General features: G+C 43.8%; 46 protein-coding genes, 2 tRNA genes and 1 pseudogene (2 of these 49 running past the window's edge). 22 read left to right on the forward strand and 27 right to left on the reverse strand.

Features of this window, described 5'->3' with window-relative positions; genetic code table 11:
- The 5 genes from QE417_RS10665 to QE417_RS10685 all read left to right on the forward strand — a co-directional run.
- Positions 1-291: the end of a hypothetical protein gene (locus tag QE417_RS10665; protein WP_311949830.1), read on the forward strand. The gene continues 294 nt to the left of window position 1, outside the view; the window shows 291 of its 585 coding nt (coding positions 295-585); the start codon falls outside the window, past its left edge; its stop codon occupies positions 289-291.
- A gap of 123 nt (positions 292-414) precedes the next feature.
- Positions 415-1,281 (forward strand): PAS domain-containing protein, encoded by an 867-nt coding sequence (locus tag QE417_RS10670; protein WP_311949831.1) that lies wholly within the window; start codon positions 415-417, stop codon positions 1,279-1,281.
- A 224-nt stretch (positions 1,282-1,505) separates the two neighbouring features.
- Positions 1,506-3,965 (forward strand): TonB-dependent receptor, encoded by a 2,460-nt coding sequence (locus tag QE417_RS10675; RefSeq protein WP_311949832.1) that lies wholly within the window; start codon positions 1,506-1,508, stop codon positions 3,963-3,965.
- Positions 3,966-3,974: 9 nt separating this feature from the next.
- Positions 3,975-5,180: a PepSY-associated TM helix domain-containing protein gene (locus QE417_RS10680; protein ID WP_311949834.1), complete on the forward strand. Its 1,206-nt coding sequence runs from the start codon at positions 3,975-3,977 to the stop codon at positions 5,178-5,180.
- Between the two features lie 155 nt (positions 5,181-5,335).
- The gene (locus QE417_RS10685; protein WP_311949835.1) at positions 5,336-8,107 is read left to right on the forward strand and encodes a hypothetical protein; all 2,772 of its coding nucleotides are present in this window, start codon (positions 5,336-5,338) and stop codon (positions 8,105-8,107) included.
- A gap of 8 nt (positions 8,108-8,115) precedes the next feature.
- On the opposite strand, the gene radC is transcribed toward QE417_RS10685, so the two are convergent.
- The 5 genes and pseudogenes from radC to QE417_RS10710 all read right to left on the reverse strand — a co-directional run bounded on the left by radC (position 8,116) and on the right by QE417_RS10710 (position 12,520).
- Positions 8,116-8,814 carry a RadC family protein gene (radC, locus tag QE417_RS10690; RefSeq protein WP_311949837.1) on the reverse strand — a complete coding sequence of 233 codons (699 nt, stop codon included), beginning with the start codon at positions 8,812-8,814 and terminating at the stop codon, positions 8,116-8,118.
- Between the two features lie 242 nt (positions 8,815-9,056).
- On the reverse strand, positions 9,057-11,390 hold the full coding sequence (locus QE417_RS10695) for a S9 family peptidase (RefSeq protein ID WP_311949838.1): 2,334 nt from the start codon (positions 11,388-11,390) through the stop codon (positions 9,057-9,059).
- Positions 11,391-11,566: 176 nt separating this feature from the next.
- On the reverse strand, positions 11,567-11,821 hold the full coding sequence (gene rpsT / locus QE417_RS10700) for a 30S ribosomal protein S20 (protein ID WP_311949840.1): 255 nt from the start codon (positions 11,819-11,821) through the stop codon (positions 11,567-11,569).
- 110 nt (positions 11,822-11,931) lie between these two features.
- A pseudogene (locus QE417_RS10705) lies at positions 11,932-12,288 on the reverse strand (DUF4397 domain-containing protein); the annotation flags it as partial.
- Positions 12,289-12,391: 103 nt separating this feature from the next.
- The gene (locus tag QE417_RS10710) at positions 12,392-12,520 is read right to left on the reverse strand and encodes a hypothetical protein (RefSeq protein WP_311949842.1); all 129 of its coding nucleotides are present in this window, start codon (positions 12,518-12,520) and stop codon (positions 12,392-12,394) included.
- Positions 12,521-12,697: 177 nt separating this feature from the next.
- On the opposite strand from QE417_RS10710, the gene QE417_RS10715 reads away from it, so the two are divergent.
- Positions 12,698-13,783 (forward strand): zinc dependent phospholipase C family protein, encoded by a 1,086-nt coding sequence (locus tag QE417_RS10715; protein WP_311949843.1) that lies wholly within the window; start codon positions 12,698-12,700, stop codon positions 13,781-13,783.
- On the opposite strand, the gene QE417_RS10720 is transcribed toward QE417_RS10715, so the two are convergent.
- The 6 genes from QE417_RS10720 to QE417_RS10745 all read right to left on the reverse strand — a co-directional run bounded on the left by QE417_RS10720 (position 13,754) and on the right by QE417_RS10745 (position 20,213).
- Positions 13,754-14,401: a DedA family protein gene (locus tag QE417_RS10720; protein WP_311949844.1), complete on the reverse strand. Its 648-nt coding sequence runs from the start codon at positions 14,399-14,401 to the stop codon at positions 13,754-13,756. The genes QE417_RS10715 and QE417_RS10720 overlap by 30 nt on opposite strands.
- 50 nt (positions 14,402-14,451) lie before the next feature.
- Positions 14,452-15,192 carry a DUF4397 domain-containing protein gene (locus QE417_RS10725; protein ID WP_311949845.1) on the reverse strand — a complete coding sequence of 247 codons (741 nt, stop codon included), beginning with the start codon at positions 15,190-15,192 and terminating at the stop codon, positions 14,452-14,454.
- A 2-nt stretch (positions 15,193-15,194) separates the two neighbouring features.
- Positions 15,195-15,878 carry a DUF4397 domain-containing protein gene (locus QE417_RS10730; protein WP_311949846.1) on the reverse strand — a complete coding sequence of 228 codons (684 nt, stop codon included), beginning with the start codon at positions 15,876-15,878 and terminating at the stop codon, positions 15,195-15,197.
- A gap of 111 nt (positions 15,879-15,989) precedes the next feature.
- A complete protein-coding gene (gene dnaN / locus QE417_RS10735; protein ID WP_311949847.1) occupies positions 15,990-17,114 on the reverse strand; it encodes a DNA polymerase III subunit beta in 1,125 nt (374 codons plus the stop codon).
- A 34-nt stretch (positions 17,115-17,148) separates the two neighbouring features.
- Complete coding sequence (gldG, locus tag QE417_RS10740; RefSeq protein WP_311949848.1) at positions 17,149-19,545, reverse strand: gliding motility-associated ABC transporter substrate-binding protein GldG; 2,397 nt, start codon at positions 19,543-19,545, stop codon at positions 17,149-17,151.
- A gap of 140 nt (positions 19,546-19,685) precedes the next feature.
- Entirely contained in the window at positions 19,686-20,213 is a 528-nt protein-coding gene (locus QE417_RS10745; protein WP_311949849.1) for a hypothetical protein, read from the reverse strand.
- Between the two features lie 144 nt (positions 20,214-20,357).
- On the opposite strand from QE417_RS10745, the gene QE417_RS10750 reads away from it, so the two are divergent.
- Positions 20,358-20,816: a hypothetical protein gene (locus tag QE417_RS10750; protein WP_311949850.1), complete on the forward strand. Its 459-nt coding sequence runs from the start codon at positions 20,358-20,360 to the stop codon at positions 20,814-20,816.
- Positions 20,817-21,057: 241 nt separating this feature from the next.
- Positions 21,058-21,525: a hypothetical protein gene (locus tag QE417_RS10755; protein ID WP_311949852.1), complete on the forward strand. Its 468-nt coding sequence runs from the start codon at positions 21,058-21,060 to the stop codon at positions 21,523-21,525.
- Between the two features lie 86 nt (positions 21,526-21,611).
- Here the strand turns inward: QE417_RS10755 and QE417_RS10760 are convergent, their stop codons facing one another.
- The 3 genes from QE417_RS10760 to QE417_RS10770 all read right to left on the reverse strand — a co-directional run bounded on the left by QE417_RS10760 (position 21,612) and on the right by QE417_RS10770 (position 23,948).
- Positions 21,612-22,115 (reverse strand): hypothetical protein, encoded by a 504-nt coding sequence (locus QE417_RS10760; RefSeq protein WP_311949854.1) that lies wholly within the window; start codon positions 22,113-22,115, stop codon positions 21,612-21,614.
- A 78-nt stretch (positions 22,116-22,193) separates the two neighbouring features.
- A complete protein-coding gene (locus QE417_RS10765; RefSeq protein WP_311949855.1) occupies positions 22,194-22,898 on the reverse strand; it encodes an ATP-binding cassette domain-containing protein in 705 nt (234 codons plus the stop codon).
- A gap of 78 nt (positions 22,899-22,976) precedes the next feature.
- Positions 22,977-23,948: a polyprenyl synthetase family protein gene (locus tag QE417_RS10770; RefSeq protein ID WP_311949856.1), complete on the reverse strand. Its 972-nt coding sequence runs from the start codon at positions 23,946-23,948 to the stop codon at positions 22,977-22,979.
- Positions 23,949-24,236: 288 nt separating this feature from the next.
- Here QE417_RS10770 and QE417_RS10775 point away from each other — a divergent pair.
- The 7 genes from QE417_RS10775 (at position 24,237) to QE417_RS10805 (ending at position 28,718) form a co-directional block, all read left to right on the forward strand.
- Positions 24,237-24,324, forward strand: a tRNA-Ser gene (locus QE417_RS10775).
- Between the two features lie 63 nt (positions 24,325-24,387).
- Positions 24,388-24,474, forward strand: a tRNA-Ser gene (locus QE417_RS10780).
- 370 nt (positions 24,475-24,844) lie between these two features.
- A complete protein-coding gene (locus QE417_RS10785) occupies positions 24,845-25,954 on the forward strand; it encodes a Gfo/Idh/MocA family protein (protein ID WP_311949858.1) in 1,110 nt (369 codons plus the stop codon).
- A 216-nt stretch (positions 25,955-26,170) separates the two neighbouring features.
- The gene (locus QE417_RS10790; protein WP_311949860.1) at positions 26,171-26,362 is read left to right on the forward strand and encodes a cold-shock protein; all 192 of its coding nucleotides are present in this window, start codon (positions 26,171-26,173) and stop codon (positions 26,360-26,362) included.
- 328 nt (positions 26,363-26,690) lie between these two features.
- Positions 26,691-28,244 carry a bifunctional GNAT family N-acetyltransferase/carbon-nitrogen hydrolase family protein gene (locus QE417_RS10795; protein ID WP_311949861.1) on the forward strand — a complete coding sequence of 518 codons (1,554 nt, stop codon included), beginning with the start codon at positions 26,691-26,693 and terminating at the stop codon, positions 28,242-28,244.
- A 10-nt stretch (positions 28,245-28,254) separates the two neighbouring features.
- Positions 28,255-28,389: a hypothetical protein gene (locus QE417_RS10800; RefSeq protein WP_311949863.1), complete on the forward strand. Its 135-nt coding sequence runs from the start codon at positions 28,255-28,257 to the stop codon at positions 28,387-28,389.
- A complete protein-coding gene (locus QE417_RS10805; RefSeq protein ID WP_311949864.1) occupies positions 28,389-28,718 on the forward strand; it encodes a hypothetical protein in 330 nt (109 codons plus the stop codon). Before QE417_RS10800 ends, QE417_RS10805 begins: the two co-directional genes overlap by 1 nt.
- Before the next feature lie 527 nt (positions 28,719-29,245).
- Here the strand turns inward: QE417_RS10805 and QE417_RS10810 are convergent.
- From QE417_RS10810 to QE417_RS10825, 4 genes are all read right to left on the reverse strand, one after another.
- Complete coding sequence (locus tag QE417_RS10810; RefSeq protein WP_311949865.1) at positions 29,246-30,157, reverse strand: hypothetical protein; 912 nt, start codon at positions 30,155-30,157, stop codon at positions 29,246-29,248.
- Between the two features lie 174 nt (positions 30,158-30,331).
- Positions 30,332-33,673 (reverse strand): DUF5107 domain-containing protein, encoded by a 3,342-nt coding sequence (locus tag QE417_RS10815; RefSeq protein WP_311949867.1) that lies wholly within the window; start codon positions 33,671-33,673, stop codon positions 30,332-30,334.
- Between the two features lie 22 nt (positions 33,674-33,695).
- Complete coding sequence (locus tag QE417_RS10820) at positions 33,696-35,048, reverse strand: sugar porter family MFS transporter (RefSeq protein ID WP_311949868.1); 1,353 nt, start codon at positions 35,046-35,048, stop codon at positions 33,696-33,698.
- Between the two features lie 77 nt (positions 35,049-35,125).
- Positions 35,126-37,840, reverse strand: a complete 2,715-nt coding sequence (locus QE417_RS10825; RefSeq protein WP_311949869.1) for a sugar-binding domain-containing protein — start codon at positions 37,838-37,840, stop codon at positions 35,126-35,128.
- 474 nt (positions 37,841-38,314) lie between these two features.
- Here QE417_RS10825 and QE417_RS10830 point away from each other — a divergent pair, with 474 nt between their 5' ends.
- The 3 genes from QE417_RS10830 to QE417_RS10840 all read left to right on the forward strand — a co-directional run bounded on the left by QE417_RS10830 (position 38,315) and on the right by QE417_RS10840 (position 40,906).
- The gene (locus QE417_RS10830) at positions 38,315-39,217 is read left to right on the forward strand and encodes an AraC family transcriptional regulator (RefSeq protein ID WP_311949870.1); all 903 of its coding nucleotides are present in this window, start codon (positions 38,315-38,317) and stop codon (positions 39,215-39,217) included.
- Positions 39,218-39,758: 541 nt separating this feature from the next.
- A complete protein-coding gene (locus tag QE417_RS10835) occupies positions 39,759-40,091 on the forward strand; it encodes a lactonase family protein (protein WP_311949873.1) in 333 nt (110 codons plus the stop codon).
- A 32-nt stretch (positions 40,092-40,123) separates the two neighbouring features.
- Positions 40,124-40,906, forward strand: coding sequence for a lactonase family protein (locus QE417_RS10840; protein ID WP_311954642.1), 783 nt, complete (start codon positions 40,124-40,126; stop codon positions 40,904-40,906).
- Between the two features lie 1,321 nt (positions 40,907-42,227).
- Here QE417_RS10840 and QE417_RS10845 read toward each other — a convergent pair.
- The 3 genes from QE417_RS10845 to QE417_RS10855 form a co-directional block, all read right to left on the reverse strand.
- The gene (locus QE417_RS10845) at positions 42,228-44,381 is read right to left on the reverse strand and encodes a prolyl oligopeptidase family serine peptidase (protein WP_376717526.1); all 2,154 of its coding nucleotides are present in this window, start codon (positions 44,379-44,381) and stop codon (positions 42,228-42,230) included.
- A gap of 294 nt (positions 44,382-44,675) precedes the next feature.
- Positions 44,676-45,206, reverse strand: a complete 531-nt coding sequence (locus tag QE417_RS10850) for an ATP-binding protein (RefSeq protein ID WP_311949874.1) — start codon at positions 45,204-45,206, stop codon at positions 44,676-44,678.
- Positions 45,207-45,306: 100 nt separating this feature from the next.
- Positions 45,307-46,038 (reverse strand): LytR/AlgR family response regulator transcription factor, encoded by a 732-nt coding sequence (locus QE417_RS10855; protein ID WP_311949876.1) that lies wholly within the window; start codon positions 46,036-46,038, stop codon positions 45,307-45,309.
- 255 nt (positions 46,039-46,293) lie between these two features.
- Between QE417_RS10855 and QE417_RS10860 the strand changes: the two genes are divergently transcribed.
- Positions 46,294-47,010 (forward strand): DUF4932 domain-containing protein, encoded by a 717-nt coding sequence (locus QE417_RS10860; protein ID WP_311949878.1) that lies wholly within the window; start codon positions 46,294-46,296, stop codon positions 47,008-47,010.
- Between the two features lie 372 nt (positions 47,011-47,382).
- On the opposite strand, the gene QE417_RS10865 is transcribed toward QE417_RS10860, so the two are convergent.
- From QE417_RS10865 to QE417_RS10880, 4 genes are all read right to left on the reverse strand, one after another.
- On the reverse strand, positions 47,383-48,570 hold the full coding sequence (locus QE417_RS10865) for a class I SAM-dependent rRNA methyltransferase (protein WP_311949879.1): 1,188 nt from the start codon (positions 48,568-48,570) through the stop codon (positions 47,383-47,385).
- Between the two features lie 57 nt (positions 48,571-48,627).
- Positions 48,628-48,957, reverse strand: coding sequence for a hypothetical protein (locus QE417_RS10870; protein WP_311949881.1), 330 nt, complete (start codon positions 48,955-48,957; stop codon positions 48,628-48,630).
- Between the two features lie 91 nt (positions 48,958-49,048).
- Positions 49,049-49,540 (reverse strand): DinB family protein, encoded by a 492-nt coding sequence (locus tag QE417_RS10875; RefSeq protein WP_311949883.1) that lies wholly within the window; start codon positions 49,538-49,540, stop codon positions 49,049-49,051.
- 66 nt (positions 49,541-49,606) lie between these two features.
- Positions 49,607-50,551, reverse strand: coding sequence for a helix-turn-helix transcriptional regulator (locus tag QE417_RS10880; RefSeq protein ID WP_311949885.1), 945 nt, complete (start codon positions 50,549-50,551; stop codon positions 49,607-49,609).
- A gap of 209 nt (positions 50,552-50,760) precedes the next feature.
- Between QE417_RS10880 and QE417_RS10885 the strand changes: the two genes are divergently transcribed.
- Together QE417_RS10885 and QE417_RS10890 are read left to right on the forward strand one after the other, a co-directional pair.
- Positions 50,761-53,595 (forward strand): outer membrane beta-barrel family protein, encoded by a 2,835-nt coding sequence (locus QE417_RS10885; RefSeq protein WP_311949887.1) that lies wholly within the window; start codon positions 50,761-50,763, stop codon positions 53,593-53,595.
- Between the two features lie 19 nt (positions 53,596-53,614).
- Entirely contained in the window at positions 53,615-54,388 is a 774-nt protein-coding gene (locus QE417_RS10890; protein WP_311949889.1) for a GLPGLI family protein, read from the forward strand.
- Positions 54,389-54,546: 158 nt separating this feature from the next.
- Here QE417_RS10890 and QE417_RS10895 read toward each other — a convergent pair whose 3' ends face one another.
- Positions 54,547-54,813 carry a hypothetical protein gene (locus QE417_RS10895; protein ID WP_311949890.1) on the reverse strand — a complete coding sequence of 89 codons (267 nt, stop codon included), beginning with the start codon at positions 54,811-54,813 and terminating at the stop codon, positions 54,547-54,549.
- Positions 54,794-55,324: an RNA polymerase sigma factor gene (locus QE417_RS10900; RefSeq protein ID WP_311949891.1), complete on the reverse strand. Its 531-nt coding sequence runs from the start codon at positions 55,322-55,324 to the stop codon at positions 54,794-54,796. The genes QE417_RS10895 and QE417_RS10900 overlap by 20 nt, the downstream gene beginning before the upstream one ends.
- Before the next feature lie 158 nt (positions 55,325-55,482).
- Here QE417_RS10900 and QE417_RS10905 point away from each other — a divergent pair, with 158 nt between their 5' ends.
- On the forward strand, positions 55,483-57,671 hold the 5' portion of the coding sequence (locus tag QE417_RS10905; RefSeq protein WP_311949892.1) for an MGH1-like glycoside hydrolase domain-containing protein. It continues 418 nt past the right edge of the window; only the first 2,189 of its 2,607 coding nucleotides appear in the window; its start codon is at positions 55,483-55,485; its stop codon lies beyond the right edge, outside the window.

The following is a 57,671-nucleotide window of genomic DNA, read 5'->3' on the forward strand; positions in this document are numbered from 1 at the left end:
AACAAGGTACTCAACAACCTGCTAAATAAAATTAAAGCCCATCCATCTTATTACAAAAAAGTAAAATACAACCCAATTGCAGCCGATAATATATTTACCTCAGACTCATCAGGAATTAAGCAGGTACCATTTGATCAGCAAGCATATGAAGATCATCCTCTTCATGGCTACCCGAATGATTGGAGATATTTAAAATCAGGTCAATTAGTTAAGGATGTTAAAGACTTGAAAGCCATTTTGGGATGCTACATGCGCAGCGGAGCAACTAAAATTAGACTTACTTACATGTAATTTACTGTACCAACAATTCCTATCAACATATTCTTTAAAATCCTGTAATGCTGTTAATCATTACAAATTTTCATACCTTACCATAGTCATACATCATCTTTATTTTAGCCGTTCCGCTTAACAATGAACAAAAGGTTTGTTTTAACATTGATATTGGGCTACCTCACGGCTGGAATAATTTGGCTGGTAGGTGGTGCATGGGTTATTTACCACTTTAAACTGCAACATACTGTAGCTGGTTTAGATTTGGCTTTAGCTATAAAAAACATTTCTTTTCTTCTAATCAGCGTAGTTAGCCTTATTTATATCATCAATAATCATTACAGTAGGTTATTAACTAAACAAAATTTACTCAACCGGCAATTAACCAATAGCAAAACCAGCCTTAAAGAACTGCTTAACACCTATGAGCATGTAATGAAAGCCACCAATGATGTAATTTGGGATTATGATATTACCACCAACCAATTGAAATGGCTGGGTGGATATAAAGAAGTTTTTGGCTATGATTCGCCTGATGAGCTTATGGTTAAAGATGCCTTTTGGAACATGTACCGTGTACATGAAGACGACCGTGAGGAAACCATTAATAGCTTCAATGAATTTTTGAAAAACAAGGAGCTGAAATGGAGTGCCGAATACCGTTATTTATGTAAAGACGGCTCGTACAAACACGTTTCGGACCGGGGCTACCTTATTTTAAACGATAAAGGCGAACCGTTACGCATGTTAGGTGCCATGCAGGATATTGATGTTCGCAAAAAGTACGGCCTTCAGCTCGAGGCACAAAACCAAAAACTCAAAGACATTGCCTGGCTCAACTCGCACGAAATACGTCGCCCGCTTTGTAACATGCTGGGACTGATACCGCTTATCCGCACCAACGCCAACGATGAGGCTGCTCTTCCGCAATTGATCAACTACCTCGAAACATCGGCAATTGAACTTGATGAAACTATCAGCAGGATCAATAGCCAGATATCTAATTAGCTATATTATACACCTGTTACATGGGTGTTGTGCCTTATCAAACAATCGTTAGGTATTAAAACCAAAGCAAACTATCCTTTGATTTCTTAAGGATAGAGCCCTTTTGCCTTCTATGAAAAATTCTTTTTTAAGGCTCAACTATTAGCTTTTTTTAAACGATAGAGTATATATCTGAACGAAATTCATTTTATTTGCACCTTTATTTAGACTTAATCCAATTAAAGATGCAGATACCATTGCTTAAATTTTCTTTTTTAAATGCCTTTCTTCTATTATTATCAGTTGCCGCTTTTGCCCAATCTGCCTCAGTAAAAGGACGGATTAGCACTGCCGATAACAACCCTGTACCCATGGTTTCGGTTGGCTTAGCGGGTACAACAAAAGGTGCCTTAACCGACTATAATGGTTTGTATAAAATTAATAACGTTGAACCCGGCACCTACACCATTACCATATCGGGAGTTGGTTATCAAAAAACTTCAAAAACTATTACGGTAACAGCTAACCAAAATACCGAGGTTAACATTACCGTAACCGATGATAACCAGCAACTGCAAACCGTTGAAATTACCGGCCGCAAAGAAAAAACCTACAAAACTAAATCAACCTTTATAGGCAATAAAACCGAAACCGATTTAAAAGATCTGCCTGCTTCGGTATCATACGCCAGCAAAGAACTCATGGCCGACCAAGGTGTTGTGCGTGTTGGCGAAGTGGTAAAAAACTTCAGCGGTGTTAATCAATTCACCTTTTATGATGATTTAACCATTCGTGGTTTCCGGGTGAACGGACAAAGCAACACGCAGTTGGTAAATGGCTTACGTACCAGTTCCGGTTTCTGGAAACAATCACTCACCAACTACCTGGAAAGGGTCGAAGTTTTAAAAGGTCCATCTTCGGCCTTGTACGGTAATGCCAGCCCGGGCGGTGTGGTTAACCGTGTTACTAAAAAACCGCTGGATGAGACCCGTCGTTCGGTTAGCATTCAGTTGGGAAGCTACAATACGTTTCGTGCCCTGGCCGATTTTACCGGCCCTGCTAATAAAGACAGTTCATTGCTATACCGTTTAAACCTGGGTTATGAAGATGCCAATTCCTTCCGCGATCTGCAGTTTGATAAAAACGTGATCATTGCCCCATCATTGACCTTCGTGGCATCGCCCAAAACCCATATTAACTTCGATTTGGTTTACAACAGCTCGAATGGCAGGTTAGACCGTGGACAATCAGTTATTGGTAACGACCTTTACTCTACCCCGCAATCATTATCATTAAGTACCGCTAATGATTACCTGAACGAAAAAACTTACATCATTACCCTATCGGCCAATCATGAGTTTACTGATAACCTGAGCATGACCGTAGCCTACTCAAAAACCGGCTACCAGGAAGATTTATGGGAACACCGCAGTGCCAATGCTTATGCCGTGAACGGTGCAGGCGCAACTATACCAAACCTGGTGGCCATGCAAATATTTTCGCGCAAGCGTAAACGTTACATTGATAATTTTACCGGCTACCTTAACTACAAACTGCAAACCGGCATCATTGAGCACAAGTTTGTTGCAGGTTTTGACTACGGCAGCGAAAAAATGCCCGTAGGTGCATCGCAATTAACAGCAGGCGGCTATCGTAACGCGGCCAATAACGGGTTTATTGCCAACTATGTTCCGGCAAACAGCAGTAGATATTTACTGGGTGCGGATGGTTCGCCGGTGCCCAATGTTCCATCCTTCAACCTTAACGATCCTATTTCATCACAACGGTTGCAGGATGACAGCAAGGTCTTTTTTGGTCAAAATGTGCTTAACCCAACCTATTACTACCTTAATGCAGGTTACATTCAGGATCAGTTACGCATAGGCAAGTTACAAGCCTTGCTTGGTGTACGTTACGAGTACTATACCGATTTTGCGAACTACAAAACAGCAAATGAAGCCAAAACACATTCAAAAGCATGGTTGCCGCGTTTTGGTTTAGTGTACAACGCCAATAAAAACATTAACCTATACGGTACTTATGTAGAAGGCTATAACCCGCAATCGGCAAGCATGCTTACACCCAATGCCAACCCCGACCCGTCAAATCCTTTCAAGCCCTTGACCAGTAACATGGTTGAATTTGGTGCCAAAACCAGCTGGCTTAATGATATGCTGAGCATTACTACTGCCGTTTATCAAATTGAGCAAAACAACACCCTGTACGCAATAGGTAACGATCAGTACAGGCAAGTAGGTAAAGAGCGCGCCAAAGGTATTGAGTTTGATATAACCGGCCGTATTACACCAAACTGGAGCATGCTGGTAGCATACGCCTATAACGATGCCAAAATTATAGAAAGCCTTATACCTGCCGAGGTAGGTATACAAAAGCCCAATGCCCCGCACACACTGGCTAACATTTGGACGCGTTATAACGTAGTTAAAGGCCTGTTCAGAGGTTTGGGTATTGGTGCCGGTGCCAACTATGTTGATAAGCGTAACTTATCAATAAACCTTACCCAAACTATCCCCGATTACACACTGGTTAATGCAGCGCTTTACTACAGCATTGGTAAAATGCAGTTACAGTTTAATGCCAATAACATTACCAATAAAAAACACTGGGTTGGCGGGTATGATTACATCAGGCTATTCCCGGGTATACCGTCAAACTATTTATTCACCATGAATTATACCTTTTAATTCAATAATATGATTTGGAAGCGCTTTAAAGCCGTTGCCTCCTGGCTGCATTTATGGGTTGGTCTTGTTACCGGCATGGTTGTAGTTATAGTGGGAACTACCGGCTGTATATTGGTTTTTGAAGATGAGCTTTTTGACTACTTTCACCGCGACATTATTGAAGTAACTGAAACCGGCCCCGCAAGGCCGGTTTCGGAGTTACTGGCAACCGTGCAAAAGCATGTGGGCAAAAAGGGTATTACCGATGTGCGCATGAATGAGGCTGATCAAAGCTACGTTTTCACCGCCCGGGAACTTAATAAGGTTAAGGATATGAACCTGAGCTGTTTTAGCCAGTTTAAGTATTACGACAATATTTATGTTAACCAATACACCGGCAAGGTAACGGGCACTATCGACATCACCAGCGACTTTTTTTACATAACCGAACAACTGCACCGGCAACTGTTACTGGTTAAACCAGTAGGCAGTGTAGTTGTAGGCTCGTGCATTTTATTGTTTTTGCTGATGATGATAACCGGCTTTATTTTATGGCTGCCCAAAAACTACAAACAGTTTAAGCAAAACATCAGCGTAAAATGGAAAGCTAAATTTAAACGGATTAATTATGACCTGCACAACAGCTTTGGTTTTTATGTGTTGCCCATTGCCATACTAATTGCTATAACCGGGCTGGTATGGTCGTTTAAGTGGTGGGAAGCTGGCATTTACAGCATGCTGGGAGAAAAAGAACCTATAAAACTGGTACGCAAAGCCCCCCACCTTACCACTGCCGATACCACCGACAACCATATTAACATGATTGTTGCCGATTTGGAAAGCCAGCTTAAAGGAGATTACCGTTTAATTGGCCTTAGCTTGCCATCTGCTGAAAGCAAGGTTATGATGGCATTTGTTTACGGCAAACAAAGGGTTGATAACTGGCGCAATATGAGCTATTATTTTTACGACGGACGAACCGGCAAAATGATCGACAAAATGCGGCACGGCGAAAAGCCTTTAGGACTAAAATGGCGCAACTCGAACAAAGACATACATACCGGCCGCATATTTGGTCCGGTAACACAAATTCTGGCATTTTTGGCCAGCTTCATCTGCGCATCATTACCAGTAACCGGCTTTTTAATATGGTGGGGAAAACGCAATAAGAAAAATAAAAAGAAAGCGGGCATTCAGCATAAAAAAACACCTCAGCCTGCGCTAAACACGATATAACAGACGCCACAAAGCAAACAAGAGCCTGCCTTACCCAAGAGCAGGCTCTTGTTTTTTAATTATAAAGGTTTGAAACTAAACTTATAAGCCATAACTTTAGTTTACCTAACCTATGTAGCCTTGTTATGCCAAAATGTTTGAACCTTTTTAACTTCTTGATTTTTTGTGTAATTATATGTGTTACCACAGGGCAATGCCTGGCACAGGCACCAACCCGGGGGCAGCTTAATACCATTATAACAACCGTTAACACCACTACCGAAAAGCTGGGTATCGAAAAACTGTACCTGCAAACCGACAAGCCTACCTACAACACGGGCGACACGCTTTGGTTTAAGGCCTACCTGGTAGATGCCTCGTCGTTAAGTTCATCTTTAAAAAGCGGCTTGCTATATATTGAACTGGCCAGCGATAGCAATCGCCTGGTTCAACGTATGATGCTACCTGTTTACCGTGGCCTAACTTTAGGAAGTATAGTGTTAAATCCCGACGATATGCCCCAGGGTGGTTACACCCTGAAAGCCTACACCAACTGGATGCGCAATTTTGGCGAAGAAATCATTTACCAGAAACACTTTTACGTAGCCAACCCTAATGCCGATAACTGGCTCATTAACTACAACGCCAATGCTGCTAAATTAAACGGTAAGGAAAACGTTAAGCTTAAACTAAACATTAACCAACTGGACAACGACCCGGTACGGGTGCGCGAAATGCAACTGCGGCTTACCGATGGCAAACGCACCCTGCTTAAGAGCGATGTACAAACCGATGTAGCGGGGTTGTTGGATGTAAACTTTGATCTGCCCGAAAAAGCCAATGCCAAAAACCTATCGGTAAGTTTAAAGGATATGCGTAAGGGAGCGGGTAACCGTGTGCTGAATATGCCCCTGCTGCTTAACCGGCCGCAAAATATAGATGTGCAATTCATGCCCGAAGGGGGCAACCTTGTAGCTGGCCTTGCAGCGCATGTAGCATTTAAAGCAGTTAGCGAAGATGGATTGGGCATCAACATTTCCGGCACCATATTCGATTCTAAAAATAATAAAGTTGCAGATTTTTCATCGGCACATAAAGGCATGGGTACTTTCGATTTTTTGCCTGTTGCCAATGAGGTTTATACAGCTAAAGTTAAACTGGCCGATGGCACATTGAAAAACATTACTTTGCCTATTGTAGCTGTTAAAGGAATAAGCTTAACTGTAAAGAATCCCTATAAAGCTGATTCGTGCGAGGTGTGGGTATACGGCTCTGCCGATTCGACGGTTATAAACCGGCAGTACTATTTAATAGCGCAGGCACGCGGTATTGCATGTTATGGGGCATCTTTTAAATTGGGCAACCGCCCGGCAAAGTTTACCATGGCAAAAAACTTGTTCCCTACCGGAGTTGTGCGTTTTATGTTGGTAGGTGCTGACAAGACACTGCTTAATGAACGCCTTGCATATATTGACCATGCCGATGACCTGCGCATCAAAATATCACCCGGCAAACCAACTTACAACCGTCGTGATAGTGTAAGCATGAATTTAGAAGTGACCGATAAAAACGGGGCTCCTGTGTTGGGTTCGTTTTCGCTGGCGGTGACCGATGATGGGCAGGTAAAAATTGACACGCTTACCCAAAGCCGCATCAGCACGTATCTGCATTTAAGTTCCGATTTAAGTGGGCCGATCGAAGACCCCGGCTATTATAACAATCCTTTAGCGAGTGCTCAAAAATGGCAAAACATGGATAATTTGCTATTAACACAAGGCTGGGTAGGTTATAATTGGAATAACTATTTTAAATCCGCACCGGCATTTGCTTTTCAGCCCGAGCGCGAGTTTAGCATCAGGGGAAAAGTAACCAATGTATTTAATAAGCCGGTGGCAAAATCGGGCATTACATTGCTATCTAAAAAGCCATTTTTACTCGCCGATACGGTATCTAATGACAAAGGCAATTTTATATTTACCGGTATTTATCCGGCCGATACTGCAGTGTTTTTTTTACAAGCCAAAAACAAGCGCGGCAAAAGCTTTAACGTGGGTATTGAAGTTGAAGAGTTTGTGCCCCCGGTTTTTAAAGCCCCTGCCGAAAGGCTCGTACCTTGGTACGTAAATATTGATACCGCCAGGCGACAATTAGTAACCAAACAAAAACAGCTTAAAGATAACCAGGAACGCATAAGTAAAGGGACCTTGCTAAAAGCCGTTGAGGTAAAAGCTAAAAAAGTTGTTAAGGGTTCCAAAAATTTGAATGGCGCCGGAGGTTCAGATATTATAATTGATGAGGAAACGATCATAAAATCAGGGCGAACCAACTTGAGACAGTTGCTCGAAAAGAGGGTGAAAGGTTTTTATTTGAAAACCGGTAAAAACTTTTTCAGGAGCTATGTGATCAACAACGTAACAATGCACCTTGTGATTGACGGCGTTGAAATTGACTGGTTTTTTGACCCGGAAGGAAGCGTAGAATATTTCAGGTTTTATGACCAGTATCTTGATTATTATGATGCAGAAGAGATTAAGGGCATTGAAGTAATGACCAGCAGCCAGTATTCATCCAGTTATTTCAGTCAGTTTATTCAACCCAAAAATCCAATGGCTTCACCGTTCGATCATTGTTTTGTGGAGGTTACTACACGCAGTGGCCATGGTCCGTTCATGAAAAAAGCGGTGGGAACTTATGTATACCGGCCTATGCCGTTTGCGCTACCCAAGGCATTTTATTCGCCCAAGTACAAACCTAATTCAGTACCCGACATGACCGACATCCGCTCGACCATACACTGGGAACCCAACGTTGTAACCGATAAAAACGGCAAGGCAACCTTAAACTTTTACACCGCCGACAATGCCGGTAAGTACAGCGTAGTAGTGGAAGGCACTGATCTGCAGGGCAGCGTGGGTAGTAACACTGCGGTTATTAAAGTGAATAAGTAAGATTCACTTTATAACAATCCCTCATCGGCAAAGCTATAGTAGCCACCGTCGGTAATAATCAAATGATCGAGCACGCCTATATCTAATATCTTGCCGGCCTGATGTATTTTGCGGGTAAGGTCAATATCCTGCTGGCTGGGCTTGAGGTTACCCGAAGGGTGATTATGGGTTAAGATGATGGACGAAGCCTGATGCTGCAAAGCTATATGAAAGATTATTTTAGGATCGGCCACGGTGCCCGATAGGCCACCCTTGCTGATGAGTTCTTTGGCTATTACCTTGCAGCTACGGCTCAACAGCAATATCCAGAATTCCTCGTGGTTTAAATCAACCAAATGCCGTTTCATTACTTGGTAAACGCTCTTACTGCCTGCTACGGTGTCGGGGACTTTAATTTCAGTATCATCGCGGCGGCGGCCCAACTCCAGCGCTGCAATAATGGAGATAGCCTTAGCCTCCCCAATACCTTTAAATTTAGAAAGCTCGGCTACCGATACCTTGCCCAGCTTTTGCAGATCGTTATCATAGTGGTGCAAAATACGCTTGCTCAATTCCACCGCCGATTCGGTACGGCTGCCCGACCCGATCAGTATGGCAATCAGTTCCGCATCGCTCAGCGCGCGGCGGCCCTGGCTGTTCAGTTTCTCGCGCGGACGGTCTTCCTCGGCCCAGGCCTTAATACTTATTTTGCTTTCGTATGCTTCCACGGTTTGAAGCTATTGAAAATATTGATGGGATGCAAGAGCCACTCCCAAACCCTCCCCGGGAGGGAGGGCTTAAACAAAAACGTCATTGCGAGGTACGAAGCAATCTCTGCGGATACAAGGCGGTTATGCCAAGCTCAGAGATTGCTTCGTACCTCGCAATGACGCGATATTTAAAAGTTAATCAGAAAACGAGTTGCTATACATTCACACACAACCCGCAACCTACAACTCACTACTAAGTCTTACCTCGCATCTACCTTAGGTTTTAACTGATACTCTTTAGGTGTTTCGGCACCCATAAGGTAGCGTACAAAATAGTCCCAGCGGCGGCGGGTCATGTAGTTGCTGTACTGGCCGTAACCGTGTGCACTATTAGGGAATATCACCAGGTCATAATCTTTACCGGCTTTTTCCAGAGCTTCAACTACCAGCAGGGTATTGTATGGAGGTACGTTGTCGTCCATCATGCCATGAGCCAGCATCAGTTTACCTTTCAGGTTTTTGGCGAAGTTTTGATTGGCCTGGTCTTCGTAGTTTGATACGCCGTTGGCATCTTTGGTTAGTAAGCCAATGTAACGTTCGCCCCAATCATCCTCGTAATTACGGTTATCATGGTTGCCCGATTCTGATATACCTACTTTAAAAAAATCAGGGTATTTAAACATGGCACAAGCCGTGGCAAAACCACCGCCCGAGTGGCCCCACATACCGGCGCGGTTAATATCAATGTATGGATACTTTTGAGCCAGTTGCTGCATGCCGCTTACTTGGTCGGGCAGGGTATTGTCTGACATTTTTCCGTAAGCCATATCATGGAAACTTTTGGAACGCAATGGGTTACTGGTACCTTCGATCAGCACTACTACGAAACCCAGTTCGGCCAAGGCCTGATGGTCGCCACGTGCGGCCGAGAACCCCCAGTTACCACCCATACTACCTCCCTGCGGACCAGGGTATAGGTAATTGATAATAGGATATTTTTGATTAGCATCCAGATGTGTCGGCGTGAACATCAAGCCATAAAGATCGGTTTTACCATCGGCAGCTTTAACCGTTATGGGCGTAGGTGCTTTCCATCCTGAAGCCGTAAGACGCGAAATATCGGTTTGCTGAACTGTAGTAATGAGCTTACCATTGAGATTACGCAAAACAGTTACCGGGGCAACATTAGGTTGCGAGTAAGTATCAACCAAATAATTACCCGATGGCGAGAACGTAACCTGGTGAAAACCAGCATCAGGTGTTAAATCAGTCAATTTTTTACCGTCGAAACCAATTTTGAAAATATGGCTGAAGTACGGGTTCAGTTTATCTTTACCATTGGCCACAAAGTAAAGTGTACGGCTTTTCTCGTCAACTTTCAACAAACGGGTTACTACCCAATCGCCTTTGGTTATCTGGTTTTTCAACTTGCCGGTGGCAGCATTATACAGGTACAAATGTCCCCAGTTATCACGCTCCGAAAACCAAATGATCTCGTTGCTTTTAGGCAGATAACGCCAGTTGATGCTTCCCCATCCCGATTCATATTGCGTATTAACCACTTCCTCAAACACTTCGCGTACGTCGCCGGTGGCAGCGTTGGCTATGCGCACTTTTTCCTGCTTATGATCGCGCGAGGTTGATACGAAGGCCAGTTGGGTGCCGTCGGCGCTCCAGTTCACGTCATCCAGCGTACCACTGCTCGATATATCATCGCTCAGCGTGGCGCGGTGCGGATCGGCCGGTACCTTGAGCATAATTACTTTAGGGTTATCCACCTCTATAATACAGCGGTGGATCATGGCTATTTCCTTATCGCCGGGCAACGGGTATTTCCAGGCTTTGAGGGTTGGGGCACCTACGTTTGTGGTCACCAAATACATATCGCCTACCTTGCGCTGGTCTTGCTTAAAAGTGGCTATCTTTTTCGAATCGGGCGACCATTGCAAAATAGCAACATCGCTGTGCGACCATCCTGCATTATCAGTAGCGTAACCAAAATCTTTTTCGCCATCGGTAGTTAACTGGATTTGTTTACCGGTTGCTACATCGCGCACCCAAAGGTTATAGTCTTTAATAAAAGCTGTGCGCTTTCCATCGGGAGATGCTACTCCACCGGCTCCACCCCTGCGGCCCATAAAACCACCACGAGCAGGCTGTGCGGCACCGGTATCTTCGGTAAATGTACCTGCTGCCAAATCATATTTCCAATTCTTGTTGCCTGCATATACGGTGGCGTACTTACCATCATCGGTAAAACCAATGCCTGCGGGTAAAGTGTTGGCATCATACTTTGCATTGGTGGCTTTAGCCAAACCTTCGGCAAACTTTTGATGATCGAACGCTACAGTACGGCTGCCTTTAACGGCATCAACCATTATATATTCAGAGCCTTTGGCAGTAAGGTTACGGTACCAGAATTTATCGGCCGCGAGCCAGTTGGGTCTAACATTAGCGCCATCAACTAACGGTGAGGTGTTGTAGCCCATAAATTTTTCGGCACGCTCATAATCGGTAACGGCAAGTGCTTTGCCTTGCTGGGCATAGGCACCCGCAAACACGAGCAATAAAGCAGGAAGTATAAGTTTCTTCATGTGTGGTGAGTAAAACGGTAGTAGTTTTAAACAACCAATATACGGCTTTTAAACAGGAGGCTGAAACAAGAGAAATGTATAACCGATTTTTTACCTGAGCGATGCGAACATCAAACAAAAAAAGCCGCTTCATTTACATGAAGCGGCCATATCAGCATACAAAAACTGAAATATTATTACTTTAAGCCGTTAACAAACTTAGTCAGTTTCGACTTATTGTTTGAAGCTTTGTTTTTGTGAATTACGTTTTTCTTAGCTAAACGGTCAAGCATCGAAATCACTTTAGTCAATAAAGGAGATGCCTCTTCTCTGCTGGTAGAAGCTCTTAACTTTTTGATAGCGTTTCTGGTGGTTTTAGCCTGATATCTGTTGCGAAGACGCTTTGTAGCGTTAGCTCTGATTCTTTTAATTGCTGATTTATGATTTGCCATTTTAGCTGATTATCTTTTTGATTTTCGGACTGCAAATGTATTACAAATATTTACAAGTTGCAAATCTGTTATAAAATAATTTTCAGCATGTTATCAATATTACGGCTTACTTATTTAATGGTGAAAACCCCCACACCAAAAGCAGCAGTGCCGGTACCGGCTACCAAATCTTTGGCATATATGGTATAAACTTTACCGCTCTCCAAATTTATATTTAGGTTAGCCGAAGGGACAAGTCCGCTTACAGCACGCAAACTATAACAGCCGGCGTTAACTTCGGTTGAAGGTGCCACGCCACGAAAATTCTGAGTACCTACCAATACGGTTGTCCCATTATTTAATGTAGCTCCGGTAGCATTGGGCGATGCATTTACAAAACGAATTTTAGCTTTACCTGCTGTCGGAGCGGCCAAATCATCGGCTACGGCAAGTATACCTAAGCTACTGTTTTGACCTACCAAAAAGTACGTGTAACTGGTTTAAACATCAAAATTTGACTGGGTTGATGCCAATGTGGCCTTGCCCGAAGCCGACTTAATAAACACATCCTGATCGCCCGAAAAAGTATCATTATAGCCCGAAGTTTACGCCGTTTTGTGTACACAACACATCATCAACATATAAACGGGCGGCAGAACCATCGGGGCTGGCATTAATTAAATTAACACGGGGGTGCTGGGGCTTCAAAATTGTAAGCATCGTCTTTTTTGCACGACGAAAGAAAAGTTAAACCTAACAAGCCAACAAAGGCATAACGAACAGTGAGTTTAAATGCAGAAGCAAATTGTTTCTTAGATGGATAACAAGGCTTTAAAAAACCTTAACTAATAGTATAAATACGCAAAAAAACGGCCCAATGGTATTTGTTTTACTACCTTGCTTTTTGGAATAGCATTAACCCATAACTACATAATAGTTTTAAAAGGCTGGTTTAAGGTGAAGTTTGTTAAGGATATAATTATTGCATTGATCGCATTAACCCTGCTTAGTTCATGGGGATTTTATGCTCATTTTAGAGTAAACCGGGTAGCTGTATTTACCCTGCCCAGGGCTATGAGTGGTTTTTACCAGGCTAATATTGAATACCTTACCGAACATGCTATAAGCGCCGACAGGCGGCGTTATGTTGATTCGGCAGAAATACCCCGCCACTTTTTTGATGCCGACCATTATGGCAAAGACCCATTCCATACCGTTCCTCAAAAGTGGAACGACGCCATAGCCAAGTATAGCGCCGATACCCTGTACAAATACGGCACCCTCCCGTGGACTATACAATACAATTACTACCGTCTGGTTGATGCCTTTAAAAACCACGACACCAGCGCCATCAAGCATTATTCGGCTTACTTAGGGCATTACGTGGCCGATGCCTGTGTTCCGCTGCATACCACCATGAACCACGATGGGCAGCTCACCCACCAGGATGGTCTGCATGCCCTTTGGGAGAGCCGCCTGCCCGAGCAGTTTGGCAATAGCTACAATTACAATGCAGGCAAAGCTAAGTATCTCGAAAACCCGCTTTGGCAAGCCTTTATATTATGCCGGAGTTCCTTTAAATGCACTGATTCGGTTTTGCGCATACAGCAACAGGTCGACAAAACTTTTCCGGCCGATAAAAAGTACGAGGTGATTATGAGGGGCAAACGCAAGATCAAGGACTTTTCGGCAGCTTATTGCCGTGCCTATCATACCGCACTTAAAGGCATGGTGCAACGCCGGTTACGCACAGCCATACTCAACGTGGGCAGCTATTGGTACTCGGCCTGGGTTGATGCCGGGCAGCCCGACCTAAACCAAATAACAGAGCCCCTACCCGACAGCCTGAAACAAAAAACCGCCCATGAGGCGGCTTTGTATAAGTTAGGAAAAATTGCTGCGTTGCCTAATTACGGCACGGTTAACAAACCGCTACCAAAGCAACAGACACAATTACGCAGTACGGGAAAACCTACTCCGTAAAGCAGCCCATATTGGTGGCAGTAATGATACCACTACAATGCCCAATGCTATAAGCGAAAAATTCTTTTTAAAGAATGGCACGTTACCCAGTAAATATCCTAAAAACAGAAAAGTAACGATCCACGATACCCCTCCAATAATGTTATATAAGCTGTAACGGCCAAAAGGCATCCTACCCACACCAGCCACAAAAGGGGCAATGGTACGTATAATAGGCATAAAACGGCTAAATATTACCGCCTTACCACCATGCTTATCAAAAAAAGCTTTGGTTTTAAGATAATAATCGAGCTTGAGCACTTTATTTTCGGGCTTAAAAACACGTGCGCCAAGGTAGTTGCCCAACTGATAATTAACCGTGTTTCCTAAAACCGCAGCTACAATAAGCAGTATAGAAAGCAAATAAATATCTAACCCTGTATTACCGGTTGCAATAAGCGCTCCGGCTGCAAACAGTAACGAATCACCGGGGAGAAATGGTGTTACCACAAACCCGGTTTCGGCAAAGATGATTATGAAAAGTATGAGGTAAGTCCAGGCCTGGTATTGCCTCGTAATTTCGGCCAAATGCACATCAATGTGCAAAATAAAGTCAATAAGATGTTTTATAATTTCCACCGTTTTTGCAGTTTGCCGTAAAAGTAGCAAATATTTGCAGAGGTAAGATATTATCTTTTAGGTGGATTATTAGCCAATACAGCTATGCTGAAAGCAGCCGTATCGGTAACGGCGCGCCCAACAATACCGCGCGAGTAAAGAGTATACAAGCGACCATCCTGAATAGTCACGTTATTCAATTCGGCCAAACTTGAGGCTGAAGTATTTACCGGATATATCCTGAAATTATAATTACCGGGCGGCAGGGTTGCGTAACCCGAAATACCGGCAAAAGGTGTATTTTGGATAATACGTACCCCATTAGCCCATATATCATGTGCACCGGTATTACGTGCAGCGGTATTCACAAAGCGTATACGTCCACCTTTGCCAATGGGCGGTAAGGAGGCTGTATCATCAACCGTAACAATAGATCGGCGAGTACCTTCAGACCGTAAACCTGTAAAAAACAATGAATAGCGGGTATTAGGCAAAAACTGTATGGTATCGCGGCTTAAAATACGGATGGAATCATCGGTGCGGGTAGTGCGTATTTGTAGCGGATATGCCGTAGTGGTTAAATAAAAATAAGTTGGCGTAGCGTTATACCTGTAAAACGAATTTACTTTAAGGTTATTAATATTCAGTTCAATAGGATACGCATCAGGACTTAAGTTTAATACCTGCAACTGCACATCAGTACCAGACGGGGTCGACGTATCATTTTTGCCGCATGAGCTTAGCATCGGCAATATTAAAACCGCAAAATTTAAAGCAAATAAGAAATAAAATATGCGCTTGCTGCTTTTCATTTTTACTGATTTATTATTAATCCTACCCTAAAGTTATTTTGCCTGCCTTGGCTAAACAGGGTATAAATTCGCCCCTCGGTTAAGGTAACGTTTGATGTATAAAGTACATCGTTGGTATTCACTGGTGTAACTTTAAGCACCTTTTTACCATTACCAACGGCTATAAACTTACTAATGGCCTTAAACGAGTTGGTGGTAAAACGCAAGGTATCATTTAAATACACCCGCATATTTTTTACACTGGGCGATGCCTGTACAAACCTGAGCATGGCATTTTTACTGTCGCTCTCTAAGGTATCTTTGATCATGAATGCCGTGCTGCGGGTTAAGCCACCTATAAACAAGGAGTAGCGCACACCCGAGCCTACCGAATCTAACTTAACAGGCAACGTAAAAAGAGTATCGGCATAATTATAGTTTTGGTTATCAAACAACCTCCTGAAGGCTATGGTAGTTTGCCCGATGTTTACCGACGTATACCCATTAGCACTCAACGGATATATACCTGTAACACTGTTTTGACGGGCACCGTTTATGTAGTAGTTAATAGCCGTATCGGTAACGGCATTAATTACGTTTAAATTTACAGTTCCCGGAGTAGGTACAGGTGCATCATTTTTTACACAGGCAGCTAAGGCCAGCATAAAAGCAGCAAGCAAACAGGTTAAACGTAAATGCTTAGGCATATCCACGAGAATTATAACTACTTTTTTTGAGGATTGTTATAGGAGCTTAACTAAAAAGTCCGGGCTTTTACAACCGGACTTTATTTTTTAGATCTATAATAGGTTTAAAACTTATGCATAGCTGTTAAGCATTACCGGCATAACCAACATCAGCACGTCCTCGTTTTCATCGCCACCTTGTGGTAACAATAAACCGGCACGGTTAGGGGTCGACATGTGTAAGGCCACTTCCTCGCTGCTCAGGTTTTTAAGCATCTCGATCAAGAAACGGGCATTAAAGCCAATTTCTAAATCATCGCCCTCGTACTGGCAGCTCAAGCGCTCATGTGCTTCGTTCGAAAAATCAATATCTTCTGATGAAATATTCAGCTCACTGCCGCTAACTTTTAAACGCACCTGATGGGTGGTTTTGTTGGCGTAAATAGCCACACGCTGCAATGAACCTAAAAACGACTGACGATCGATAGTCATGCGGTTAGGATTATTTTGCGGAATAACGGCTTCGTAATCAGGGTAGCGCTCATCAATTAAACGGCACACCAAATTGATGTTGCCAAATTTAAAGAACGCGCTGGTATTGTTATACTCAACCGAAACGTTAACATCATCAGATGGCAATGCCGATTTAAGCAGGTTCAACGCCTTTTTAGGCAAAATGAATGAGGTATTGCTGGCAGCCTGTGCATCTTTACGGCGGTAACGTACCAGTTTATGCGCATCTGTTGATACGAAGGTTAAGTACGAGGTTGACAGCTGGCAGTAAACGCCTGTCATGGCCGGGCGCAGCTCATCGTTACTTACGGCAAATATGGTTTTGTTAATAGCCTCGGCTAAAACCGATGCCGGCAAATTTACCGACGATGCGTTTTCAACCACCGGAATTTTAGGGAAATCTTCACCGTTTTCGCCGCTTAGCTTGTATTTACCGTCGCCGGCACTAATTTCAATGGCAAAGGTTTTATCATCAACCGAAAAAGCAATAGGCTGCTCGGGTAACGACTTTAAGGTATCCAGCAAAATACGCGATGGAATGGCAATACGGCCGTTCTCTTTAGCCTCAACAGACAATGAGGTGGTCATGCTGGTTTGCAAATCGGTAGCCGATATGGTTAGGTTGCCTTCCTTTATCTCAAATAAAAAGTTCTCCAATATAGGCAATACCGTGCTGTTGCTTAAAGCACCGCTTACGGCCTGCAATTGCTTCAGTAAAGTTAATGTGGAAACAATGAATCTCATAAACAAGTATTAGTCAACCCAAAAGTATGAAATTTTAACGGGCATACTTGCGTTTGCGATACAAATGTTGAAAAATCGCAAATATTAACACCAGCCCAATCGGCACTATTGTATTTACAGCTTGCCAGTAAGTTTTTTCGTTCTTTAAACGGGCGCGGTTAAGTAGGCGTAACTTAATTTCTTTGTTGCGTAAAGTAATCAGCCCCGAATCATCGGTAAGATAATCGGCAATATTAAGGAGCAGGTTTTTGTTGCCAAAAGTTTGCTGGCTGTAACGGTCATACCCTAAGGGGAACGGTGATCCATCAGCACTTACCTGATTTTTTAAGATGTCGCCATCGCTCAGCACAATCATTTTGGCGGGTTTACTGCGGGCTAAAACTCCAATATGTTCGTTCATGCCCTCGGGTACGGGGCGGTTTACAAAGTTTGAGGCAAAGCTACCCTCTAACAACGCACCTGCAATTTTAGGCTGGCTTTGAAACTCTTTCGGGTTGGGCTCCTGCTCCAGCGCTTGTAACGATAACGCATGCGGCGCAGTGATTTTTTTATTGTAGGGCGACGAAGTAAACAACACGGTTTGCTGCAAGTCTTTTACCGGCAACAAATCAATAGTGCTGGCGAATTCGCTGCTTATGCCTTCGAGATTTTTAACTACCGGATGCTTACCCAGTGGTATAAATACCGGGTAAAACAGCCAGGGCAGCATTTGTATTTGCGCCTGCCCGCCCACATTACCAGTGCTTACCGGTATTTGCGAGCAGTTTAAATCGGCAATTAAATCATAATTAATACGTACGCCGTAACGGAACAACTGATCGTCGAGGTTTAATTGTTTGGGAAACGCCAATTGTTCGCCGCCGTGCCCGCGCAGGCTGTCCAGCTCGGCGCTTACCTGGTCAATAGCCCAAAGTATGTTGCCGCCGCGCATGAGATATTGGTCTATTTTAAATTTTTCTAACTCAGTGAACGCTTTCTCGGGTTTAGGCACCACGAGCAGTTTCATGGTTTGCAGCGTTGCAAACGGTATAGTTTGTAAATTAATACGGCCCACGTCAAACCCATCGTTCAGGCTTTTCATGGCATCGTTCAGTTGCAGGTCGTTCAATTCATTATGCCCATCGGTAAATCCAACGCGGGGACGGCCGCCCGAAACCGCTTTTTTTATAGCTGACGCAAAGGCATACTCTAAATTTTGGATGGAGTTATTAAGCACTTCATCGGGAGATAAGCCAATGCGGGTTTGCAGCAGCTTTACCCCTATTTGCCTGTCTCCAGCACTCACCAACGCTGCCGGGAAAATGATTTTTTGCGACACCCCGTTATCCGTTTTCACACTCAGGTTAGTAGGCTCTACACCTTTCGATTGCATATCCTGAATAGTTTGCTCCTGTTCCTGCTCGTTTAAGCCATCTAAGGGGTTTACAAATTCAAACTGCAGGCGGCGGTGCCCGTAAGCCTGTAAATCACTCAGCATATCGCGGGTGGCTTGCTGCAGGCGCTTCATACCGCCGGGCAGATCTTTACCTTGCAGGTACACCGTTACCTTAACCGGCTGCGGCAAAGTATCCATCACGTTGCGGCTAACGTTGGATAGCGTAAATCGTTTCTCTTTGGTAAAATCGAACCGGGTAAAAGTTAGCGCAGATAATATTACAATAACCACCAGCACACCTGCCATAACCGGCAAAGCAGTATATTTTATTTGTTTTTGACGCTGGCGACTAACCACCAACAAGGTTAGTGCAATAAAAAACCCCGATAGTACCAGGAAGTACACTAAATCGCGCGTATCCAGCACCCCCCTGCTTACCGACTCATAATGGCGTGTGATACCTAAACTCTGTATATCCCAGTTTTGTAGCGATAATAATTGGCTCAGCGAATCGAAACCATTGTAAATAAAAAAGCTAATAAAAACGGCTATAGTAAAGGCAATAATTTGATTTTTGCTAACCGATGAGGCAAACAGGCCGACAGCCACAAACACTGCTCCTAATAAGAACAATCCTATATAGGAACCAATTACCGCCCCTGCATCTAAATTACCTTGCGGGTTACCCAACACCCAAACCGAGTAAGCGTACAACAAGGTGGGAAGTAAAGCAAATAGCACCAGCAGTAAGCACGCCAGGTATTTACCTATTACAATTTGCCAATCGGTAAGCGGCCGGGTGGCTAATAGCTCCAGTGTACCTTCGCGGCGCTCCTCGGCCAACGAGCGCATAGTAATAGCCGGAATGAGGAACATGAACAGGTAAGGTGCCGTGTTAAACAAGCCTTCTAACCCGGCATAGCCATACTCTAATATGCTCGACTCGGGGAACACCCATAAAAACAAACCCAGCACCAACAAAAACACCCCTATGGTTACATAAGCAACCAATGAACTGAGGTAAGAAGTAATTTCTTTTTTTAGGATGCTGAGCATATAGTTGTAAAAGTATGGAAAGGTTAAACTTGTTTAAAAAATTTTAGAGCCCCTCCTAAATCCTCCCCGGGAGGGAGGACTTTTATTTTATCAAATTAATTAATACCCCCTCCCTCCCGGGGAGGGCCGGGGTGGGGCCATTAAAACCCAAACCTATACGCCACCCTTATGGCAAACTGCTGTAAACGGTTTTGTGACCAGTCTTCGAAACGTAAACCAATATCGATCATGTTTGATTTGCTGCCATTCATGGGCAATAAAAATCCGGTACCTAATGAATATGCAAACAAGTTGCTGTTACTCCCGCCGCTGTTATTGGCATTGCTTAATACGGCGCCCACTTCTCCCTGCAAGTACAAACGGGTATCGGCATAATACTTAACGCCTGCCTTCAGCGGTATAAAGCTATCGGCATCGGGTTTACGGTAACCATTAAAAGCAAAGTTTTTATAACTGAACTTATGATACCCCCCGGTAACCACTACTGCCAGCTTGCCCGATACCGGCACCTCGGCATTGGCCGATGCCCCGTAACCTATGTTGTACCCGCTTCGTTGCGGAATATTCAATTCAGGACCGATGCTTATGGCCTTTGTAATGCTCTGTTGGGCATAAATAGTTTGGGCTGTAAGCGTCAATACAGCAATCAATAGATAGTATTTTTTCATGCAGAAATATTAGAAACAAATGCGATGGTAAAATAAGCTATAAGTTATCAAAACCAAAAACACCATATTTTGTAATTATGAAAATGCGCCAAAAGGCTGCATTACAACTTTTGCATTTAAAAACACAATTATTCTAATTTGCTTATGAAAAAAACATTTTTACTATTTGCCATTGCCTTAACATTTAGCGCAACCAAAACATTTGCTCAAAATTACAATACAGCATTAGGTGTAGGGGTTGATTTTGGCACCGGTACTACACTGGTTGGTCCCAGCATCAAACATTTTTTCAGCCGCAATGACGCAATACAGGCCGATGTGCTATTTAGCAAAGGCTATACATGGATAGGTGCTTATTATGAATACCAGGAATCATTCAGGTATGCAAAACAGTTACAGTGGTATCTGGGCCTGGGCCCGCAGGTGGCTTTAACTGATGATCGCTCGGTATGGTTTTTACGCCCAACAGCGGGGCTTGACTACAAAGTAGCGGGTGCACCAATCAGTTTGGCAATCGACTGGCGTCCGAGAGTGCGGTTAAGTGATGGTGGCTCGAATTTTCAGGCTGGGCGGTTTGGTTTTGGTTTCCGATTTGCCTTTTAAAAGGCAAATTATTCAATAACTATACAAAATATGTATAGTACTGTGGGCAATTTCAAAAAAAAGTGTCCAACGACAAGCGCAATCAGGCATGTAATTTTCAGGTATTATTACAAACTACACAGTACTGAAATTCAGGTATAATTCATATAAAAAAGGCCAATTGTCATATCAATATCAGCAAATGGCATAGTAGTTGCCACCGGCTAACAAATTTTAAATACTTACACATTTATCTATTTTTATGAAGAAATTTATCCTATTGGCTGCATTAACAGCCTTATTTGCCACAACAAGCACTTATGCACAAAGAGGATCGGGTTATACTACCGCTTTAGGGTTAGGCATTGATTTTGGAGATGGAGCTACTTTGGTTGGGCCAAGTATTAAGCACTTCTTAGCGCCACATGATGCCTTACAAGGAGATGTGCTTTTTGGTGGCAACGGCACTTGGATTGGTGCCTCATATAATTATCACCAATCATTTAGAGAAGCCCCTGAACTGAAATGGTATATTGGTTTAGGACCTCAGGTTGGTATTGGAGATAATAACTCTTTATGGTATTTACGTCCAGCTGCAGGTTTAGATTACAAAGTGAAATCAGCACCAATTAGCTTAGTATTTGATTGGCGCCCAATGATTGGCTTGAGTGATTTTGCAGGTAACTCTGCAGCCCGTTTTGGTTTGGGTTTCCGTTACACTTTCCAATAATAACAAAATACATCAATCATCTACCTATAAATACAAATCCCCGCCTGTTTAACAAAGCGGGGATTTTTTGTTACTTATTGTAAAAATTACAATCCGAATTTATAAGCAAAGCGGAAACCTACCATGCCTACATTGCCACCATCCTGCGACCATCCTTCGTAGCGGGCACCAAAATCAATATCGTGCTTATCGCTCACCGGGAAAGAAAAGCCTAAACCCGGAGCATAAATAAAGGCAGTACCGGTACTGTTGTTAGTACCAAAACGGGCACCCAGTTCACCCTCGGCATAAAAGTTTTCACCCAGGAAGAACTTGCCACCTGCTTTAACCGGTATAAAACCATCGTAAGTATCAATACCAAAAGCCTTACGTGCAGCTTTGTTGGCATCTTTTGCATAAAAGCTGGTATAGCCGGCTGTTAATGTAAAATTAACGCCCGATGCTACCGGAATTTCGGCTTTACCATTACCGCCAAAGCCAATTGAGTAAGCATTCTTCCAATCGCCCACGGGTAAACCAAAATCAACGCCAACGCTCAATTTAGCACCCGATGATGTTGACGACGATTTGCTTTTGTGCAAAAGTGCCACTAAATAATGCAGCCACTGCTGCTGCGGTTAAGAATAGTTTTTTCATAGAAATAAATGTTAATGAATATAAGTTGAGTATTAATTGGTAAGCGATATAAAAATATTTTCGAGGCTTTGCCCGTTATGCGCCTGTTTTATACCCTGCAAAGTATCATCGGCCACTATATTACCTTTATTTATGATGACTACCCGGTTGCAGGTAGCTTCTACCTCCTGCATAATATGTGTTGATAATATAACGGTTTTGGTAGCGCCCAAATCACGAATGAGCTGCCGGATGCCGATAAGCTGATTAGGATCGAGGCCTGAAGTAGGTTCATCCAGAATTAGCACCTCGGGATTGTGTAATATAGCCTGTGCTATACCTACACGCTGTTTATAACCTTTGGATAGCTGGCTTATTTTTTTGTGCTGCTCAGGCGTTAAACCGGTTTGCTCAATTACTTCGGCAATACGTTGAGCAGGATTATGTATACCATGAATGCTTGCTACAAAGCCCAGGGCTTCCTTAACGTACATATCCATATATAAGGGGTTACTTTCGGGCAGGTAGCCTATGCGGCTTTTTACCTGTAGCGATTGCTTTACCGTATCAAACCCGCAAACCATAGCAGAACCTTCGGTTTGCGGAATAAAACCGGTAAGCATTTTCATGGTGGTTGATTTACCTGCACCATTTGGCCCCAAAAAGCCCAGTACGCCTGGCCCGGCATTAAAGCTGATGCCGTTAACTGCTGTTTGCACACCGTAAACCTTAGTTAACCCGTTAACCGAAATACTCATAGCCGGTAAAATTATAAGATTAAGCTGTTAGTGCATAACAGTAATGGATGCACTAAGTTTTACAGCACATGAAAGCGCTTATTTGTTGCGCTCGGTGGTATATCTTACCAGTTGCTCTAAGCCGGTACGCGCCTCACCGGGTGGGAAGGTATTTAAAATATCAAATGCGTCGTTCTGAAACTTCTGCATCTGACTTTCGGCGTATTGCAAACCACCGTTTTGCTTTACAAAGGTGATGATCTGGCCAATTTTCTCGGGGTCGTCTTTATGGTTCTTAACCAAACTGATGATACGCTTACGCTCTGAAGATGAAACCTTATTGAGCGCATAAATAAGCGGCAGGGTAACTTTCTTTTCTTTAATATCGATGCCTAAAGGCTTGCCTACATCATCGGTACCAAAATCAAACATATCGTCCTTAATCTGAAAGGCGATACCTATTTTTTCGCCAAAGAGGCGCATCTTTTCAATAGTTTCGGCATCGGCCCCGGCAGATGATGCCCCGCTTGCGCAGCATGAAGCAATTAACGAAGCCGTTTTCTGGCGTATAACTTCGTAGTAAATCCCTTCGTCGGTATTAGTTTTACGGGCTTTTTCTACCTGCAGTAATTCACCCTCACTCATTTGCTTTACCGCGTTGGAGAGTATTTTAAGCAAATCAAAATCATTATGGTCTAACGACAATAGCATGCCCTTGGTAAGCAAATAATCGCCCACCAGAACGGCTATCTTGTTTTTCCATAAAGCATTAATAGAAAAAAAGCCACGACGCTGGTAAGAGTTATCAACCACGTCATCATGCACGAGCGATGCTGTGTGTACCAGTTCAACCAAGGCTGCCCCGCGATAGGTAGACTCGTTTATACCTCCACACAAACTGGCGGCAAAAAACACAAACATCGGGCGTATTTGCTTGCCTTTGCGCTTTACAATGTAATGCGTAATCCTGTCGAGCAGCGGTACCGAGCTTTGCATCGAAGCCTTAAACTTCTCCTCAAAAACATCGATTTCGGCGGCGATGGGTTTTTTAATCTCGTTAAGGCTCAGCATCGAAAAACTTAGAAACCTGTTAATTTACCTACAAAATTACCCTAAAGGGCAAGTAGCCGCAAACATACTAAAATAATTTAAGTGACTGTTTGCCATCATTTATTTTAAGCCTGCGGTTTAAACCAAATTAGTTGCGTCTTGTCATATATGTGTTTCCTGATGGTTGCAGGATATGAGTGTAGGATTTATTTAGTTGAAGTTTTGCTTGCGAAGCCCCGTTAACCGGGGCTTCGCTTTTTTATTGCTTATACCCTATCATTACCTTACATTTGCAAACATTTTTTTACCGGAGAGGTGTCTGAGTGGTCGAAAGAGCACGCCTGGAAAGTGTGTATACGCCAAAAGTGTATCGAGGGTTCGAATCCCTCCCTCTCCGCAAAAAGAATAAAAACCTGGCTTAAGCAGGTTTGTTTTACAGGGGCTTTACGCCCACATATACGGAGAGGTGTCAGAGTGATCGAATGTGCCTGATTCGAAATCAGGTGTACTGTTAAAGGTACCGGGGGTTTGAATCCCTCCCTCTCCGCTGATTTTCAATTTTTAAATATAAAAGCCTGAATTCTTGATAATTGCAGGCTTTTAATTTTTCCGTTTGTCCCGTCCTCAAATAATTTCACAGATAAAAGAACAAAAAGTTAAGCTGTTTTGAGAATCAGTGTTCAAGGCATCATATGCCCACTTTACATTGACAATGCCGCGATTGTGGTGCCAACCTGCTGGTACGCTAACTACAGTTCCCATTGTCATAGTCATCAGGAACCAGCTGTGTAACAGCACTTAATTAAAAAATAAATCCAACTATTTATTGCGGGTGCTGTTGTAACTTTAAGTATGTTAGCTCATTGCAACTCATTCTTACAGGTATTTCTTTTTAAAGCACAATTGTAACCCTGCCTATGAAACCGAATCCATTCAACAGAAGAGACTTCTTAAAAACATTGTCGTACGGTGCCGGGGCACTCACTTTAGCTTCCGCTTTTGGCTCAATACAAGCAATGGCATTGCCCCAGGGTAAAAAATTAGGCATTGCACTGGTTGGCCTTGGCGGTTATGCCGGCGGACAATTAGCCCCCGCCTTGCAGGAAACCAAACATTGTTACCTGGCAGGTATAGTAACCGGTACACCATCAAAGGCTGATGAATGGTCTAAAAAATATAATATACCTGGTAAGAATATTTATAACTATCAAAACTTCGACGAGATAGCAAAGAATAAGGATATAGACATTGTTTACGTGGTGCTGCCCGTATCAATGCATATGGAGTATACTATCCGTGCGGCTAAAGCCGGTAAGCATGTTATCTGTGAAAAGCCAATGGCATTAAACGCTGCCGATTGCGTGGAAATGATAGCAGCCTGTAAAAAGGCAAACAGGCTGTTATCTATAGGCTACCGTTTGCACTTTGAGCCGCATACCCAGGAGATCATGCGCCTGGGTCGCGAAAAGGTTTACGGCAAGGTTACAGGTGTTGACACAGCCAACGGGTTCAAATATAACGGTGATCCGAATGCATGGCGGTTAAAGAAGGCTTTAGCAGGGGGCGGAGCTTTAATGGATATGGGTGTGTACTCCATACAGGGGTCGCGGTATAGTACAGGATTGGAGCCCTTATATGTAAAAGCTACTGAGCAAAAAACCAATAACGACCTGTTTAAGGAAGTGGACGAAACTATATTCTGGGATTTGGAATTTCCGGGTGGATTGATGACTAAAGGAAAATCGAGCTATAATAACAACTGGGGTTACCTGAATGTAACAGCCGAAAAAGGACAGTATGGCCTTAAACCCGCTTTCAGTTATGGGGGCATACAAGGCTTTACGCCGCAAGGGGCCATGAACTTTCCGCAAATAAATCAGCAGGCTTTTCAAATGGACGACTTTGCCCAATGCGTACTGCAAAAAAAGCAAAGCCGCGTTTCGGGTGAAGAGGGTTTAAGAGACATGAAGGTTGTTGATGCCATTTACCGCAGCATTGCATCAGGCAAAAAGGAAAAAATTATATAATTAAAGATCAAAAACTCTAAAAGCAAACTTAAGTAACAACCTTTCATAAGCTAAATGCCGGCCTGTTGATCAGTGGAAAATTCTCTTCTGAAAGCCTGTGGGGTTGTTTTCACTTGAATAAACCTTAACAACTTTAAATAAATATTAAATTATTTAAATAAAGGGAAAATATATCAATGTATTTACTTACCTTGCACACTTATTAATAACAATATAATGCAACAAGGAACAGTAAAATTTTTTAATGAAACAAAAGGTTTCGGATTTATCACACCAAACAATGGTGGTAGCGAGATCTTCGTTCATTCTACAGGTCTGATCGACAATATTCGCGAGAATAGCGTGGTTAGCTACGATGTAGAAGAAGGCCGTAAAGGTCCTAACGCAGTTAATGTTAAAATAGCTTAATACACTATATAATCATTTTAAAGCATCCTCCATTTGGGGGATGCTTTTTTTTTATACTTATGCGGGTAAAACTCCCATGTTCTTTGTGAAGAGCTTGAACAGAAAAGCTCCGAAAAAAAAACATCTATATAATAGGGAAAAGCCCTGTCAATTTCCTTGTTGAATTCAAAGGGTTCATTTTTGCCAAGCGGCCTCAAATGCAGTAAAGCATTTTTACCCTATCAATAAAGCCCTTTTAATATAAAAGAAAATCATAAAGACCCCGTTTAAGTATAACACGGACTAAGAGATATAGTTGCCATAGTTTCTAAAGCTAATTAATTATAATATGGATAAACCAATTAGGAGCGAAGACCTTAAAATAGAATTACGTACACTTACCAAAGACGATTACCTGGGCTTAAAATCTTCAATGATGGAAGCTTACTCAGAATGGGCGGGTGCCTCTTTTTGGGGTGAAACTCATATTAATAAGTTACTGGAGTTGTTCCCCGAAGGACAGATCTGTATACTGGTTAACGGTGCCATTGCAGGTTGCGCTTTGTCATTGATAGTTAATTATGACAATTTTGGTGATAATCATACCTACGGGCAGATCACCGGCAATTATACCTTCTCTACACATGACGATAAAGGCGATGTGTTATATGGAATTGATTTTTTTGTGCATCCGGATTACCGGGGTATGCGCATAGGCCGAAGGCTGTATGATGCACGAAAAGAAATATGTGAGCGACATAACCTCAGGGCAATTATAGCCGGTGGCCGTATACCAAAATATAAAGATTATGCTGACCAACTGACACCAAAAGCCTACCTGGAAAAGGTGAAGGGTAAAGAAATACATGATCCTACATTATCTTTTCAGTTAGCTAATGACTTTCACGTTCGTAAGATACTCAAAGGTTATCTGCCGGGCGATACGCAATCGTTGGAGTATGCTTCACTGCTGGAATGGAATAACATCTATTACAATGAAGTTGCGGCGCATATCAATTCTAAAAAATCGGTTATTCGTTTAGGTTTGGTACAATGGCAAATGCGGCCATTCCCTAACATGGAATCATTGTGCGAGCAGATCGAATTTTTTGTAGACGCCATTAGCGATTACCAAAGTGACTTCGTATTGTTCCCTGAACTATTTAACGCGCCCCTTATGACCGCTTATAACCATATGAGTGGTGCGGAAGCCATGCGCGAGATCTCTAACTTTACGATACCCCTGCGTGATAAGTTTGTAGAATACGCGATCAGTTATAACATTAATATCATAACCGGCAGCATGCCTTACCTGGAAAACGGTGTACTGCAAAATGTAGGATATCTTTGTCGCCGGGATGGCTCGTATGAAATTTATCGCAAAATTCATTTAACCCCAGCGGAGCAAAGTGCCTGGGGTATGGTAGGCGGCGACCAAATTGCAACCTACGATACAGATTGCGGCAAAATTGGCATCCTGATCTGTTATGACGTAGAATTCCCCGAACTGCCACGCTTGTTGGCCGAACAGGGCATGCAAATCTTATTCGTGCCTTTTATGACCGATACACAAAACGGTTATACCCGCGTAAGGAGTTGCGCACAGGCACGTGCAATTGAAAACGAATGTTATGTAGCTATTGCAGGTAGTGTGGGCAATTTGCCGAAGGTGCATAATATGGATATTCAGTACGCCCAATCTGCTGTTTTCACCCCATCTGATTTTTCTTTCCCAACTAACGGAATCAAGGCAGAGGCTACTCCAAATACGGAAACTACGCTTATAGCAGATGTCGACGTAGATCTATTGAAGGAACTACACAATTTTGGATCGGTTAGAAACCTGAAAGACCGCAGATTGGATATCTATAAGATTACCAATAAAAGCAAAAAACAAGTTTAATAAGAATGATATGAGTAAAGATAAAGGAAGCAAAAACATCAAAAAAGCTCCGGCGGAGGGTGGTAGTAAAAAATCTACCTCGGATTATCAGGCTGGAAAAAAAAGTGCATCTAAAGATGACGTGGGTGTCAATAAAAAGAAATAATGATGGATAACAATAAACAAACAGCCAGCTACAAAGCCAGCGAATATATTTACGATCTGGAAAATTCTGCTTTAGAGAACGGGTTTAAACCCGACGAAGCTTGGGACGTACAAATAGCAACAGCCGCTGAGAAAAACGCATTTGAAAAACAGTATTATCCCACACTCTCTACAAGAATACAACCTGAGATTTTAAACGAAACATTTGCCTTGGTTAAGGCGCAATTGAACCAAGTAATTAAGATAAAAAACTCGATACAGGATCGTTTTGCACCCGAGCCGATTTATGAGTACTTGGTTGCATTTAACTCAGCACGTGTAAGACGCTAATGCTAAGTTGAAGCGCACAGTGATACAGAATATTCTATAAAATTATTAGCGTAATACGTACAACAAATTAATAAAGAGGTTGTCTCATTGAAGTCGATAACAGCCCCTTTCTTGTTTGATTTATTCGGGTAGGTGGCTGAGATAGTTTTCGTATATCCAAATCTCAGAGCCTCAGTTTTACTTATGAGACAGCCTCTTTATTTTAAAACGGCTAAATTGAGTTTTAAAGCCGGCTTATTGTTATCCGGCAAATATATCCGGAATTCCGCTCCTTTATCTAATACACTTTTAAGCACGATATTTAAAGGGGTTACAAATCCCTCCCTCTACGCTAATTCCCATCCCAAAAAACTGAAAGCCCGTATTTCACATGGAAACGGGTCTTTTCATTTTTATCAGCTGTAGTATATAACAATTCGTAAGTTTTTTGTTGCGCTTTTAAAAAGTAACAGCCTGTAATGGTAAAATATTACTCCTTATGTGGACATTTCAATTTTACTCTTCTTTTGAAGGCAAATTCCTTGTTCTTACAAACGGTTAATACCTTCAATCAAACTACGGGTATCTTGTTGAACAGATCTTACGCTTGCTTGCAGTTGATTATGCATATCGGCCAAATGCTGCACATCTTCTTCAGAAAAATCGCCTCCATTTTTAAAGAATCTGAGTTCATCATTAGCTTCGATTTTGCCACTGAAAACAAATAGCACCCATCTCTTTTTCAATGTTTGCAACAATGATGATTCGCCGCTATTACTGAAAGCCTTATCCGTCATAACGCGCCATAAAGCCGGGGGAAATGAATTATCGGCATTGTTTTCATTCCATACGTTTGTTAACAAGCCTTTTCCAGTTTGCAATTTGGTCTTTTTACCTTTTGGATTAAGTAGCATAAATCCCAATGCGGCACCTGCCACACCACCGCCTATATTAACACCTTTATCTACCTTGTCGTTCTTTATAAATGCCGTGGAAACAGAGACAGCTGCAGCCGTTAATATAGAGGCCACTGTTAAGCGAACCGTTGTATGACCATTCTTTTCACCCAAATATCTTGTTAATTGCTCAAACCGTTCTCCGTTACAATCTAATTCAGCAACTATGGCTTCCATTTGAGTATTAAAGAGTAATATCTTTTCAATGAGTTGTTGTTTAGTTGCAAGTCTATCAACTAAAGAAGAGCTACTTAAATAACTGACCAGTGTTTTATTGAGTCCAAGGTGAGATGCCATTTTAAGGTCGTGCAAATTTAACTTTGCACGAATCAGGGCATCGGTAGAATAATCCTCTTTTAAGCTTAAAGTGTCATCTTGCTGGTATTTTATCGCCGGCACACAGTAATCATTTTTCAATGCGGCAATCTTTGAAGTTTCATTTAGCGTAGAGCAGGAAGAAAAACATCCTGCCATTACTACAAGTACAGCTGGCAACCATGCCATAAAACAAATATCAGATCGAAACTTCATTGCTGATAAAATCTGTAAATACAAATAAATATACGGCAAATAAAATTACAGCGGGTACCTTAACGTTATTAACTATATCCCTCTTTTTAGTATCATACCTATAAGCGTCATCGGTTTACGTAAATGCTTGCGGCTTAAGCCTGCTTATTAACTTGCTTCGGTTAACAGTTTACCTTCACCAAAATTTTGCAGATACTGTAAATGCGCTAATGCACCAAAATGTGACGCATCCATTTTGAGTACTTCGGTAAGTGCCATTCGGGCTTCGTCATATTTGTTAAGTCCCAGGTAGCCTAAACCGGTAATGTAGCGACAATGAATGTAGTTACGCACATTTAGGTCATCTTCAAATATCAACAAATCGGGCAGCGACACGGCAAAGTAATCTATGCGTATTTCATCATTTGCATGCTCCAAACCGTAGTTTAATAAATTAGTAAATATCTGCCCGGCAGTATCGGGCTGTTGTAGCTTTAGCCATGCCAATCCCTGGTAAAAGATCTTATCGGGCTGCTGGTCATTATAAAAAACGGCCGCGCTTGGCTCAGATAATCCTTTTGTTGCCTCCAACCAATGGGCTTCGGCTTTTTCAGTTTCGCCAAGCTTATCATAAGCACAACCCATCCAGTAAAAAATATCGTTCTCCTGGGCTCCGGGCAGTTTCCCTTCTCCTAAACTTTCAGGGTAGGTTTGCGCTGCATCAAGTTTCTCTATTGCACCTTTGTAGTCGCCTTTCAGAAGGTCATTTTTTGCAAGTTCGGTTAAACTAAAAAGATACTGGCCCGATACCTTACCCTCGCCCCCCTCCCACGGATGAAATTTACGGCTCATTAGCTTTTCAAACGCAAACTGATGCTCGCCAAGTAAATTTTTCAACGTAATGGTTTCAAGGTACAAATCATCTCGTTTACCGGTCACATCACTGTATTTACTTAAAAACTCCAGGCGTTTACCCGGCTCATAATTTAATTTTTTATAAAGCTGGTCAAGCTCCATTAACACCCTGGCATCATCAGGATTTAAGCCGAATGCCTTTTCAAAAAAATTAAGCGCCTTATCCTTGTCGTTGTGTTTATTATAAGCCGCGATAGCCAGGTTACGGTAAACAGTTGGGAAAGACGAATCAATAGCGGCCGACATTATCCAGCTTTCTATTGCTTCTGCATACTGACGTTTATCATACCACAGGTTACCCAAGTAATAAGGTGCTTTGGCATCGGCCTTATTTGTTTTGATGGCAAACTGCAACACGGCAATATCATCCAGCCGGTTAGGAAAACAATAATCAGACGGTGCAGATGCCGCCTTTATCAAAATTTCCTTTGCCTCGGTTTCATTATCCTGCAAATGTTGATACCAGGCCATGTAATAGCCCAGCATCGGGTCGTTATCGGGTGATTTTGTGCCTAACGATAACAGTTCAATAGCATCACTATACAAACCGGCATTAGCATAATCTATGGCATACTCTATTAACGTGTGCGATTGCCCCCGGCTTATTTCTTTAAGTTGATCTAAAGCTGCTGCAGCTTCATCGGTTAAACCTAATTCCTTTAAGCTAAGTTGAAGCTCAAACAAGGCACTGAGATTAAAGCCATCGCGCTCAAGCGCATAACGGCAGGTATCAACTGATGCTTGCGTACGTAATAACATGCGTAAAGCCCTTGCTTTGATCATGCATGCCTTTCCATTGCGTGCATTACGATCAATAGCCCAGTTAATATGCTCCAAAGCACGCCCGTAGTGCTTATTCTTCATGTCAATTTGCGCTACCGCAAAGTAGGCCACATCTTGCCAGGCACCATTCCAGGTGGCTTTAAAATAAGCATTGTAGGCTTCTTTATCGTTACCGATGTATGATAAGGCTAAACCAAGGTTGTAATATGGTTCGCCATCATAAGGGTTCGGGTTTCTTTGCGTAATGGTTTTAATGGCTTTCTCAAAATAGGCTATGGCTTTGCTGAATTGCCCTTTCCTGATGAGCCAAAGCCCAAGTGCGTTATTGTTACGTATATCGCCGGGTTCGCGCTTGAGGGCTTCCTCATAGTATGGAACCGGGCTGTATGTGGCGTGCCGGTATTGTTCCAGGTGCTGCCCGGTTAAAAATAATTGCTCTATTGAATCTACCTGCTGCGGGGTTTGCGCCGGTTTGGCGGCTTCGGGCAACTCTCTTTCTTCTTTGCTCTCCTGGTACATCACCATTTCGCTGCCAGAGCTGTTGTAAACAGCCAGCGAAAGCCCGTTCGTATCTTCAGACATGTAGTCAATCTTCTCCGAAAACACATTCTCGGGGCTTAATGATACGCTCCAACGTGAGATGATTTCAGGGCCATGAGCAAGCACGATCTCTGCATTGGGTATGAGGGATGTGGCAAAAACAGTTATTTTTAAACCATCAGCCTCCTTTTCCAGCCCAAGCAAAACATCTTTGGTTGCATTTTTAACCAGTCCCACCCTTTGGTACGGCAAAAAGTACTGGGTGAATGATTTTTCTTCATAAGGCATGAGCCAGCTAAAATCGGGCTGATTATCGGTAAACATACCGGTCATCAGTTCAATATAAGGTCCGTCTTCATCGGTCAGGTTGCGGTCCCAGGCCAGGCCAAAATCTCCGTTACCCCAGGTCCATTGCTTTTTGCCCGGAGATACATGATGATCGGCCACGTGCAGTACGCCTGCCTGGGTGTCGTGCTCATATCCGCCCACAAAGTCATATTCCGAGTTTACCGCCATGTAAGATGTAGGTACCGGAATATTTTTATAGCGTGAAATATCGGTACCGGGAGAGTAGTCGACCTTGTAATAAGTACCCGTAGCTATGGGAAATGAAGATACATCGCGTTTACCATGATCAAACACGGCATGCACGTCGGGCGGAAACACGCTTTGATAATGTTCGCCAACACTTACAGCTGGGTTTGCCCACCATAAAAAAGTTTGGGGTATACTGGTACGGTTATATAATTGCGCTTTAATTTCAAGGTAAGCCTTATCAGGGTGCAGCGTAAAGCCAGCCATACCTTTCGTGCGAAACATTTTTTCCACCTCGCTTACCCAAACGGTTTTACTGCCGTCTTCGTTTTCCTGAATACGAAAGTCGACCGGCTCAAAAGTGCTTGGCCGGTGGTGCTGAGGCCAGTTGAATTCAATTCCCCCCGAAATCCATGGACCGCACAAGCCAACCAATGCGGGTTTTATTACCTGGTTATAGTAAATAAAGTGCCGTTGGGCAATTTTATCATAAGCCATTTGTACCCGCCCACCAATTTCGGGCAGTATCATGATCTTCAGGTATTTGTTTTCCAAAAACAAAGCATTGTATTCCTGATCCACTTTTTCGTCTGCTATTTTTTCGATAACGGGGTGCGGATATACCACGCCGCTGCTACCCTGATAAACACGCTTTTCAAAAAACATGGGGTTTTTATCTGCTTCGCCAACCTGATAAGTGGGTATTGTTACTTTTTCTTGCCAAACTTTAACTGTCATATTCAAATGATTTAAACTGCCATCAATGTGCTGTAAAACTGTCTTCCAATTGCTCGAGGGTTTGCCCTTTGGTTTCTTTCACTTTGCTTTTTACAAACAAGAAACCCACGAAACATATACCGGCATATAAATAAAACGGCCCGTAAGTGCCCAGGTATTCGGCCAGTATGGGGAAGGTAAAAACGAGGATAAAATAAGCACCCCATAGTGCCACAATAGCTACCGAAGATGCGATGCCGCGAATATGGTTAGGAAATATCTCGGATATAAGTACCCAGGTTACCGGGGCAAGTGATGTGGCGTAAAACCCTATGGGTAGTAAAACGAAGATTGAAATTAAGATGATGGATGCCTTACTGCTTAATAGAAAGGCCAGTACCACGTACGAAACGGCCAACCCTAAAGACCCTACCAGCATTAAAGGCCTGCGGCCCAAACGATCGACCTGCCACATGGCAATTAATGTAAAAAGCAGGTTTACTATGCCAATTACTACTGTTTCTAACAACTGGTGATTAAGGCTTGCGCCCACCGACTGGAATATGGTTGCCGTGTAATTAAAAACCACATTAATACCGCATAACTGCTGAAAAACCGCTAACGTAATACCTACCAATACCGCAGGCCGTACAGCTTTTGCAAACACAGCGCTGTAACTGCTACTGCCGGTTTTTGAAAGTGATGATTGAATTGCGGTAAGGGTATCTACGGCAAAACTACCCGAACCTATTTTTTGTAAAATGGCCGTTGCTTTAAACTCCTGACCCTGGGTTAAAAGCCACCGCGGACTTTCGGGCAGGAAAACCACGCCAATTAAAAACAGTAAAGAAGGTATAACACCACAGCCAAACATCCATCGCCAGGCATCATGCATATCGGCCAGCAAGTAATTAACCAGGTTAGTGATGAGTATACCAATTACAATAGTTAACTGGTTAATAGCCACATTACGCCCTCGCATGGCAGCCGGAGAAATTTCGGCAATGTACATGGGGCTCAGCATGGAGGCCATACCTACGCCAATACCGGCGCAAAAGCGCATGGCCACAAAAAACAACAAACCTGGTGCAAAAGCCATCCCAAGGGATGATATAGCAAAAATAACAGCAGCCACCATAAGGCCCGGCCTGCGGCCATAGCGGTCGGCCAGTTTACCGGCTACAAGGCAACCAATAATGCAGCCCAATGCAAGCGAGCCTGTTAAAAACCCCTCCCACCAGCTTGATAGTTTAAAGGCCGTTTTTAAAAAAGGAAGAGCGCCCGAAATTACCGCAAAATCAAATCCGAACAAGTATCCGCCCAAAGCCGATATAAACGAAATTCCTAAAATATAGCGGTTATTAAATTGTACCGTACCTGGCGTTATATTAGTCATTTATCTGTTTTATAATTTTATATATCATCCAATTTACCTAATCTGGTCAATCAAAATCAGGTGTTTAATTTAACCTGTTACCTGATGAGTTGTCGTAGTTCTTCAGCCGAAATTTCATATACCGGAGCAAAGTTGTTACCCGATACATATGTTGACAGGCTGTACCGCAACTGGCTTGCTGCTGCCCTTTCAGAGAGTTGTTTGCTGATATCCATGGTACATATCAATAGTTTACCCGCCCCCATTTTAAACTCTACGATGGTAGCGAGTTCCCTGTTTTTAAAGAAATTATCAATTACACGTACAACAGGTTTTGTTTTGAACGGCAGGCGGTCGAGCTGTAAAGATTTTGAACGGGTTACCAAATCCCACCATTGCCAGTGTGAATGGTTATTAGTTGGAAAATTTGCCAGCGCCTTGCTTTGCTCATCAATCAGCAACCCCATGCTGCCGGGCTGATCTGGAAAATGTACCGGGCTCCAAAAAACCGTTGCAAACCGGCCCTCAATGCCATTTATAGCAGCCACGTCGGGGCTAAATATTACCCGCTTGCCTGCATTGAGCATTTGGATGGCACTGTCAACAGAGCCTGTAAATACCGCCTGGTTATAAGCAGGAAGAGATTGTGGATATACCCATATTTTCCATTCATTGCGGTATGGAGTGTTGCCTATGCTTACAGCAACAGTTAACGCTGTTGCCTTATCGATCCCCCCCAAATTAACAGAGAAACTGCCTGTTGAACTGCCATTGCCAATGGGCACAGTTTTTTCACCAAGCGTTCCCTTAAACTGTACCAGTTTATCTTCCGAAGTTACTGTCCAATTTATGGGTTCACGAATTATTTTACCACCATAGTTGGCAACCTCTACCGAGGCATTAAAGGTTTCGTTTGAACGGTAGGCCGCTTTCTCAAATCGGAGCAAAGGCACTACCGGCCCGCAAAACTCACGGAATTTTCCGGGTGTTATCAGCCCCTTGCTATCCCAAAAAGCATTCAGTATACCTACCAAAGCCGTTCCCTGCCCGGGAAAATCATGCAGGTCGAGCAGCTGAAAGCCGCCCACGCCACGGGTTTTCAAAGCACGTTCAATCTCTTCTTTATAAAGCTGTACTGTCAGCGCACCACTGGCTTTAAGGTATTGCGGGGCAAGCGGTAACATTTGTTTCTTACGCAAATCGTTACGTATAGCTTTAAAATTATCGGGGCGCAATACTCCGGTATATTTTTCAATCTCAGCAAGATCGGGGTAAACAGAATACTGGCCAACCTCATGAATAATAAGTGGCACGGTGGTTTCGGCCAATGCTTTACTATAATCTGTTTTAAAATCGGGCGGTTGGGTATTAAATATGCCTTGCCCCCTTACCCAGCCTTTTTCGGTATATTGGGTGATAAAATAATCATCGGCAGGTTCGGGCTTTGTGCCATGGCCTTTTTGAAAGGTGAATGTGGTTGTGGTATATAAATGCCGGCTATCCTCTTTCTTTAATTTGCGCACTAAATTTTCCAGCCAGTCAAAGTCGCCTTCCAACTCATTACCCATGCTCCAGAAACAAAACGAGGGATGATTGCCATACTGCTGAATAATATTAGCCGCTTCGGCTTCAAGATAAGTTATTGTTCCCAGGTCTTTACCCACAGTAAGTACCCACAGCGGCAATTCAACATGCAGGTAAAAGCCCAGCGAATCGGCAATCTTAAAGGCCGCCTCTGGCGGGCACCATGAATGAAAACGGAGATGGTTTAGTCCATATGCGCGTGCTGTTTCAAATACTTTTTCCCAGCCCGGGGCGGTCATTGGCGGATGACCTTCTAACGGGAATATATTACACTCCAGCGTTCCGCGTAAAAAAAGAGGTCGCCCGTTTATCTTAAGCTGGTTGCCTTTGGCCGTAATATCACGAAACCCCAGTGTAGTATTTTTTACATCCAACAGCTCCCCTTTATCATTCAATAATTCGGCACGGAGCTGATATACCTGGGGATGAAATTCGTCCCACGGTTTGGCATCCGGGGTTTTGATCACTACCTCAGTTTCCTGTTTTGAAATAGCAGCAGGTCTGATGGTACCTATCACCTTTTTACCATTGTAAATGGTTAACCGGGCGTATGTTTTATTAACTGGCTTTTGTTGTAAAGCAATAATGGCTTTAACAGTATGCCCGGCTAATGAGGGAAAAGCTTGAAGCGTTTTGATAGAAGACCCACCCACATTCATCAATTCCATTTTGCCAATCATGCCGTTCCAAATGATTTGCGTACCATCGGTGTAGGCATGGGCAAAATCATTTACACTTATATCATGCTGTTTCCGGTTATCAACCCTAATGGTAAGCGTGTGTTTACCTGCTTTAAGTTCACCTAAACTAAAAATGTGCGGGGCAATCAAGCTTTCCTGGCTACCAATTGGCTTTCCATCAAGCCAAAGGTTCGAACGCCATAAAACACGCTCCAGTGAAACAACTGCATTCTGCATATTGGCACTTGTATTAATAACGCGTTGATACCAGGCTGCCCCGATGTAAGTCTTCTTTCGTGATAAATGCAGCATAACCTGTTTAGTGAGGCTGCTATCGGCTTTAACCGGTGTACCGATTGAATTGCCATCAAGCGTACCGGGCAGGTTAACTGCATTGGTAAAAGTTTGATTTTCCCATTTTTCGGCCATACCCCTGTCGAGCGAATCGAGACGGTAAGACCAGCGGCCGGCCAACGATAGCTGACGTACCTGTGCAAACGAAGATTGGACTGTAAGTACAACAAATAACGAGAACAGTATTACTTTCATTGATACATTATTAGTTTGCCGGTGAGGTTGCTGCACAAGTTAATTGGTTTTATTAATAGATTTTCCCCTTGTAATATGTGCTGCACCAGTAATAGTACGCAGCCATTATCTTACTCCCTGCACATTAAAGCACGAAACAAATGTAGGAGATGGCTAAATGACCAGTATAGACAATTTATGGAATTACATGGACTATGTTCTTGATTCCTTACAATCTATCAACTTCAAAACTTAAATCAATAACAATGGGCATTTTTGTATGCACTCCAAATTAGCGAACTAATATTTTTACATTAGCAAAAAACCGCACCTTAATAGCAGCCATTTTATTAATTCTGAAACAAATCAAGTACAGCAATAATCTACAATTGATACTTTTGCATTAACCGGCAATACAAAATATAGCTCAATAATGGATTATATTATTTTACATTAGCTTATCAAAAAACAAAACCCGCGCAAGGCAGCAATAAAATGAGCACCGACCAGAATTTTAAAACAGATGGGTTTGAAGGCCAACGGGCCATTGTTATACCAAACAATGTTTTAGCTAAGTTTTGTAAGGAGAACGATGTAATAAAGAACGGTTACTTAACCGATGTTGGATACTACCCTAAAGCCAAATTTCATAAACGCGAACGCACAACCGGAGCCACCCAAAACATTTTGATTTATTGTGTTGACGGAAAAGGGACTGCCGATATAGGCACTAACCAATACCAAGTGAGTCCTGGCACTTTTATTATTATTCCACGGGGAGTTAAACATGCCTACCTGTCAAGCGAGCAAAGCCCGTGGACTATATACTGGTGCCATTTTGTTGGCCCGCAAACCGATGAGCTATTCAGATTAATTTATCAAAAAGAAGAGAGCTATAAATATGATGTGGAGTTTGTTGAAGACCGCATCCAGCTATTTGACCGCCTATACAGCTTTTTGGAGCAAGGCTACAGTACCGAAAATTTGACTTATGTAAACCTGCTGATGATGCAATACCTGGGTTCTTTTGTGTTTAGAGACCGGTTTGCCACCAGTTTTGATAAAGCCACCACCAGTTTAGTTGACCGGTCAATAGCTTTTATGCAGGAAAACATTAACCAACCGCTTACCCTTTTTGCAATAGCCACATCGGTTAATGTTTCAACCAGTCATTATTCATCGTTATTTAAAAAAAGGACAGGGTTTTCACCAATAGACTATTTCAATCATCTTAAAATCCAGAAAGCGTGTCAATATTTACAGTTTACACAATTAAGGATACGGGAGATCGCTTTGGAAGTTGGCATTAATGATCCTCTTTATTTTTCACGCTTATTTACACAAACCATGGGATATGGCCCTAAAGAATATCGTAAAAACCGTTTGGCAGTAAAGTAAATAACATTTACCCAGCCATGATGATTGAAAATACAGTTGAAGGAAAAATTGTAAAGAAGATTGATCAGATTATTGAGCATTGCTGTGGCCGGTGGGCATGGCTTAACAGCATTAGCTATTAACAGTTAAGAGCCTATTAAATAGCTTTAGACAAACGGATGCAATGGGCAAAGAGTGCCAGTTATATCCAATACTTATTTAGCTCCGCACGCGATATAACGAGGTAGCGATTTTGCACACATTTAGCACAAAAGAATATCTTAATGGGAATGATATTCTCAATTAGTTTTAAAATAGCTGGCGTTGTTTTTTTGTAATGATAAGGGTGCTTACATTTTGAACAACATAGTTCTGGTTTTGGCATGTTACATTTTACTTATTAGTAATTATGTTGCAACAACGATGTTACTTCCATATTGGTTTTACCAAGTTACGAATTTAACTTTAAAATTAATAAAATATTTCTCCAAAAGAAAAGAATTGAAATATTTAGTGGGTTATGTTTCCATTATCTACATTGCATAAGTAAATCAAACATTCCATGAAAAAAATTATATTCCTGCTATACCTGTTGCCCTCGCTTATTTTTGCGCAAAGCAAAGGCAAAATTCCTAAAACGCTCGACCTGCTTATTGGCACATACACCACCGGTACCAGCAGCGAAGGCATTTATGTATACAGATTTTACACCGAAAGCGGCCGCGTGGCTTATCTAAGCCGTACCGGCGGTGGGGTAGATAACCCCTCGTACCTCTGTGTGGCACCTAATGGCAAGTACGTTTACTCGGTAAACGAAATTGGCGACGACCGCAAGGGCAGCGTAAGCGCCTTTACCTTCGACCCTAAGGTGGGCGCATTAAACCTGATTAAATAAATAAACAGCCGTCAGGGGCTGGCCCTTGTTATATTTCGGTTGATAAGGAGCAGAAGCACGTTTTCTCGGCTAATTATGCGGGCGGTAGTTTATATGTTTACCCTGTTGGTAAGGATGGCTCGCTGGGCGCGGCTTCACAAACCATGCAAGACCCTGCAACCGACCTTGGTCCTAACAAGCAACGTCAGGAGAAACCGCACGTACACACAGCCGTATTATCACCCGATGAAAAGCACCTGCTGTACACAAATTTGGGCAGCGATAAGATCCATATCTACAAATATAAAGCCTCGCAACCACAACCATTAAGCGAACCAACGTCGGTAAGCGTAACCGGTGGCGATGGTCCGCGCCATATTGATTTTAGCGCCAACCGCAAATACATGTACGTAATTACCGAAATGGGTGCGCATGTATTTACTTACGAATACAATGGCGGCAAACCCAAAATGTTGCAAAAAGTAAGCATGATGGAAGACGGCTCGACCAAAGAACCCGGCGGTGCCGACATCCATGTATCGCCCGACGGCCTGTTCCTGTATGCCAGCAACCGTGGTACCGCCAACGAAATTGTGGTTTACCGCATAAACCAGGAAAACGGCATGCTCAGCTTTGTAGAACGTCACAACACCGGCGGCAACCATCCCCGCAACTTTGTGATCGACCCTACAGGCAACTTCCTACTGGTAGCTAACAAAAACAGCAATAACGTGGTGGTATTTAAAATTAACCGCACCACAGGGCAGTTAACGCAAACGGCTAATAAAATTGAGGTGGATAGCCCGAGTTGTTTGAAATTTGCGAGTGTGGAATAAGCCGGCAAAGCTGGAGAAAGATAAATTAAATTCTCACTTAACGAAGGCGAAAGACTTATGAATAAATGCAGAGGCATTATGCCCTTAATTTCACTCATCATGTTAGCATCTTCATGCCATTGGCGAAGTGTGGTAGCAATTATTAAAAACAATACCGCATACACTTACTGTTTTAATGTGGAACGACAGAAATTTTGGTAAGGTTACGGATAGTATGTTATTAAACGATAAGGTGTATATAGATGATTGGGTTGATCCACACAAGAGTACAATGACCTCGTTGCCCAACAGAAAGTTCCGCAATATGCCTGATTCCGAAATGATTGACATTTATATATTTGATCAAGACACGCTTTCCAAGCTACAAAAAAACAGCAAATCTATGGTTTACTAAAACGGTCTTTGTTAAAGAAGATTACTATTCAGGCTAATACCATTAAAGAACCTGTTAGTACTTTTCATATAAATAAGCAAACTATAGCGGTATTTACAAACCAAGGTTCGATTTATATAGATATACATGAAGTTTGCGTTAGGGATTGCAACGGAAAGCCCGGAACGCAGCATAGCGGAGTGAGGACTTGCAGTGTAAAGCCCGTGCCGGAGGCAACGCCCATATTTAGTTATTGGGTATTGGGTTGTTAGGAATTAAGATAGGCAAGCCATTTAATTCACAGTTTAGAGATTGCTTAAACGGCCGCTGCTTTTTCCACTTCTGTCTCGCAAAGACGTGGTGGTTAGCTTTGCGCGTAGAAAAACCCATGTCTTTGCGAGCGATAGCGTGGCAATCTCATCATGCACTGTTCACGAGCCTGTCGCTTTTCGCTCATTCGCCGCGTAGGCTGTTACTTTGTCATAGCCACAAAGTATCCGCCTAAGGCGGACCATCCACAACGATCCCTGCCCACGCACAGGCCCACTCCCGGCCGGGCGTTGTGGAAGCCCCGCGCTCTTTTTAACAGTCAAAGGCCCGAAGTTGCGTCGCAACTTCGGGCCTTTGCTTTTCGCTTTTACTTTGGCCTTTCGCCCTTAACCCTTCTACCTTTCCCGCAGCTGTCAGCTCCCAGCTTCGGGCCGAAAGCGGGGCAGCACAAGATGGCCTTGTGCGGTTGGAAAGGGCCTCTTAGATTTTGCTGAAGCGCGGGCCTTAGAGCGAGCGTAGTCGGGCAAAAGATAAAAAGCCCGTGGTGCTGCCCCGCTTTGCAGCGAGGTTTGTGCGACAACGAAGCTTAGTGGAGGTGTCCGCCTTAGGCGGATGGTTCTTTTATCAAGAAAAAGAACAAAGAGCCCCCGCGGCAATGAGCGGTAGACGCTCTGCTACTCAATCCTTAGCCCCCTCCCTTCCGGGGAGGGCTGGGGTGGGGTTAACACCCATATTTACAAACATAAACGCCCACTTATCCGTCTCCTGCCCTATTATTTGTGCTGTCGACCGTCCTGCACCATGACCGGCATTCGTCTCAATGCGAATCAAAGTTGGGGCCGGGCCTTTTTGCATTTCCTGCAGGCGGGCGGCAAATTTAAACGAGTGCGCCGGAACCACGCGGTCGTCATGATCGGCGGTGGTAACCATGGTGGCGGGGTAACTGGCCGGTTTAAGGGCGTGGTATGGCGAATATTGATAGAGGTATTTAAACATACCCTCGCTATCCTCGGCGGTGCCGTAGTCATAAGCCCAGCCTGCACCGGCTGTAAATTTGTTGTAGCGCAGCATATCCATTACGCCAACAGCCGGGAAAGCAACCTGGCACAAATCGGGGCGCTGGGTTATGGTGGCACCTACCAGCAACCCACCGTTCGATCCGCCTGCAATGGCGAGGTAGTCTTTACTGGTATATTTATGAGTTATCAGGTATTCGGCAGCGGCAATAAAATCGTCGAACACGTTTTGCTTGCGCATTTTAATGCCGGCCTTGTGCCAGGTTTCGCCGTACTCGCCGCCGCCGCGCAGGTTGGGTACGGCGTAAATGCCGCCTTGCTCCAGCAGTACAATGTTCGACGTACTGAACGATGGCGTTAAATTCACCCCAAAACCGCCATAGGCATACAGCAACGTAGGATTTTTACCGTTAAGCACCACCCCTTTTTTGTAGGTAATGATCATGGGCACGCGGGTGCCATCCTTCGATTTATAAAATACCTGCTTGCTCTCATACAACTCGGGGTTAAACTGCACGCCCGACTTTTTATACACGTCCGACTTCCCCGTTTGCACATTGTACTTAAAAATGGTGCTTGGGTACACGTACGAGGTAAACGTATAGTAAATATCCTTATCCTTCTTTTTGGCGCTAAAGCCCGACGCCGTGCCCACGCCCGGCAGGGTAACCGCATGTTCAAGCTTACCCTCCATGCTGTATTGCTGAATGAGCGTAGTGGCATCCTTTAAATAATGCGCAAACAGCTTTCCGCCAGCAGTTGAAATCTCCAGCACATTGGCCGATTTGGCGATCAGGTTTTTCCACTTACCACTCTGCGGATCGGCCGCATTAACCGTTACCAGGCGGTATGTTGGCGCGTACAGGTTGGTGTAGATGTAAAGCTTGCTGCCCACGTTATCAACCACGTAGTGCACATTGTCCATATTGTTTACCACGTTTACAATGGCGCTGCCGGGTTTGCTCAGGTCTTGTATATAAAGCTCGTTGCCGGTGGTGGAATTTGCGGCCGTGATCACCAAGAAGCGTTCATCTTCGGTTAAGTAGGCACTGATGTAGCGGCGAGGGGTTTCGGCACCGCCAAAAATGAGTTTGTCGTCGGCTTGGGGGGTGCCCAGTTTGTGCCAGTAAAGCTTATGCTGATCGGTCATGCCCGATAGCTGGCTACCCTCCTTGGGCTTATCGTACGTGCTGTAATAAAAACCCTCGTTGCCGCGCCAGGCAATGCCCGAAAATTTGACGTCTTTCAGCGTATCGCCCACCACCTGTTTGGTTTGCGCGTTAATCACCACGGCGTTGGTCCAGTCGCTGCCCCCGCCCGAAAGCTGGTAGCCCGCCAAACTGCCGTCTTTACTAAACGATATACCGGCCATCGACGTGGTGCCATCCTTACTGAACGTGTTGGGGTCTAAAAACACTTCCGGTTCGCCACCCTCGGCCTGACGGTACAGCACCGCCTGAGCCTGCAAACCATCATTTTTATAGAAATACGTATAAGCGCCCTCCTTAAAAGGCGCGCTGTACTTGGCATAGTTCCACAGCGTTTCCAGGCGCTTGCGTATGGTTTCGCGGAAAGGGATCTGGTTAAGATAAGCCTGCGTAACCTTGTTTTGTTCCTGCACCCAAGCCTTGGTATCGTCGGCGCGGTCGTCTTCCAGCCAGCGGTATGGGTCGGGCACGGTGGTGCCAAAATAAGTGTCGGTAACGGTCCCCTTTTTAGTTTGGGGGTATGGCGCGGGTTTAATATTCATGCGTTGGGCGTAGCTATGGCCGCAAAATAAGGCAGCCGTGAGCAATAAACAATAGTGTTTAATCATAACATTAGGGTTTTGTTGGCATGCGGGCTTAGGCGGACAGCTAAGTAAATGATTTTGAGGGAATAAAGCAAATGGGGTTTCGGGGATGGAGGAGCGAGGGTATTACTTATTGATCCGGAATTTTAGGAATTTTTAAGATGGGCAGAATTAAAAGCACACCTCCCGTCATGCTGAACTTGTTTCAGCAACCCACATGCTAAGTAGTGCGGCGTTCAACATTGCATGGTTACCGGAAATAAATAGATTCGGCACGATAGGAGTTTTCAACTATTCAACCCATCAATCACTCCCCTATCAACTAACCTTCACCAAAAACTCATCCACTGCCTTAACCGCAGCTTGATAACGCGCCTGGCCGGTTCCTGAGATTATGGTATAATTTGCATTAAGTGCCTGCAACTCGTTATGCCATACTTCCATAAAATGTTCGCGCATGGTGGGGAAGTTGCGCAGCGGGTCGTCTTCCCAGGGTAAATCAATATTGAGAAGCAGGTATAAATCGTAGGTGTGCTTTGGTAACATATCTAATACCTCCTGTGGTGCTTTGCCAAACATTTCATCGCTCCATATTTTAATGGTGATGAAGGTGGTATCGCAAAAGAGCAACTTATTGGCTTTAGGTACATATTCGGCCTCAAGCGCCAACTGGCCGTGAAACATATTTACTTCATCCTGCCAGGTACAATCGCCGGTAAGTTGTTCGCAATAGCCCCGGGCAAACTCGGGTACCCAAACCGTTTGGTAATGGTTAGCCAAATAGGTCGACATGGCGCTTTTGCCTGTGCTTTCGGGCCCAACAACGGCTATTTTAATTATATCCTGCATTTAAACTACTATTATAAGAGATTTTCAAGCAATAATTGTATTTACAATGTTAATTTAGACAATCATCTGCTCCTCTCAACAGCGAAAGTAGAAATGCCTCCTAATCCTCCCGTATTACTTTATAAAACTCATCACGGTAAGTTTCGCCTATCGGGATGGAAGTATCGCCAATATAAACAGTATGGCCATCTATCATCCGCACTTTATTTACCGATACTATATATGATTTGTGCACCCGGTAAAACGGCGGACGGGGCAATTGCTCTTCCAGATCGCGCAGGGTTTGGTAGGTAATAATGCGCTGACCGGGGGTAAATACCGATACATAGTTTTTCAATCCTTCAATATATAGTATCTCGTCATAACCAACCTTTAGATACTTGTTTTTGCTTTCACCCTTTATAAATATATAGTTGGGAGAGGTTTCGGGGAGCGGTGGAGCCGGGGGCGGATTTGTAGGAGCGGTATTACTTGCCGGCTGCAATACATTAAGTGCCTTTTGTGCCGCCTTTAAAAAACGGTCGAACGGTACCGGTTTAAGTAAATAGTCTACTACGTCATGTTCATAGCCTTCCAGCGCATATTCGGGGTAGGCCGTGGTGAGGATAACCTTACACTTGCTGCCGCAAAGTTTCAAAAACTGTATGCCGGTTAAATCGGGCATTTGTATGTCGAGAAAAACCAAATCGACACCACCCTGCTGCACCATGCCTAAAGCGTCGATGGCGCTGGTAGTGGTACCGGCCAGTTCAAGAAAAGGAACTTTGTTAATATAGTCGGCTATAATTTTAACGGCGTAAGCTTCATCATCAACCGCAAGGCAACGTATCATGGTGGTAAATATACTATTTGAGGAATGTGTTTTCCCCACCAAACGGGTAAAGTTGGGGAAATATTAACCATCGCATAATACTCGCTGATTGTTGTTTGAGGTTTTGGCACGAGGCAGAATGTGTATTTTTGATAGCGTAAAGGCTGTTTTTGGTTTATTTGTTGTTTTTGTTTAGTTGATGGTATAACAGTTGCCTATTACTTATCAAACAACAACAAATTAAATTCAACAACTCATTAATACCCCCTGATCGATATGAAAACTAACTTTACCTTCGCCGCCATCATCCTTTTCGCTGCTGCTTTCTTTACCAGCTGCCAAACTCAAAATGTTGCTTCCCGCTTTACTTCTAAATACGCTAAAGCAAACGCAGGTAAAGTATACGCCCAGTCATCAGAAACCGTAGAGTTAGGTTATGCCATGTTAGCCTTAACCGATTTTGCTCAAAACGATACCAATATTGTTGACCATAACTCAGATTACTATGCTGAGGTAATGAACAAATTCGCTTCATTCAAAAACTCAAAAGGTGTACAGCAGCTAAATGCCCAGTTAAGCCGCAACCCCGGGTTAGCCAAAAGCTATGTAGAAGGCTTGTACGCTTTCCAGATGAATAACGGCCGTTTCGGCTTAAAAGCTGATTACCGCATAGACTTAAACAAAATTGACTTTAAACGTTACGGTGCTTTGTTAGAAAATTTCTACAAAGAAGCTGCTTTCCACAGCTTTTACATGCAGCACGAAGGTATGTACAATGGAATGGTAGCAAAAGCTAATAACGAGTTCACTTTAGCTGCAGCACAAAAAACAGTAAATGCTCAAGGTTACCACATCGTAGTATCTCCATTAGCTAAAGGCACTACTACCATGGCTATCAAAGGCCATGCTTATACCGAAGGTGTGATCTTTGCAGGTATCCAAGCCGAAAAAACTCAAAACACTCCTGCTCAGGTTTTAGCCAGCAGAGAATAAGTATTATCGCAGGGTTATCCTGCTAACCAAACTCCCCAAGCCCCTAATTAAGTTTTCATATGTAAGTGTTACGGTCGCCTGATGTTCAGGCGACCGTTTTTTGTAAGTAGTGAACTCATCGCAGACGAGCGGCCATTTTTTTGTTATTTCGTCATTGCGAGGTGGAAAGGGGAAAGTGCATAGGGTACCGAAGCAATCCGGGAGTTTAATAGCACAGGCTCACGTGTCGGTAGTGCCTTAATATACTTTTTGCAAGCAACTACCGGATTGCTTCGACGGCCACGCTCTACCCACTTGTGTCTCGCAATGACGTAGTGGAGGAAATGGTGTAAAAGCTAATCCAAAATCGAACATCCGACTTCCGAAATCAATTTAAATTACTCTGCACAACAAGCCTTTTAAATACTCGCCCTCCGGGAAAGACGACCTTACCGGGTGATCTTCGGGCTGGCAAAACTGGTGGATGAATTGTACCTGCTTGCCGGCATCAAGCGCGGCCCAGGCCAGTACTTGTTTAAAGGTATCAATATCCATAGCGCCCGAGCAGGAATAGGTGGCCAGCAAACCGCCTTTATTGAGCAATAGCATCGCTATGCGGTTCAGGTCTTTATAGGCACGCGAGGCACGGTCTAAGGCCGAGCGCGATGGCGCGTATTTAGGCGGATCGAGTACGATAATATCGAACGTTTCACCTTCGTCTTTAAAGCGGCGCAGTTGTTTGTTTACGTCTGATTGTATAGAATGATGCTTTGCCTCGTTGAGGCCGTTAAGCACGATGTTCCTTTTGAGGGTATCGATAGCCAGTGCCGAACTATCAACACTGGTAACTGATGCCGCACCGTGCTTTAAGCTATTGAGGGTAAAGCCACCGGTATAGCTAAAACAGTCGAGCACTTTTTTACCGGTTGCATAATTAGCAACCAGCATACGGTTATCGCGCTGATCGCAGTAGAAACCCGATTTTTGTCCTTCGGCTATGTTGATGCCGTAGGTTATACCGTTCTCCATTACCTCAACCAACTCGGGCGGCGGGTTGCCGGCCAATACTTCGTTGGCGGTTTCCAGGCCTTCGTGCGCACGCGATGAAGCATCGCTTTTATCATATATACCTTTAGGTTGCAACAAGCGCTGCAACTCATCAATAATAACGGCAATATTGTTTTGTATACCTGAGGTTAATATTTGTACCGATAGGTAATCGGCATATTTGTCAACGATCAGTCCGGGCAAATAATCGGCTTCGCTGAATATGAGGCGGCAGGTGTTAGTTTTACCATCGGCCAGTACAAAGTTGCGGCTATCCACAGCGATACCCACTTTTTGGCGAAACCAGTTATCGTCAATAGCTACGCTTTCGTCCCACTCCAGCAGGCGCAGTGCTACGCGCGATTGATCGTTATAAAATCCCCAGGCCATAAACCGGCCCTGTACATCAAGCAGTTTAACTACATCGCCATTGGCAGGCTTGCCCTTAACCTGCTCTATTGCCCCCGAAAACACCCAGGGGTGACGTTGCAATACCGCCTTCTCTTTACCTTTTTTCAGGATAACCTCAAACATGCGGCAAAGATACCATTTTGACGGTAAACGTAGCTTTGCCCTTTTAAAACGTACCGTTTACACACTGAATCGCTGCAAATGCTCATCAAGATTTTGATAAATGCCCGCGTCGGTATTATCGGCGTTTTGTTTTACACTGCTAATAAGCCTTTCCTTTTCCTCATGAATAGCATTGTGTTGCGGCGATGCGCTTTTGCTGATGGCCTTGAGTATCTGGTCGGCAAATGATTCGGGCGAGAACTGGTGGGCAGCGGTTACCTGTAATATGGCTATGCAATGGGTGAGCATTTGGCTAAGACTAAGTTTACCACGACGGGGTTTGCTCTGTGCGGTGAGGTTGTTAATGCGGCTTATAATATCGGTATGGTTGTGTTGTAGCGTTTTCATGGTGATGGTTGTTAACCCCCTCTAAATCTCCCCCGGAGGGGGAGACTTGAAGAAGTATTGTTCGAGATAACATTTTGGCAAAGGGGAGAGTTTACATCTCATCAGCGCTTGGCCCGTAAGAACCGGGGATCGGAATATCCAGCAGGCGCAGGAATACACCTAATTGTGCACGGTGATGGCTCATTTGACCGAAAGCCATGCGGATAACCTCATACTTGGTGCGTTTACTGATGACGTGATCGCCGTTACGGAGGGTCCAGATTTCAGAATATTGGCCTTCGGTTGCCTGTGCTAATTGGGCTGTACCGTTGGCAACTGCGCGGTCAAAGGCATTAAGTAACACACCGTTATCGTTTATTACTTCTTCTTTCCAGTCGTTGTTAGCAAAATCGAGCTCGGCGGTAGTGAGGGCCATAGCTATCCAGTTGGGCAAATCGGCAATGTGGGCGGCCAGGCGGCGCACGGTCATACTTTTGGGGTGTGGTTGCCAGTCGTACTTATCTTCAGGTACAATTTCTAAAAATTTGCGGGTAGTTTTAGTTTCCTCGTCAAGCTCTTTTAAAAGCAATGGGGTAATATTCATGGTGATTGTTTTTTTGTTTGATACAAATAAACCACCACGTAGTGACAACCCTATGTCAGCAGGATCTTACAGTTTCAATAAAACTTTATCAATAACTTCTTTTGCCTTTTCGCGCAAAATTTCGGGCTCAATAATGGTGGCATAATCGGCAAAAAACAAAAACCAGCGGGCAAAGCCTTCCATAAAACCAGTTAAAAAGGTCATTTCTATTTCATCGCCTAAATCAACTTCGCCTACCAGGCCGTGATACAGTTTTTCGTCTCCCAGGTGAAGGGACATTTTTTTATCAACCCGCAATACCACCTTGTGCACATCGCGCTCGTGGTAACTATTATCAATGTAAGTTTTGAGGGCAGGGTGCTGCTTTACTACGTTCTCATCCGTCAACTTAACATCCAGCATGCGGTCGAAACGAAAATCGCGATAATCGTTCTGCATACGGCAAAAGCCTATAAGATGCCAGTAGCGGTCGAGGTAAAATACGCCTACCGGTTCCACACAACGCTCGGTATGTACCTGCCGGTAGTACGAAAAATATTTAAGGCTTACTACTTTCTTTTCGGCAATGGCTTTCAAAATAGGCTGCATGGGGTTAACCCCTTCATGCAATTGTGTGGTGCGGCGGCTTTTTAGTACTTCAACCCGGCTGTCTATCCCGGCTAAATAATCTTTTTCGGCATTACGTAAAACGGCACGCACCTTATACATGGCCGATTGATAGCTGCCGCTGTTTACCTCATCGGTTAGCGTTTCCACCAGCTTTTCGGCAGTAAACAGGGCAGTGGCTTCTTCAAGGGTAAAGGCAATGGGGGGCAAACGATAGCCATCGGCCAGCGAGTAACCAGTCCCGGCTTCGCCAATTATGGGTACTCCGGCCTCTTCAAGTGTACGGATGTCGCGGTAAACGGTACGCAAACTAATGTCAAACCTATCGGCTATAAACTGTGCCTTAACCACCCTGCGCGATTGCAACTGAATTAATATGGCCGATATGCGGTCGATGCGATTCACGCAATAAAATTAATGAATTTATAGCTGCAGCTAATTTTATTTTGCCAACACTGTAACATCTGCAATTTAATCGCGTCTATCCTGTTGAGTAAGCGATATACTTATAAGCCAAAGTTTCTTGTTAATTAATGTTAAATTTCGTGTTTAAACAAGAAAGGCCTTTGGTGACTAAATTTTTAGTTATATCTTGATCGCCGAAACCTTATTTCATGAAATACACCCTGACCCTCCTCTTCGCATTGCTTGTTGGTAAGCTTGGTTTTTCGCAAACCACTTACTCGGTAAAAGGCTCCGCTGCCGATACCATTGCCAATGTAAAACTGGTAAATGCCACCATTTCAGTTCTTAACGCCAAAGATTCAACCCTGCGTGGTTTTACCCGCGTAGCCCCCGACGGTAGTTTCTCGATCACTAAAAAACTCGGGAAAGGCAAGTTTATCCTTTTGGCTACCTACCCCAAGTATGCTGATTATGTGGAGGAGTTTACGCTCGATTCGGCTCATACCACGCGCAATTTTGGCCGCATAAGCATGATCCTTAAATCAAAATTACTCGAAGGCGTAATTGTAAAAGGAACCCGCGCCGCTATTAAAATTAAAGGTGATACTACAGAGTATAATGCGTCAAGTTTCACTGTGCAACCCGGAGCCAAGGTTGAAGATCTGCTTAAGCAACTGCCCGGTATACAGGTTGACAAAGACGGCAAAATAACCGCACAGGGCCAGGCTGTACCCAAAGTACTGGTTGATGGCGAAGAGTTTTTTGGCGACGACCCCACCCTGGTAACCAAAAACCTGCGTGCCGATATGGTGGATAAAGTACAACTATACGATAAAACCAGCGACCAGGCTGCCTTTACCGGTATTGATGATGGCCAAAAAACCAAAACCATCAATATTAAACTTAAAGAAGATAAAAAGAACGGCTATTTTGGCAAGGCTGATGCCGGTTTAGGAACCAAAGATTTTTACTCGGGCCAGTTGGCAGTAAACAAATTTGCCGGTAAAGAAAAAATGTCGGCCTATGGCACATTGGCCAATACGGGTAAAACCGGTTTAGGCTGGGAAGATGCCAATAAATTTGGTACTTCGAACAATAACGTGGAAATTTCGGATGGTGGTATTTCTATCTTCTCCAACAACAGCGATGATATTGAAGGCTGGGGTGGCCAATACAACGGCGAGGGTTTTCCAACAGCCCGTGCAGGTGGTTTACACTATGATAATAAATGGAGTGGTGATAAGCAAACCATTAACGGGAACTACAAAATTGGTTCGTTAAACGTGGTGGGCGACCGAAGCAATTTAACTCAAAACAATATTGCCGGTAATACCCCGGGAGCTGATTTTATCAACTCGCGCTCTACCTCCAATTTCCGCAATTATATTTTTCGCCAAAAGCTGGATGGTGCTTATAATTTAAAGCTTGACAGCCTATCGAACCTGAAACTTACGTTTGATGGTACCTTTAAAAATACTGAAACCGAGAACACTACCTTGTCGCAAAGCGATAGGTCGTCGGGTTCGAGGTTAAACAATAACATTAACAGGCTTAACACCAAAGGAGATCAAAAAACCTTTAATTTCAGTGCGTTATACACCAAAAAATTCAAAAAAGTGGGCCGCACGCTATCAGTTAGCCTGAGCGAGTCATTAGACCGTGTGGACAATGAAGGCCAGCAATACGCCAGATTAGAGAGTTTCAATGAAACCGGCACACCAACCGGCAACGAGCTAACAGATCTGGAAAAATATACGGATGTAAAATCGAACATGGTAACCACCAGCGTTACTTATACTGAACCGTTAAGCAAATCATCTTCTATACTGGCAAGTTACGGCTTAAACGTAAGCAACAGTGATGCCGACCGCAGAGCCTTTGGGCAATCAACACCGGGAAGTGGTAATTATGATGTATTGGATACCCGCTTTAGTAACCACTACCAGTTAGACCAGTTAATTAACCAGGCCGGAGCGGTATTCAATTACAAAAAAGACAAAACCACCTTTAACTTCGGCACTAAGGTTGGCTTAGCAAACTTTAAGCAAGAGGATATGTACACCGGTAACAAGTTTACCCGTAACTTTTCTAACTGGAACCCGCAGGCCAGTTACCAGTACCGTTTTTCGCAGCAAAAATCATTCAGGTTTAACTACAATGGTAACACCCGCCAGCCAAGCCTCGATCAAATTCAGCCCATACGTAACAACAACGATAATACCACCATTATTGAGGGTAACCCTAACTTAACGCCATCGTTCAATAACCGTTTCCAGGCTACTTACAACTCGTACAAAGTATTGAGTAACCGCTCTATATGGCTTAATGGTTCGTACTCATTTACCTCAAACCCAATCGTAAGCAACTCTGATTTTGATAGCAGCACCGGTAAAACCACCCGCCGCTATTCAAACCTGGCATCTGAAACCCCTACTGCTTTTAGCATAAACGCCCAAATGGATAGTAAGGTTAAGTTTTTATTTGGCATAAACGTAGGTATAAACGCTTATGCAAGCGGTAACACCTCGTTTAACAAAGTAACCCGCAATACTATTGAGCAAACCAATCGTTCGCGCTCAAATACTTACCAGGTTGGCTTAAATATTTCTCGCTATGTGGAAAAGAAATTTGATTTCTACGCCAACTTTGGCCCTACCTACAACACCAGTGTATCATCGTTAAACCCTAACACTAACAACAACGGTAAAGGCTTTAACGGCTTCCATTATTTAAACGTTTACCTGCCCGGTAAAATTCAAATAGGTGCCGAAGGCGAGTACCAATACCGCGCCGCTACCGAAACCTTTAATGAAAGCTTTAGCCGTTACCTGTTAACCGCATCTATCACTAAGTCTTTCTTTAAAGAGCAAAACCTTAAAATTAAAGCCAACTGTAACGATGTATTTAACCAAAATCAGGGCTTTAGCCGTAATATATCGGGTAACTACATTACCCAAAACAATTACACTACTATTAAACGCTATTTCCTGTTCTCAATAATTTACGAGTTTAACAAAATGGGCGGCGGTGCACCTAAACAATAACCTTTAGCAATACTCCATCATGAAGATCAAAAATATTATAGCAGCACTTGCACTTACGCTCATTAGCGGCAGTATAATGGCTCAAAATGCTCACTTTGCCGAGAGTGGAACCATTGAGTACGAGAAGACAATAAACATGTGGGCCATTATGAAAAAGCGGATTAATAAAGACAACGAGAGCTATATGCAACCGGCTTATGAATCGTACCGTAAATCGCAGCCACAGTTTAAAAAACTCACCAGTACATTAACTTTTGGCGATAATAAAACCATGTTTGTGCCTAAGCCTGATGATGGTCCGCAAAACTTTTGGGGAGCGGTAATGGTAGCGCAAAACAATACCACGGCATCTGACCTGAGCACCCAAACCAGCGTTATCCAGAAAAAGGTTTACGAAGAAACCTTTTTAGTAAAAGACAGCATACGCGCCATTAAATGGAAAATAACCGACGAAACCCGCGAAATTGCTGGTTTTGCATGTCGCCGGGCCAATGCAGTTATTATGGATTCTATTTATTTGGTTGCCTTTTATACCGAGGAGATAGCCGTATCGGGCGGGCCGGAAAATTTTAGCGGTTTACCAGGCATGATATTAGGCTTAGCTATGCCTCACGAAAATATTACCTGGTTTGCTACTAAGGTAACTGATGTAGCTATTCCTCCGGCTAAGCTGATAGCACCAACCAAAGGCAAAACAGTTAACAACAAACAACTACGCGCCACACTTGATGAAGCCATGAAAGACTGGGGCGAGTATGCGAAGGACGAGTATAAGGCGTTTATGCTCGAATAAGCAGGCTCCATAACCGAGCTTGCTCGGCACCACTCTCTTATCCCTAATGTCATTTCGAGGTACGAGAAATCTTTTCGAGGCGGTCAGGTGATCAACCCGAAAAGATTTCCCCTTCGTCGAGGTGACATTTTTATTTTCACGACATCCCCCTAAGCGTTTTACCTAAACAACCTCCAAATCCTTTCTCTAAAACTTATATACTCCGGCGCAATAAAGAACTTTTCTTCTACCGCCTTTATCTGCTCTTTTAATTGTTTGCGTCCGCGCATTTGCACCAGTACATGTACCTGGTATTGCCATTGCAGGGTTTGGTGCAACGCAGGGTTGAGCACAAATCGGGCATCCATCAGCAGCTTGTCTTGGGGAGCCAATTGTTTGAGCAGGTAAAGATCTATTTGCCGGCTATCACTCACAGAAATCTTCATAAACCAGGGATTTTTCTTTCACTTTATCGCGTACTTTTTCTAAACATTTGTGCTTTTGCACCGTGGCCGACCGCTCGCCCGAGAGGCCGAAACGTTCGGCTATCTCCCGCATATTTTGCTTATCGTAATAAAAGGCCTGCAGCATGTCCATGCAACGCTGCCCGGCAGCTTCAAGATAACGCAGTAAACGTTTGGCCGATGGAATGAGGGGCGCGTCGTTTGGTATATCAGTATAATTCAGCACATCATCGCTCAATAACCCCTGCTGTTTTTGGCGGTAATGATACCACAGGTGTTTGGTGATGCCTAACAGGTAAGCTTTTTCGTTACGCGGAGCATTGGTGTTACCGGCAATAGTTTTTTCGTAATAGATCACCAGCGCATCCTGAAATAGATCTTTAGCTTCATCCAAACTGCCACCCTGCTTGCTAATGTACCTTGACGCTGCCGGGAAAGCATCAAGGTACAGCCGGGTAAGCCATGCCTCATGATTAATCGTATTTGCTTCCATAGTGATACCCTTATTAAGTAAGGTGTGCAATTAATACAAGGTATCACCTAAAATTGGCATAAATATCTGCAAAAAGTAAAACGTGCCATTTTAACTACTTTGTAATAACACCGGCATTTTAAAAACCTATATTGCGATAACTGTTTCAACATATGCCTATGAATGCTGAACAAATTCGCCTGCAAGAACATTATGCAGGTAAAAATAACTGGCTTAAATGGGGGCCGTACTTATCTGAACGCCAATGGGGAACTGTACGCGAAGATTATAGTGCCGACGGTAATGCCTGGAACTACGTAAGCCATGATGCCGCCCGCAGTAAAGCCTACCGCTGGGGCGAAGAAGGTATTGCCGGTATAAGCGATGATTGCCAGATACTCTGCATGAGCCTTGCCCTATGGAACGGCAAAGATCCGATATTGAAAGAACGCCTTTTCGGGCTTACCAACGGAGAAGGAAACCATGGCGAAGATGTTAAGGAGCTATATTACTACCTCGACAGCACGCCTACGCACAGCTACTTAAAAATGCTGTACAAATATCCGCAGCAGGCATTTCCATACAAAAAGCTGGTTGAAGAAAACCGTGGCCGCAGCAAACACGAGCCTGAGTTTGAACTGATCGATACCGGCATTTTTGACCATGACGAGTACTTTGACGTTTTTGCCGAGTATGCCAAAAACAACGAAGAGGATATCCTCATACGCTATACCATACATAACCGTGGGCTGGCCGACGCAGAGCTACACATCCTTCCGCAAATTTGGTTCAGGAATACCTGGCTGGCCGATGGTAACGCAAGGCCGGAGATACTTTCGCAAGGCAATAACACCTTATTTCTGCGTTGCCGGGAACTGCATGACTACCATTGCTATGCCGATGGCAATGCCGAATTGCTTTTTACCGAAAACGAAACCAATAATGAACGTTTATATAATTCGGCAAACAAAACCGCGTATGTAAAAGATGGTATAAATGATCGCGTTGTTAGTAATGATCTAAATGCCGTTAATACTAATGATATAGGTACCAAGGCGGCTTATTGGTATAAACTAAATGTACCGGCTAAAGGCAGTGTTACCATTAAATTACGATTGAGCCAAAATAAACAAGCTGAACCCTTTGCCGGGTTTGATGATATTTTTAATACCCGCATGGCTGAAGCCGATGGTTTTTATACACCATTGCATGGCGAAAAAGCAACAGCCGATGAAAAATTGGTGCAACGCCAGGCTTGGGCGGGCATGCTGTGGAGTAAACAGTTTTACAGTTACAACCTTAAACGCTGGCTCGACGGCGACCCCGGCGAACCTGCCCCCCCGCGCAACCGGCGCACCGGCCGAAACAATCACTGGCAACATTTTGTGGCCGAAGACATTATTTCGATGCCCGATAAATGGGAGTACCCGTGGTTTGCCGCCTGGGATCTGGCCTTTCATTGCATTGCCTTGGCTCCGTTGGATGCCGGCTTTGCCAAAAACCAATTGAAACTGCTGGTGAGCGCCAATTACATTCATCCAAACGGGCAACTACCTGCCTACGAGTGGGATTTTGGAGACGTAAATCCACCAGTGCATGCGCTGGCCACATGGGAAGTTTTTGAAATGGAGCGCAAAGCCACCGGCACCGGCGACCTGGCTTTTTTAGAAGAAGTCTTCCAGAAACTCACCATGAATTTTACCTGGTGGGTAAACCGCAAGGATAGTGAAGGTAATAATATATTTGAGGGCGGCTTTTTGGGATTGGACAACATAGGTGTTTTTAACCGCAGCGCTCCGGTACCCGGCGGCGGCTTTTTAGAACAGGCCGATGGCACCAGCTGGATGGCCATGTACTCGCTCAACATGATGCGCATTGCCATGGAACTGGCCCTGCATAACAATGCCTACGAAAGTATGGCCATTAAGTTTGCCGAACACTTTTTATACATAGCCGGCTCACTGGCCGATATGGGCGAAGACCTGACCGGGCTTTGGGACGATGAAGACGGTTTTTATTACGACCTGTTGCGCCACCCCGACTGCACCTGGGACCGCCTGCGTATACGTACCATGGTGGGCTTGATCCCCCTGTTTGCGGTTGAGGTTTTTGAAGAATCTAAATGGCAAAACCTGCCCAACCTGGTAAAGCGGCTCGACTGGTTTATGAAGCAGCGTCCCGATCTGGTTAATTTGGTTAGCCGATGGAAAGACATACAGGGTAATCAAACCCACTTATTTTCATTATTGCGCGGTCACCGCATGAAGTTGCTGCTGAAACGGATGCTGGACGATAAAGAATTCTTTTCGCCCTACGGCATTCGTTCGGTATCTAAAGTATACGAGGATCAACCCTTTCAATATTGGCT

The organism is Mucilaginibacter terrae (assembly GCF_031951985.1).
Classification (GTDB): Bacteria; Bacteroidota; Bacteroidia; order Sphingobacteriales; family Sphingobacteriaceae; genus Mucilaginibacter; species Mucilaginibacter terrae_A.

Coding starts and splice junctions, on each gene's coding strand:
- QE417_RS10850 (WP_311949874.1), bottom strand. CDS start 45,206: ATGCAGGATATAATTAAAATAGCCGTTGTTGGGCCCGAAAGCACAGGC.
- gldG (WP_311949848.1), bottom strand. CDS start 19,545: ATGCTCAGCATCCTAAAAAAAGAAATTACTTCTTACCTCAGTTCATTG.
- QE417_RS10710 (WP_311949842.1), bottom strand. CDS start 12,520: ATGCTTACAATTTTGAAGCCCCAGCACCCCCGTGTTAATTTAATTAAT.
- QE417_RS10805 (WP_311949864.1), top strand. CDS start 28,389: ATGATGGATAACAATAAACAAACAGCCAGCTACAAAGCCAGCGAATAT.
- QE417_RS10860 (WP_311949878.1), top strand. CDS start 46,294: ATGAAAACTAACTTTACCTTCGCCGCCATCATCCTTTTCGCTGCTGCT.
- QE417_RS10745 (WP_311949849.1), bottom strand. CDS start 20,213: ATGAAAAAATACTATCTATTGATTGCTGTATTGACGCTTACAGCCCAA.
- QE417_RS10785 (WP_311949858.1), top strand. CDS start 24,845: ATGAAACCGAATCCATTCAACAGAAGAGACTTCTTAAAAACATTGTCG.
- QE417_RS10815 (WP_311949867.1), bottom strand. CDS start 33,673: ATGACAGTTAAAGTTTGGCAAGAAAAAGTAACAATACCCACTTATCAG.
- QE417_RS10680 (WP_311949834.1), top strand. CDS start 3,975: ATGATTTGGAAGCGCTTTAAAGCCGTTGCCTCCTGGCTGCATTTATGG.
- QE417_RS10830 (WP_311949870.1), top strand. CDS start 38,315: ATGAGCACCGACCAGAATTTTAAAACAGATGGGTTTGAAGGCCAACGG.
- QE417_RS10890 (WP_311949889.1), top strand. CDS start 53,615: ATGAAGATCAAAAATATTATAGCAGCACTTGCACTTACGCTCATTAGC.
- QE417_RS10795 (WP_311949861.1), top strand. CDS start 26,691: ATGGATAAACCAATTAGGAGCGAAGACCTTAAAATAGAATTACGTACA.
- QE417_RS10875 (WP_311949883.1), bottom strand. CDS start 49,540: ATGAATATTACCCCATTGCTTTTAAAAGAGCTTGACGAGGAAACTAAA.
- QE417_RS10870 (WP_311949881.1), bottom strand. CDS start 48,957: ATGAAAACGCTACAACACAACCATACCGATATTATAAGCCGCATTAAC.
- QE417_RS10885 (WP_311949887.1), top strand. CDS start 50,761: ATGAAATACACCCTGACCCTCCTCTTCGCATTGCTTGTTGGTAAGCTT.
- QE417_RS10725 (WP_311949845.1), bottom strand. CDS start 15,192: ATGAAAAGCAGCAAGCGCATATTTTATTTCTTATTTGCTTTAAATTTT.
- QE417_RS10810 (WP_311949865.1), bottom strand. CDS start 30,157: ATGGCATGGTTGCCAGCTGTACTTGTAGTAATGGCAGGATGTTTTTCT.
- QE417_RS10845 (WP_376717526.1), bottom strand. CDS start 44,381: ATGATTAAACACTATTGTTTATTGCTCACGGCTGCCTTATTTTGCGGC.
- QE417_RS10675 (WP_311949832.1), top strand. CDS start 1,506: ATGCAGATACCATTGCTTAAATTTTCTTTTTTAAATGCCTTTCTTCTA.
- QE417_RS10765 (WP_311949855.1), bottom strand. CDS start 22,898: ATGAGTATTTCGGTTAACGGGTTAACTAAGGTTTACGGTGTGCAAACA.
- QE417_RS10865 (WP_311949879.1), bottom strand. CDS start 48,570: ATGTTTGAGGTTATCCTGAAAAAAGGTAAAGAGAAGGCGGTATTGCAA.
- QE417_RS10730 (WP_311949846.1), bottom strand. CDS start 15,878: ATGCCTAAGCATTTACGTTTAACCTGTTTGCTTGCTGCTTTTATGCTG.
- QE417_RS10835 (WP_311949873.1), top strand. CDS start 39,759: ATGAAAAAAATTATATTCCTGCTATACCTGTTGCCCTCGCTTATTTTT.
- QE417_RS10790 (WP_311949860.1), top strand. CDS start 26,171: ATGCAACAAGGAACAGTAAAATTTTTTAATGAAACAAAAGGTTTCGGA.
- QE417_RS10855 (WP_311949876.1), bottom strand. CDS start 46,038: ATGATACGTTGCCTTGCGGTTGATGATGAAGCTTACGCCGTTAAAATT.
- QE417_RS10900 (WP_311949891.1), bottom strand. CDS start 55,324: ATGGAAGCAAATACGATTAATCATGAGGCATGGCTTACCCGGCTGTAC.
- QE417_RS10695 (WP_311949838.1), bottom strand. CDS start 11,390: ATGAAGAAACTTATACTTCCTGCTTTATTGCTCGTGTTTGCGGGTGCC.
- rpsT (WP_311949840.1), bottom strand. CDS start 11,821: ATGGCAAATCATAAATCAGCAATTAAAAGAATCAGAGCTAACGCTACA.
- QE417_RS10770 (WP_311949856.1), bottom strand. CDS start 23,948: ATGCTGAGCCTTAACGAGATTAAAAAACCCATCGCCGCCGAAATCGAT.
- dnaN (WP_311949847.1), bottom strand. CDS start 17,114: ATGAGATTCATTGTTTCCACATTAACTTTACTGAAGCAATTGCAGGCC.
- QE417_RS10895 (WP_311949890.1), bottom strand. CDS start 54,813: ATGAAGATTTCTGTGAGTGATAGCCGGCAAATAGATCTTTACCTGCTC.
- QE417_RS10755 (WP_311949852.1), top strand. CDS start 21,058: ATGAAGAAATTTATCCTATTGGCTGCATTAACAGCCTTATTTGCCACA.
- QE417_RS10825 (WP_311949869.1), bottom strand. CDS start 37,840: ATGAAAGTAATACTGTTCTCGTTATTTGTTGTACTTACAGTCCAATCT.
- QE417_RS10670 (WP_311949831.1), top strand. CDS start 415: ATGAACAAAAGGTTTGTTTTAACATTGATATTGGGCTACCTCACGGCT.
- QE417_RS10800 (WP_311949863.1), top strand. CDS start 28,255: ATGAGTAAAGATAAAGGAAGCAAAAACATCAAAAAAGCTCCGGCGGAG.
- QE417_RS10750 (WP_311949850.1), top strand. CDS start 20,358: ATGAAAAAAACATTTTTACTATTTGCCATTGCCTTAACATTTAGCGCA.
- QE417_RS10820 (WP_311949868.1), bottom strand. CDS start 35,048: ATGACTAATATAACGCCAGGTACGGTACAATTTAATAACCGCTATATT.